General features: G+C 56.8%; 52 protein-coding genes (2 of these 52 cut by a window edge). 27 read left to right on the forward strand and 25 right to left on the reverse strand.

Annotated elements, in window-relative coordinates; genetic code table 11:
• On the reverse strand, positions 1–587 hold the 5' end (the start) of the coding sequence (gene pitA, locus AC0IXH_RS19250; protein WP_013204309.1) for an inorganic phosphate transporter PitA. The gene continues 916 nt to the left of window position 1, outside the view; the window shows 587 of its 1,503 coding nt (coding positions 1–587); it begins with the start codon at positions 585–587; the stop codon falls past the left edge of the window.
• Between the two features lie 241 nt (positions 588–828).
• On the opposite strand from pitA, the gene AC0IXH_RS19255 reads away from it, so the two are divergent.
• Positions 829–2,010 carry a BaiN/RdsA family NAD(P)/FAD-dependent oxidoreductase gene (locus AC0IXH_RS19255; protein ID WP_346568142.1) on the forward strand — a complete coding sequence of 394 codons (1,182 nt, stop codon included), beginning with the start codon at positions 829–831 and terminating at the stop codon, positions 2,008–2,010.
• A 54-nt stretch (positions 2,011–2,064) separates the two neighbouring features.
• On the opposite strand, the gene AC0IXH_RS19260 is transcribed toward AC0IXH_RS19255, so the two are convergent.
• Positions 2,065–2,799 (reverse strand): GntR family transcriptional regulator, encoded by a 735-nt coding sequence (locus AC0IXH_RS19260; protein ID WP_013204307.1) that lies wholly within the window; start codon positions 2,797–2,799, stop codon positions 2,065–2,067.
• Positions 2,800–3,256: 457 nt separating this feature from the next.
• Here AC0IXH_RS19260 and AC0IXH_RS19265 point away from each other — a divergent pair, with 457 nt between their 5' ends.
• The 4 genes from AC0IXH_RS19265 to cspE all read left to right on the forward strand — a co-directional run bounded on the left by AC0IXH_RS19265 (position 3,257) and on the right by cspE (position 5,993).
• Positions 3,257–3,718, forward strand: a complete 462-nt coding sequence (locus AC0IXH_RS19265) for a PTS sugar transporter subunit IIA (protein WP_471720862.1) — start codon at positions 3,257–3,259, stop codon at positions 3,716–3,718.
• A gap of 36 nt (positions 3,719–3,754) precedes the next feature.
• Positions 3,755–4,024 carry a PTS sugar transporter subunit IIB gene (locus tag AC0IXH_RS19270; protein WP_013204304.1) on the forward strand — a complete coding sequence of 90 codons (270 nt, stop codon included), beginning with the start codon at positions 3,755–3,757 and terminating at the stop codon, positions 4,022–4,024.
• Between the two features lie 42 nt (positions 4,025–4,066).
• Positions 4,067–5,440 carry a PTS ascorbate transporter subunit IIC gene (locus AC0IXH_RS19275; RefSeq protein ID WP_013204303.1) on the forward strand — a complete coding sequence of 458 codons (1,374 nt, stop codon included), beginning with the start codon at positions 4,067–4,069 and terminating at the stop codon, positions 5,438–5,440.
• Positions 5,441–5,780: 340 nt separating this feature from the next.
• Positions 5,781–5,993, forward strand: coding sequence for a transcription antiterminator/RNA stability regulator CspE (cspE, locus tag AC0IXH_RS19280; protein ID WP_013204302.1), 213 nt, complete (start codon positions 5,781–5,783; stop codon positions 5,991–5,993).
• Between the two features lie 202 nt (positions 5,994–6,195).
• Here the strand turns inward: cspE and AC0IXH_RS19285 are convergent, their stop codons facing one another.
• The 6 genes from AC0IXH_RS19285 to ltnD form a co-directional block, all read right to left on the reverse strand.
• Complete coding sequence (locus AC0IXH_RS19285; protein WP_471720863.1) at positions 6,196–7,692, reverse strand: glucosyltransferase domain-containing protein; 1,497 nt, start codon at positions 7,690–7,692, stop codon at positions 6,196–6,198.
• A gap of 169 nt (positions 7,693–7,861) precedes the next feature.
• On the reverse strand, positions 7,862–9,217 hold the full coding sequence (locus AC0IXH_RS19290) for a GntP family transporter (RefSeq protein WP_013204300.1): 1,356 nt from the start codon (positions 9,215–9,217) through the stop codon (positions 7,862–7,864).
• Between the two features lie 143 nt (positions 9,218–9,360).
• On the reverse strand, positions 9,361–10,137 hold the full coding sequence (locus AC0IXH_RS19295; RefSeq protein ID WP_471720864.1) for an HPr family phosphocarrier protein: 777 nt from the start codon (positions 10,135–10,137) through the stop codon (positions 9,361–9,363).
• Between the two features lie 2 nt (positions 10,138–10,139).
• On the reverse strand, positions 10,140–10,763 hold the full coding sequence (gene otnC, locus AC0IXH_RS19300; protein ID WP_105760397.1) for a 3-oxo-tetronate 4-phosphate decarboxylase: 624 nt from the start codon (positions 10,761–10,763) through the stop codon (positions 10,140–10,142).
• Complete coding sequence (otnK, locus tag AC0IXH_RS19305) at positions 10,760–12,022, reverse strand: 3-oxo-tetronate kinase (protein WP_471720865.1); 1,263 nt, start codon at positions 12,020–12,022, stop codon at positions 10,760–10,762. Before otnK ends, otnC begins: the two co-directional genes overlap by 4 nt.
• Positions 12,022–12,936 (reverse strand): L-threonate dehydrogenase, encoded by a 915-nt coding sequence (gene ltnD, locus AC0IXH_RS19310; RefSeq protein ID WP_053141430.1) that lies wholly within the window; start codon positions 12,934–12,936, stop codon positions 12,022–12,024. The genes otnK and ltnD overlap by 1 nt, the downstream gene beginning before the upstream one ends.
• Before the next feature lie 312 nt (positions 12,937–13,248).
• On the opposite strand from ltnD, the gene ygbI reads away from it, so the two are divergent.
• From ygbI to AC0IXH_RS19325, 3 genes are all read left to right on the forward strand, one after another.
• Positions 13,249–14,010: a DNA-binding transcriptional repressor YgbI gene (ygbI, locus tag AC0IXH_RS19315; protein WP_105760395.1), complete on the forward strand. Its 762-nt coding sequence runs from the start codon at positions 13,249–13,251 to the stop codon at positions 14,008–14,010.
• 141 nt (positions 14,011–14,151) lie between these two features.
• Positions 14,152–16,275 carry a TonB-dependent siderophore receptor gene (locus AC0IXH_RS19320; protein ID WP_471720866.1) on the forward strand — a complete coding sequence of 708 codons (2,124 nt, stop codon included), beginning with the start codon at positions 14,152–14,154 and terminating at the stop codon, positions 16,273–16,275.
• A gap of 23 nt (positions 16,276–16,298) precedes the next feature.
• Positions 16,299–17,414: an ABC transporter substrate-binding protein gene (locus AC0IXH_RS19325; protein ID WP_471720867.1), complete on the forward strand. Its 1,116-nt coding sequence runs from the start codon at positions 16,299–16,301 to the stop codon at positions 17,412–17,414.
• A 70-nt stretch (positions 17,415–17,484) separates the two neighbouring features.
• Here AC0IXH_RS19325 and proP read toward each other — a convergent pair whose 3' ends face one another.
• On the reverse strand, positions 17,485–18,990 hold the full coding sequence (proP, locus tag AC0IXH_RS19330; protein WP_013204292.1) for a glycine betaine/L-proline transporter ProP: 1,506 nt from the start codon (positions 18,988–18,990) through the stop codon (positions 17,485–17,487).
• 484 nt (positions 18,991–19,474) lie between these two features.
• On the opposite strand from proP, the gene AC0IXH_RS19335 reads away from it, so the two are divergent.
• Positions 19,475–19,984 (forward strand): hypothetical protein, encoded by a 510-nt coding sequence (locus AC0IXH_RS19335; protein ID WP_471720868.1) that lies wholly within the window; start codon positions 19,475–19,477, stop codon positions 19,982–19,984.
• 10 nt (positions 19,985–19,994) lie between these two features.
• Here AC0IXH_RS19335 and AC0IXH_RS19340 read toward each other — a convergent pair whose 3' ends face one another.
• Positions 19,995–21,593 (reverse strand): EAL domain-containing protein, encoded by a 1,599-nt coding sequence (locus AC0IXH_RS19340; RefSeq protein WP_346596143.1) that lies wholly within the window; start codon positions 21,591–21,593, stop codon positions 19,995–19,997.
• Between the two features lie 233 nt (positions 21,594–21,826).
• On the opposite strand from AC0IXH_RS19340, the gene AC0IXH_RS19345 reads away from it, so the two are divergent.
• The 5 genes from AC0IXH_RS19345 (at position 21,827) to AC0IXH_RS19365 (ending at position 26,872) form a co-directional block, all read left to right on the forward strand.
• Positions 21,827–22,600, forward strand: a complete 774-nt coding sequence (locus AC0IXH_RS19345; RefSeq protein WP_471720869.1) for a class II aldolase/adducin family protein — start codon at positions 21,827–21,829, stop codon at positions 22,598–22,600.
• Positions 22,601–22,609: 9 nt separating this feature from the next.
• Positions 22,610–23,551: an ABC transporter substrate-binding protein gene (locus tag AC0IXH_RS19350; RefSeq protein WP_471720870.1), complete on the forward strand. Its 942-nt coding sequence runs from the start codon at positions 22,610–22,612 to the stop codon at positions 23,549–23,551.
• 128 nt (positions 23,552–23,679) lie between these two features.
• A complete protein-coding gene (locus tag AC0IXH_RS19355; protein ID WP_471720871.1) occupies positions 23,680–24,222 on the forward strand; it encodes a winged helix-turn-helix transcriptional regulator in 543 nt (180 codons plus the stop codon).
• Positions 24,219–25,298: an HlyD family secretion protein gene (locus tag AC0IXH_RS19360; protein WP_346568118.1), complete on the forward strand. Its 1,080-nt coding sequence runs from the start codon at positions 24,219–24,221 to the stop codon at positions 25,296–25,298. Before AC0IXH_RS19355 ends, AC0IXH_RS19360 begins: the two co-directional genes overlap by 4 nt.
• Complete coding sequence (locus tag AC0IXH_RS19365) at positions 25,298–26,872, forward strand: DHA2 family efflux MFS transporter permease subunit (RefSeq protein ID WP_013204284.1); 1,575 nt, start codon at positions 25,298–25,300, stop codon at positions 26,870–26,872. The genes AC0IXH_RS19360 and AC0IXH_RS19365 overlap by 1 nt, the downstream gene beginning before the upstream one ends.
• A 6-nt stretch (positions 26,873–26,878) precedes the next feature.
• Here the strand turns inward: AC0IXH_RS19365 and iolG (AC0IXH_RS19370) are convergent, their stop codons facing one another.
• Complete coding sequence (gene iolG / locus AC0IXH_RS19370; RefSeq protein WP_471720872.1) at positions 26,879–27,865, reverse strand: inositol 2-dehydrogenase; 987 nt, start codon at positions 27,863–27,865, stop codon at positions 26,879–26,881.
• Between the two features lie 244 nt (positions 27,866–28,109).
• On the opposite strand from iolG (AC0IXH_RS19370), the gene AC0IXH_RS19375 reads away from it, so the two are divergent.
• Positions 28,110–29,132, forward strand: a complete 1,023-nt coding sequence (locus AC0IXH_RS19375) for a LacI family DNA-binding transcriptional regulator (protein ID WP_471720873.1) — start codon at positions 28,110–28,112, stop codon at positions 29,130–29,132.
• A gap of 87 nt (positions 29,133–29,219) precedes the next feature.
• Positions 29,220–29,549: a DHCW motif cupin fold protein gene (locus AC0IXH_RS19380; RefSeq protein WP_013204281.1), complete on the forward strand. Its 330-nt coding sequence runs from the start codon at positions 29,220–29,222 to the stop codon at positions 29,547–29,549.
• Between the two features lie 41 nt (positions 29,550–29,590).
• Here AC0IXH_RS19380 and uxuA read toward each other — a convergent pair whose 3' ends face one another.
• Positions 29,591–30,775: a mannonate dehydratase gene (gene uxuA / locus AC0IXH_RS19385; RefSeq protein WP_013204280.1), complete on the reverse strand. Its 1,185-nt coding sequence runs from the start codon at positions 30,773–30,775 to the stop codon at positions 29,591–29,593.
• 188 nt (positions 30,776–30,963) lie between these two features.
• Here uxuA and AC0IXH_RS19390 point away from each other — a divergent pair, with 188 nt between their 5' ends.
• Positions 30,964–31,653, forward strand: a complete 690-nt coding sequence (locus AC0IXH_RS19390; RefSeq protein ID WP_134822941.1) for a FadR/GntR family transcriptional regulator — start codon at positions 30,964–30,966, stop codon at positions 31,651–31,653.
• Between the two features lie 48 nt (positions 31,654–31,701).
• Here AC0IXH_RS19390 and AC0IXH_RS19395 read toward each other — a convergent pair whose 3' ends face one another.
• From AC0IXH_RS19395 to AC0IXH_RS19410, 4 genes are all read right to left on the reverse strand, one after another.
• Positions 31,702–32,775 carry an AI-2E family transporter gene (locus AC0IXH_RS19395; RefSeq protein ID WP_013204278.1) on the reverse strand — a complete coding sequence of 358 codons (1,074 nt, stop codon included), beginning with the start codon at positions 32,773–32,775 and terminating at the stop codon, positions 31,702–31,704.
• Positions 32,776–32,837: 62 nt separating this feature from the next.
• Positions 32,838–34,490 carry an ABC transporter permease gene (locus tag AC0IXH_RS19400; RefSeq protein ID WP_371732178.1) on the reverse strand — a complete coding sequence of 551 codons (1,653 nt, stop codon included), beginning with the start codon at positions 34,488–34,490 and terminating at the stop codon, positions 32,838–32,840.
• 43 nt (positions 34,491–34,533) lie between these two features.
• Positions 34,534–35,508 (reverse strand): ABC transporter substrate-binding protein, encoded by a 975-nt coding sequence (locus tag AC0IXH_RS19405; protein WP_013204276.1) that lies wholly within the window; start codon positions 35,506–35,508, stop codon positions 34,534–34,536.
• The gene (locus AC0IXH_RS19410) at positions 35,505–36,209 is read right to left on the reverse strand and encodes an ABC transporter ATP-binding protein (RefSeq protein ID WP_455916472.1); all 705 of its coding nucleotides are present in this window, start codon (positions 36,207–36,209) and stop codon (positions 35,505–35,507) included. Before AC0IXH_RS19410 ends, AC0IXH_RS19405 begins: the two co-directional genes overlap by 4 nt.
• A gap of 259 nt (positions 36,210–36,468) precedes the next feature.
• On the opposite strand from AC0IXH_RS19410, the gene AC0IXH_RS19415 reads away from it, so the two are divergent.
• Positions 36,469–37,689, forward strand: coding sequence for an MFS transporter (locus AC0IXH_RS19415; protein ID WP_013204274.1), 1,221 nt, complete (start codon positions 36,469–36,471; stop codon positions 37,687–37,689).
• A gap of 108 nt (positions 37,690–37,797) precedes the next feature.
• Here the strand turns inward: AC0IXH_RS19415 and AC0IXH_RS19420 are convergent, their stop codons facing one another.
• The gene (locus tag AC0IXH_RS19420) at positions 37,798–38,613 is read right to left on the reverse strand and encodes a TIM barrel protein (RefSeq protein WP_013204273.1); all 816 of its coding nucleotides are present in this window, start codon (positions 38,611–38,613) and stop codon (positions 37,798–37,800) included.
• 494 nt (positions 38,614–39,107) lie between these two features.
• Between AC0IXH_RS19420 and AC0IXH_RS19425 the strand changes: the two genes are divergently transcribed.
• Positions 39,108–40,613: a CoA-acylating methylmalonate-semialdehyde dehydrogenase gene (locus AC0IXH_RS19425; protein WP_013204271.1), complete on the forward strand. Its 1,506-nt coding sequence runs from the start codon at positions 39,108–39,110 to the stop codon at positions 40,611–40,613.
• Between the two features lie 63 nt (positions 40,614–40,676).
• Entirely contained in the window at positions 40,677–41,495 is an 819-nt protein-coding gene (iolB, locus tag AC0IXH_RS19430; protein ID WP_013204270.1) for a 5-deoxy-glucuronate isomerase, read from the forward strand.
• Positions 41,496–41,540: 45 nt separating this feature from the next.
• On the opposite strand, the gene AC0IXH_RS19435 is transcribed toward iolB, so the two are convergent.
• Both AC0IXH_RS19435 and AC0IXH_RS19440 read right to left on the reverse strand, forming a co-directional pair.
• Positions 41,541–42,383: a MurR/RpiR family transcriptional regulator gene (locus AC0IXH_RS19435; RefSeq protein ID WP_013204269.1), complete on the reverse strand. Its 843-nt coding sequence runs from the start codon at positions 42,381–42,383 to the stop codon at positions 41,541–41,543.
• Positions 42,384–42,700: 317 nt separating this feature from the next.
• On the reverse strand, positions 42,701–44,620 hold the full coding sequence (locus AC0IXH_RS19440; RefSeq protein WP_013204268.1) for a bifunctional 5-dehydro-2-deoxygluconokinase/5-dehydro-2-deoxyphosphogluconate aldolase: 1,920 nt from the start codon (positions 44,618–44,620) through the stop codon (positions 42,701–42,703).
• 489 nt (positions 44,621–45,109) lie between these two features.
• On the opposite strand from AC0IXH_RS19440, the gene iolD reads away from it, so the two are divergent.
• The 4 genes from iolD to iolE all read left to right on the forward strand — a co-directional run bounded on the left by iolD (position 45,110) and on the right by iolE (position 50,005).
• Positions 45,110–47,050, forward strand: a complete 1,941-nt coding sequence (gene iolD / locus AC0IXH_RS19445; RefSeq protein WP_471720874.1) for a 3D-(3,5/4)-trihydroxycyclohexane-1,2-dione acylhydrolase (decyclizing) — start codon at positions 45,110–45,112, stop codon at positions 47,048–47,050.
• Positions 47,051–47,150: 100 nt separating this feature from the next.
• Positions 47,151–48,164, forward strand: a complete 1,014-nt coding sequence (gene iolG / locus AC0IXH_RS19450; protein WP_013204266.1) for a bifunctional inositol 2-dehydrogenase/D-chiro-inositol 1-dehydrogenase — start codon at positions 47,151–47,153, stop codon at positions 48,162–48,164.
• Between the two features lie 16 nt (positions 48,165–48,180).
• Positions 48,181–49,065: a sugar phosphate isomerase/epimerase family protein gene (locus tag AC0IXH_RS19455; protein WP_013204265.1), complete on the forward strand. Its 885-nt coding sequence runs from the start codon at positions 48,181–48,183 to the stop codon at positions 49,063–49,065.
• A gap of 43 nt (positions 49,066–49,108) precedes the next feature.
• On the forward strand, positions 49,109–50,005 hold the full coding sequence (iolE, locus tag AC0IXH_RS19460) for a myo-inosose-2 dehydratase (protein ID WP_053141464.1): 897 nt from the start codon (positions 49,109–49,111) through the stop codon (positions 50,003–50,005).
• Positions 50,006–50,080: 75 nt separating this feature from the next.
• Here the strand turns inward: iolE and AC0IXH_RS19465 are convergent, their stop codons facing one another.
• Together AC0IXH_RS19465 and AC0IXH_RS19470 are read right to left on the reverse strand one after the other, a co-directional pair.
• Complete coding sequence (locus AC0IXH_RS19465) at positions 50,081–50,638, reverse strand: DcrB family lipoprotein (protein ID WP_013204263.1); 558 nt, start codon at positions 50,636–50,638, stop codon at positions 50,081–50,083.
• Between the two features lie 98 nt (positions 50,639–50,736).
• Positions 50,737–51,402, reverse strand: a complete 666-nt coding sequence (locus AC0IXH_RS19470) for a 7-cyano-7-deazaguanine/7-aminomethyl-7-deazaguanine transporter (RefSeq protein ID WP_013204262.1) — start codon at positions 51,400–51,402, stop codon at positions 50,737–50,739.
• A gap of 203 nt (positions 51,403–51,605) precedes the next feature.
• On the opposite strand from AC0IXH_RS19470, the gene tusA reads away from it, so the two are divergent.
• Positions 51,606–51,851, forward strand: coding sequence for a sulfurtransferase TusA (gene tusA, locus AC0IXH_RS19475; protein ID WP_013204261.1), 246 nt, complete (start codon positions 51,606–51,608; stop codon positions 51,849–51,851).
• Positions 51,852–51,886: 35 nt separating this feature from the next.
• Here the strand turns inward: tusA and AC0IXH_RS19480 are convergent, their stop codons facing one another.
• A complete protein-coding gene (locus AC0IXH_RS19480; RefSeq protein WP_471720875.1) occupies positions 51,887–54,160 on the reverse strand; it encodes a zinc/cadmium/mercury/lead-transporting ATPase in 2,274 nt (757 codons plus the stop codon).
• Between the two features lie 93 nt (positions 54,161–54,253).
• Positions 54,254–54,880: a lysoplasmalogenase gene (locus tag AC0IXH_RS19485; RefSeq protein ID WP_013204258.1), complete on the reverse strand. Its 627-nt coding sequence runs from the start codon at positions 54,878–54,880 to the stop codon at positions 54,254–54,256.
• Positions 54,881–55,032: 152 nt separating this feature from the next.
• Between AC0IXH_RS19485 and AC0IXH_RS19490 the strand changes: the two genes are divergently transcribed.
• Complete coding sequence (locus tag AC0IXH_RS19490; protein WP_471720876.1) at positions 55,033–55,377, forward strand: DUF2500 domain-containing protein; 345 nt, start codon at positions 55,033–55,035, stop codon at positions 55,375–55,377.
• 57 nt (positions 55,378–55,434) lie between these two features.
• On the opposite strand, the gene AC0IXH_RS19495 is transcribed toward AC0IXH_RS19490, so the two are convergent.
• The gene (locus AC0IXH_RS19495) at positions 55,435–55,704 is read right to left on the reverse strand and encodes a DUF1145 family protein (protein WP_041692150.1); all 270 of its coding nucleotides are present in this window, start codon (positions 55,702–55,704) and stop codon (positions 55,435–55,437) included.
• Positions 55,694–56,299, reverse strand: a complete 606-nt coding sequence (gene rsmD / locus AC0IXH_RS19500) for a 16S rRNA (guanine(966)-N(2))-methyltransferase (RefSeq protein WP_134822931.1) — start codon at positions 56,297–56,299, stop codon at positions 55,694–55,696. The genes AC0IXH_RS19495 and rsmD overlap by 11 nt, the downstream gene beginning before the upstream one ends.
• A 165-nt stretch (positions 56,300–56,464) precedes the next feature.
• Here rsmD and ftsY point away from each other — a divergent pair, with 165 nt between their 5' ends.
• Positions 56,465–56,882: the start of a signal recognition particle-docking protein FtsY gene (ftsY, locus tag AC0IXH_RS19505; protein WP_471720877.1), read on the forward strand. The gene runs 1,196 nt beyond the window's last position; 418 of the gene's 1,614 nt are visible here — the first part of the coding sequence; its start codon is at positions 56,465–56,467; the stop codon falls past the right edge of the window.

Raw genomic sequence — 56,882 nt, forward strand, 5'->3', positions numbered from 1 at the left:
TCGGCAGGGGTCATATGAATGCGCAGACGTTTTTTGTTCCCGCTCCAGTAACGACGCAGCAGGAAAACCAGGCCGCCGGCCAGCACCAGGCCGACAATCGGAGAGATCACCAGTGAGGCAAAAATGCCGATCATTTTCGGGATGTTCAGCGCGTCCACTACCGAGGTGCCGGTAATCAGAGCGTTGGTCAGGCCAATGCCGATAATGGCCCCGATGAGGGTATGGGAGCTGGAGGCCGGCAGACCAAAGTACCAGGTGCCGAGGTTCCAGATAATTGCCGCCAGCAACATGGAGAAGACCATGGCAAGGCCATGCGCCGATCCAACGTTAAGCAACAGGTCAGTGGGAAGCAAATGAACGATGGCGTAAGCCACACTCAGTCCGCCCAGCATGACGCCAAAGAAGTTGAATACCCCGGCCATCACCACCGCAAGTTGCGATCGCATTGCGCGGGTATAAATAACGGTAGCCACTGCATTGGCCGTATCGTGGAAGCCATTGATCGCTTCGTAGAACAACACAAAAAGCAGCGCAAGCACCAGTAAGATACCGGTGTGATAATCGAGACCAGCAAACAGATGTAACATAAGCGTTAAGCCATTTTGGAGGACATGAACGCGGCGCATTATCAGCGAGAATGCGCGGCCGGGGAAAGCGAAATATAGACTTTTTTTGACATTAATGTGGCGATTAGATGAATTCAGAACATTGCTCTGCGCAAAAAATAACCTGTTTTGCGATCTTTGCCGGACGCGCGTTTTGTGACTCTGGTATCAGCGGCCCCTTATCACTACAATCAGCGTTTTTTCAGCAGCCCCGGAGCGAGTCGTGGAAAAGTTTGACGTTATCATTATTGGCGCCGGTGCGGCTGGCTTGTTTTGTGCCGCACAGGCGGGACAACGCGGCAAGCGGGTGCTGCTGCTGGATAACGGCAAAAAGGCCGGCCGTAAGATCCTGATGTCCGGCGGCGGTCGCTGCAACTTCACCAACCTGTTTATCGAACCGGCGGCCTACCTGTCGCAAAACCCCCATTTCTGCAAATCGGCGCTGGCGCGGTATACCCAGTGGGATTTTATCGATCTGATCAACCGCCACGGCATTGCCTGGCATGAGAAGACGCTGGGGCAGCTGTTTTGTGATGAGTCAGCGCAACAGGTTGTCGACCTGCTGCTGAAAGAGTGCGAAGCGGGGAAGGTCACGGTGCGGCTAAGAAGCGAAGTGTTGAGCGTTTCCCGCGACGAGACGTACACGTTGGAGCTGAATGGCGATACGGTGCAGGCGGATAAGCTGGTGATTGCCACCGGCGGGCTGTCGATGCCGGGATTGGGTGCGTCGCCGTTTGGCTACAAGATTGCCGAGCAGTTCGGCCTGAAAGTGTTTCCGACCCGCGCCGGGCTGGTGCCGTTCACCTTGCATAAGCCGCTGCTGGAACAGCTGCAGACGCTGTCCGGCGTGGCGGTGCCTGCGACCGTCACCGCCGAAGACGGCACGGTGTTTAAAGAGGCGTTGCTGTTCACCCACCGGGGATTATCAGGACCGGCAGTGTTGCAGCTCTCCAGCTACTGGTTGCCGGGTGAGTTTGTCACCATCAACCTGTCACCGGAACGCGAGCTCGGCGCCTTTATTAATGAAGAGCGCGAGGCCCATGCGAATCAAAGCCTGAAAAACACCCTGGCAAAAGTGCTGCCGCGCCGGCTGGTCGACAGCCTGCAGCTGCTCGGCCACGTGCCGGAATGCACCTTAAAGCAGCTTAACAGCCGCCAGCAGGCTGAGCTGGTCGCGCTGCTGCACAACTGGCGCATTCAACCTAACGGCACTGAAGGTTACCGCACCGCCGAAGTGACCCTTGGCGGCGTTGATACCAGCGTGCTGTCGTCGAAAACCATGGAAGCACGGGATGTGCCTGGCCTGTACTTTATCGGTGAGGTGGTGGATGTGTCGGGCTGGCTGGGCGGCTATAACTTCCAGTGGGCGTGGGCATCGGCCTGGGCGTGTGCGCAGGCGCTGTGATCGTCACTCAGCCGCGCTTCGCAAGCGCTGGCAACAAGGCGACGATAACGGCCGTTAAGGCCGTTGGGAATTCTGCTTCAGCGGGAACAGTCGGGTGTTGATGATGGCAATGTTCACTTCACAGGGCACGCCGTCGTCGAGAAACACGGTTTCATTGATCTGAATAACCGCATCGTTTTCCGTCAGCTTTAATAACGCGATGATGTCCGGATCGGTTAAATTTAACGCCGTCAGGTTTTGATCCCTGAGCTGGACTTTCTTCCCGGTAAGCTCCTCGATATACGAATATTTCGAGATTTCCAGCTTGCTAAATTCCATGCTGCTAAACAGGTTTACCGGCAGGTGAATATGTTCAAGCGCCACCGGAATATCATCGAAGCACATCAAACGTAAAATCTTATACACCTGATCGCTGTTCTTGATGCGCAGCGCCTGCGCCATATCCGCCGACGGTACCTTCATGATGCTGACCGAAATGATTTTTCTGACGCCTTTGTGACCATGCTTTTGCGCCTGATAATCAAACGGCGACAGCGCGTGAAATCGCCCCGACTGGTTACTTATCCCGATAGATCCAACAAAAAGCCCGGATCCTTTCACCCGGTAAATCCGCTGTTGCTCAATCAGAATGCGCGTTGCTTCGCGCACCGTCGCGCGGGTAATGCCAATGTTTTTGGCAATGGAAATTTCGGTATCCAGCTTCTCTCCGGGTAGAAGGCCATCGTCCTTAATTTTTTTGAGGATGTAATCAACAACCTCTCGCTGTTTTTCTGTAATGCCATCAACCATCGATTTTTTCCCGTGAGAGTGAAAGACAGATTTCCCCAGTCCGGCCGCGATTTGCCTGACTTTCCGTGCTGAATATCACTTTGGTTACATGGATATGTGATCAACTTAACGAATTTACACTGAGGGTCAGCCTGTCCAGCTGGTTTTAAACTTTACATGTTGTATCTGTACACGTCCACGTACATTATTGAGATGACTAGACACCTGAAACATGTCTAGACGGGATCGCCTTACAGAGGTCATGGCTTTTGGGTTAATGCACTATCTGCCGTGCTCATGATTTTAACTGTCTGTAATAAATCAATTTTATTGATTTATTTTGAAATCATTTTTCCCGCTGGTTTTCCCGTTTTTAAGTGAGATTTGTGGGTGGGAAACGGGCAGGGAAAATGAGGCTAAACATTATCTGACTGTACACGTCAATCAGATCGCTCATGTAAACAGCAGGATGAAGACTATGCCACACCTGGGAAATTGGTTAGATAATAATAAAATTCAATACGTTGAAAACGTTGCTGACTGGAAGGACGCGCTGCTGATCGCCGGACGTCCGCTGCTCAGTGAAGGGAGCATTTCGCAAGACTACATTGATGCCATCATTCAACAAAAAGAGCAGATCGGCCCGTATTTCGTTATCGCGCCGCGGATTGCCATGCCCCATGCGCGTCCTGAGCAGGGCGCCTTAAAACTGGGGTTGTCGATTGTACTGCTGGGCAATGCGGTGAACTTTGATTCTGAAGAGAACGATCCGGTCAGCGCGCTTTTCATGTTTGCCGCGCCGGACAGCAACAGCCATATCGAGATGATTTCCCAGCTGGCGGAAGTCCTGTCCGATGAAGAGATTATGGATCGGCTGTTTGCTGCCTCAAGCCAGGAACAGCTGATGACGATTTTACTGGGCGATGCATCTGCCCGTTAACACTCTCCTTTTGACCAACAGATATTGAGGTTTGATATGAAAATTATGGCGGTGTGTGGTTCAGGTTTGGGCAGTAGCTTCATGATGGAAATGAACATCAAGAAAGTGCTTAAAACCCTCGGAATTGAAGCGGAAGTGGAACACTCCGATCTCGGCTCGGTGACGCCTGATGTGGCGGATGTGTTTGTTATGGCAAAAGACATTGCCTACAGCGCCAATCTTCCGGAACAAAAGGTCATTATCATTAATAACATTATTGACCTGAAGGAAATTGAGCAAAAAGTACGCGAGTATTTCGGCAAATAATAACGCTCATAACCAGATAAACACCTTACCCTCGAGGTTAAAATGTTTACTCAAAACCTTTTGCAGTTCGTCGTCGACGTGCTGAAAGTGCCCTCCATCCTGGTAGGACTGGTGGCATTATTCGGCCTTGTTGCGCAGAAGAAGCCGCTGCCTGATGTGATTAAGGGCACGGTAAAAACCATTCTGGGCTTCCTGGTGCTGGCGGGCGGGGCGACGGTATTGGTCGGCTCGCTGACGCCACTGGGCGACATTTTCAAACAGGCGTTTGATGTACAGGGCATCATTCCCAATAACGAAGCGATGGTCTCCATTGCGCTGGCGAAATATGGTGCCCCTACCACCATGATTATGGCCTTCGGCATGGTGGCGAATATTGTGGTCGCCCGGTTCACCCGTCTGAAATACATCTATCTGTCCGGCCATGTCACCTTCTATATGGCCTGTATGATCGCGATTATTTTATCGGTGGCGGGTTTTGAAGGCATCCAGCTTATTTATACCGGTTCGCTGGCGTTGGGTATTCTGATGGCGACCTTCCCGGCCATTGCTCAGCCTTATATGCGTAAGATCATCGGCGGTGACCACGTCGCGCTGGCGCATACCGGCACCATTGGCTACGTGTTATCGGGTTGGATTGGCTCGCTGGTCGGTAAAGGTTCCAAATCTACTGAAGAAATGAACATGCCAAAAAACCTCAGTTTTTTGCGTGACAGCACCATTTCTATCTCGCTGACGATGATGATCATTTACTTAATCCTGTCGGTTTCCGCCGGTAAAGCGTATGTGGAAACGAACTTCAGTAACGGTCAGAACTACCTGGTTTACTCCTTTATTCAGGCGATTACCTTTGCAGCCGGTGTCTTCATCATTCTGCAGGGCGTACGTCTGATCCTGGCTGAAATCGTTCCTGCCTTTACCGGCTTCTCCGAAAAGCTGGTGCCGAATGCCCGTCCTGCGCTGGATTGCCCGATTGTCTTCCCGTATGCGCCTAATGCGGTGCTGGTCGGCTTTATTTCCAGCTTCATCGGTGGCCTGGTAGGGTTGTTTATCCTCGGTCAGCTGCACTGGGTATTGATTCTGCCGGGTGTAGTGCCTCACTTCTTCTGTGGCGCAACGGCGGGCGTGTTCGGTAATGCCACCGGCGGCAAGCGTGGGGCGATCTGCGGTGCGTTTGCGCACGGCATATTGATCACCTTCCTGCCCGTGGCGTTGCTGCCGGTACTGGGACAGATTGGCCTGACCAACACCACCTTCTCGGATACCGATTTCGGCGTGGTGGGGATCCTGCTGGGCAACATGGCTCACTTTATGGATAAAGGGACCATCACCATGATCATCACCGGCATTTTCGGACTGTTAGTGATTTATAACTTCGCCGCGCCGAAAAAAGTCGTGGTGGAAGAGAACGCAGGCTAAGCCCAACGGCTCACAGCAACCGGTCAGGCGGGCGAAGGTGCCTCCGGTTGCTGTCTCCCTATCGCGGTTGGGGATCGGCAGAATGAGACGATCTCAACTTGTTAAAAAGTCATCAAAAAAATTAACGCTTGCTTAATGCGTCGTGCTGCGCGTAGTATGCGTCATCGGTTTGGAACACAGACCTTATGTAAGCAGTTTTAGTAAAGCAGTCCTCAGTTTAAGTGTTATCCCTAGATACCCTTCCTCATGAGCCTCCTCCTAAGTGCGCCCATAAGTAATTATCTGAAACTCAGGCCAAGTTCGCCGCGTTGAGTGGCTCAAAAAATTAAAGGAAATATCTATGTCTAACAAAATGACTGGTTTAGTAAAATGGTTCAACTCTGACAAAGGCTTCGGCTTCATTTCTCCAGAAGACGGCAGCAAAGATGTATTCGTACATTTCTCTGCAATCCAGAGCAACGATTTCAAAACTTTAGATGAAGGCCAGAAAGTAGAGTTCACTATCGAGAACGGTGCTAAAGGTCCATCAGCTGGCAACGTAGTTGCTCTGTAATTGCTGATACTTCGCTAACACTTGCGACAGCGATGACGGCATTAGCCCGAGCAGCCAGGTACCAGCGATAAAAAAACCCGCCTTGTGCGGGTTTTTTGTTTTCAGCGTTCAGTAAAAGCCACTCCCGGTGAACGGCCGCCATCAAGGCGCGCGGTTATCCGGCGGAGTGGCTTTTTTTATGGGCGTGATTCGGTATCTGCGCTCAGCGGCAGGGCCCGGTCCTGAAATCAAACACCGCGGTTTGCTGGTACAGGAACAGTTTGTAGACGCAGTCCTGTGACAGATAGGCGGGCGTCGCGGTTTTCATCTCCGGCAGGGTTGGCGTTATCCGCAGGGCGATATTTTCCCGCAGGGCCAGCACCTGATATTCCCAGGGCGCTGACTCCATCAGCATCGGCAGGCGAATAGCCTGGATCAGCGGAAAGTTACGCAGGCTGATGATGATATCGGGTGAATCGGCCGGCTGGCCGATAAACGCAATATTCTTCACGTCCTGGGGTGGGATATGCGACAGGTCGATCTTCATTCGCTGCAGCAGATTTGCGGTGTAGCGCTGATCGTTGGCGACGGTGTTAAAGGCCGAGACCATCAACACCAGGCAGTAAAGCAGCGGCAGCAGCGTTAAAGCCTGTACCCAGCGTCGTATCGCTGGAAAGGCCAGAATATTGACGCAGAAGCAAAACAGGCTGAAGCAACTCCAGGCAATCAGCACGCGAGGACTGATTACCGGATCGCTCAGCAGCAATGAAAGCCCCGGAATGGCGGCGATCGCCAGAAACGGCAGCAGAACGATCGCCAGACCGTTGAATATTTTCCGCCTGGCGGAGCCCGCCTCTCTTGCCGTCCTGACCAGTAATATCAGCAACCCCAAAGTGGCTAACAGCAGCGGAACCGCAATCAACAGCACCTTATACCCTGGGAACGCGCTCAGCACCATCGCGGTGAAGCTGTCGACGTTCTGCAATAAGGTGGCAAAGGCAGCGGGTCCGGGCGGAATCATTTTGCTGTGCGCCAGGCTGTAAGGGTCGGTTACCAGCCAGGCGACGATAATCACCTTATACAGCACGGCGGCGATCAGACCGGCCGCCATTTTTTCGCCGATATACGGCCAGATCGCCTCACGGTTAACCCACAGCCTGAAGGTGATAATGGCGCAACAGCCGAGATAGACATTCAATCCGGTCTGGTAGGTGGTCATTACCAACAGCATCAGCCCCGCCGTCAGCAGGATATGAATAGCGCGACTGAATCTGAGCGGCAGACTGGCTATCATCGCCATGGCCAGCGACAGCATCATGGTCAGCGAGTCATAGCTATAGAGCAGTGACTGCGCGAGAAAAGGGTTGAGGATCATAAACTGGGCGGGCAACAGCTGCCAGTAACCGCGCAGCGGTAGCGCCAGTTTTTCTGCGTATATCACGCTGGCGGCGGCGAGGATCGCCAGGCCCATCAGCAGCGGCAGCGGCGAGATATCGTTGACGCTGGTATTAAAGCGCAGCGCAACGTTGATCAGCCAGGTTAACGGGCGGCCGTTGGAGATCCACAGATTGGCCTGGCCATTAACAATGCGGAAGAAGTCATCCCGGTAATAAACCTTTTCGCTCCACAGCGGCAGCGTCATCAGCAGGCCAGTCAGGAAGGTGTAGAGGATCTGCCGGTGACGGCTGATGACTGAGGTGGCAGACTCACCATTGCGCATGTTATTCCAGATGAAGGCGTGCGTTGAAGAGCCACTAAAAAGCCGTGGAGTGCTTCAGTTTACCCGGGAATGTCGGCGGCGGAAGTCCGTATTAACGAGGGATATGAGAGGGCGTTCGCAATTTTGATTAACAGCGTGCGGCAGAGTCGGGCTCTGCCGCATAAAGCCCTTAAATCACCGCAGAGAGCAGCCAGACCAGCACAAAGCCGGTGACGCCCATCGCCGTGGTCAGCACGGTCCAGGTTTTCAAGCCGTCCGCCACTGACAGGCCGAGGTAACGGGTGACCACCCAGAAACCGGCGTCGTTTACGTGGGACAGGCCCAGTCCGCCAAAGCAGGCTGACAGCGTAACCAGCACCAGCTGCATATCGCTCAGGCCGGTGACGGCCTGGGTCAGCAGTCCGCTGGTGGTGAGGATCGCCACGGTTGCCGACCCCTGCGATGCCCGTAGCGCCAGCGACAGAATAAAGGCGGCGGGGATCAGCGGCAGATGGATGGTTTCCAGCGACAGTGCCAGCGCTTTACCCACGCCGGACTCGACCAGCACTTTACCAAAAGCACCGCCCGCACCGGCGACGAGGATCACTCCCGCCGAGCTTGGGATAGCGCGATCCAGCAGTTCACCCAGCTTCTCTTTGCTGATGCCACGACGCAGCGCCAGCAGCCAGGCCGACAGCGCCAGCGCAATCAGCAGCGCAATCGCCGGCGTACCGATTAACGTCAGCAGCTGGCGGATAACGTTGCCTTCTGGCAGCGCCGTGTGCGCCAGCGTGCCCACCACAATCAGCACGATAGGCACCACGATCAATGAAGCAATCAGCGTTGCGCCCGGTGGTTGTGTCCCGGTTTTTCCCGGCGCGCTTTCAGGTTTAGCCAGCTGCAGCTGCTCCAGCACCGCCAGCGACAGGTGATACTGACGGCGGTTCATCGCTTTCGCCACAAAGTAACCCACCACGCCAACCGGGATCGACACCGCGATGCCCAGCAGCATCAGCCAGCCCACGTCGGTGCCCAACAGGCCCGCCGCCGCTGCTGCACCGGGGTGGGTCGGTAACGCCACGTGTACGGTCAGCATCACGCCCGCCATCGGCAGGCCATATTTGATTGGCGAGACCTTCGCGACCTTGGTGAAGCCGTAAATCAGCGGGATAACAATAATAAAGCCGACTTCAAAGAACACCGGGATGCCGAGAATAAAGGCGGCCATGGTCAGCGCGGCGACGGTGCGTTTGATGCCCAGCGCATGGGTGAAGCGCTGCGCCAGCGACTCCGCGCCGCCGGAGGATTCAATAATCGCCCCGAGCATCGCGCCCAGCACGATGATGATGGTAATCGACCCCAGCAGGCCGCCCATCCCGGCAACGATCACCTTCATAATGTTGTCCGCCGGGATGCCGGTGGCGATCGCCACTAACAGGCTGACCACTAACAGGGCGACGAACGGATGGATTTTCAGTTTGATCACCATCAGCAGCAAAATCAGCACGCTGGCGACGGCGATAGTCAATAACAGGGCGGTGGACATTATTTCAGCCTCGAAGGATTTTATAATTTTATCATGTTTTTCAACATGGTATGGGTAGGTCATCCCTGGCTCTGGCCTGATTCAGGCAACAGAAAGCCAACGCTGCGCTAAAGGCGCGCAGCGTTTACTCGGTACGTCGTTAACTATTTATAGGCGTCGAACCAGCCCAACCCGTCGGTGGTGACGCCGCGCGGGAAGTACTCGCACCCGATCCAGCCCTGATAGCCGCTGCGATCGATTAAATCGAAGATCCACGGGTAGTTGATTTCGCCTGCGTCCGGTTCATGGCGATCCGGTGCGGAAGCAATCTGGATGTGTTGATACTGGCCGCTGAAGGCGGTGATCAGATGGCTCAGGTTGCCGTCGACCAGCTGGGCATGGAACAGATCGAGCTGGGTAAACACGCCCGGTCGGTCAATGCGTTTGACCATCTCCAGCGTCTGGTACTGGCTGGAATAGAGATAGCCCGGCTTGGTTTTCGGGTTTAACGCTTCCAGCAAAATGCGGATGCCGTGCGGCGCGAAACGGTCGGCGGCGTAACGCAGGTTGCTGATAAAGGTCTGGCAGTAAGCGTCACGATCCGCGCCTTCCGGCACGGTTGAGGCCATGATATGCACCTGCGGGCAACCGAGTGCCAGCGCGTATTCCAGCGCCATATCGATATCGCGACGGGCGGCTTCTTCACGGCTGGGAATGGCACAGACGCCCCATTCGCCGGCGGCCACATCGCCAGGCCCGGTGTTAAACAACACCAGCGCCAGATCGTTACGTTCCAGCGCCTGCTTTAATTCGCTGGCGGCATAGTCATAAGGGAACAAAAACTCCACGCCACGGAATCCCGCTGCCGCTGCCGCGTCAAAACGCGCCATAAACGGCAGTTCGGTAAACATGGTTGAGAGGTTGGCAGCAAACTTAGGCATGTTTAGCTCCGTAATTCAGCCACTTCGTCATCGTTTAGATAACGAATCGGGCGGTCGCCCAAAGTGAAGATCAGGCGGGCGGTCTCTTCCAGCTCTTCGGTGTTGTCCGCCGCTTCACGCAGGGTTTTGCCTACCACCACCGGGCCATGATTGGCCAGCAGGAAAGCTTTGTAATGCGGCGCCAGCTTCGCCAGGTCTTCACCCAGCCGCGCATCGCCCGGACGGTAATAGGGCACCACCGGCACATCGCCGACGCGCATCACCACATACGGAGTAAACGGGCGGATGCAGTTCTGCGGATCCAGACCTTCCAGGCAGGACAGGGCGGTCAGATACAGGCAGTGCAGATGGACGATTGCGCCGCAGGCCGGGTTGTTCAGATAGATGGCGCGGTGAAAGCTGACCTCTTTCGAGGGCTTATCCCCGCCAATCCATTCCCCTTCCAGCGTCACTTTCGACAGCCGATCGGCGACCAGCTCACCGAGGCAGGAGCCGGTGGGTGTGGCCAGCAGCGTACCGTCTTCGAGCAGCATGGAGAGGTTGCCCGCTGAACCGGTGGCATAACCGCGCTGGAAGAAGGACGCGCCCAGCCGGACCATCTCTTCCCGTGCTTGTTGTTCATTCATAGCGAGAACTCCTGTTGAGCGCGTGCGAAGAAGTTTTCATCGCCAAAGTTGCCGGATTTCAATGCCAGCGAGATCGGCTGGGAAACGGCTTTGACCCACGGCACGCCGGGAGAGATCACCGGGCCGATATGGAACGCATCGATATTCAGCGTCTGCGCGACCACGCCGGAGGTTTCACCGCCGGCGACGATAAAGCGCTGCCAGCCGCGCTGTTGCAGTTCTCGCACCACGGCGGCAAACAGCTGCTCGACCGCTTCACTGCTTTTCTCGGCACCATACTGTTGCTGAATACGCTTCAGGGTGTCCGGTTCAGAGGTGGCGAACAGCAGCGGTGCCAGGCTTTCGCCGCTGTGCTCAGCGACCCAGTCACAGAGTTCGATCGCATAGGCGTCACGCTGTGCCAGCGCCCGTTCCACGTCGACCGCCAGAGACGCCGCCTGATCGCGGTAACGCGCCACCTGACGATTGGTCATGGTTGAACAGGATCCGGACAGCACCACCGCGCGTTCGCCCTGCGGCGTGCCGGCGGCCTGCGCCTGCGCGCTGTTATGGGCGCTGCTTGCCCACTGACGGGCCAGGCCGATCGCCAGGCCGGAACCGCCGGTCACCAGCGTCATTTCCCGCAGCGCTTCGCCCTGGGTCAGCAGATGCTGTTCGTTCAGCGCATCCAGCACCACATAACGCACGCCCTGTTGTTTCAGTTCAGCCAGCGCATGACGCACGGCGTCGGCACCTCGATCCAGCGTCTGGCTGTTAATCAGTCCGGCTTTGCCTTCACTCTGGGCTTCCATCAGACGCAGCAGGTTGCTGTCGGTCATCGGCGTCACCGGGTGGTGGCGCATACCGGAATCGGACAGCAGCTGATCCATCACAAACAGATGTCCCTGATACACCGTGCGGCCATTGACCGGCAGTGACGGGGAGATGATGGTCTGGGTTTCACCCAGCGCGGCCAGCAGCGCGTCGGTAACCGGACCGATATTACCTTTGGCGGTGCTGTCGAAGGTCGAGCAGTATTTAAAGTAGAAGCGCTCGCAGCCCTGTTGCTGTAGCCATGCCAGCGCCTGCAACGAGTCAGCAACCGCCTTCTCAGGAGCGCAGGAGCGGGATTTCAGGCTGACAACAATCGCCTCAGCCTCCAGCGCCAGCGGTTCGGCCGGCACGCCATTTACCTGTACCGTCGCCATGCCGTTCTGCACCAGGAAGCTGGCGATATCGGTGGCACCGGTGAAGTCATCTGCTATCACGCCCAGGCGCATTATTGCGGCTCCTTTTTCGCTGGCAGGGTAATGCCACTGAAGATTTTGATCACCGCGCTGTCGTCTTCACGGCCATAGCCGGCGTTGCTGGCAGAGGTGAACATATTAAAGGCGGTGGAGGCCAGCGGCAGCGGGAAGTGCAGCGCTTTGGCGGTGTCGGCCACCAGACCCAAATCTTTGACGAAGATATCCACCGCCGATTTTGGCGAGTAATCACCGTCCACCACGTGACGCATACGGTTCTCAAACATCCACGAGTTCCCCGCCGCGTTGGTGACCACGTCATACATGGTATCCAGCGGAATACCGGCGCGCGCCGCCAGCGCCATCGCTTCGGCACCGGCCGCAATATGCACGCCTGCCAGCAGCTGGTGGATGATTTTCACCGTCGAGCCGAGACCGATTTCGCTACCAATGCGGTAGACCTTGCCTGCCACGGCATCCAGCACCGGTTGCAGCAGCGCAAAGGCCTTGTCGCTGCCGGAGGCCATCACCGTCATCTCGCCCAGCGCCGCTTTCGCCGCACCGCCAGAGACCGGCGCATCCAGCATGATCAGCTGATGCTCCGCCAGACGCTGTTCAATCAGCAGCGCATCCTGAGAAGAGATGGTGGAGGACACCATCACCGCGGTACCGGGCTTCAGATGGGCCGCCAGGCCGTTGTCACCAAACAGGATCTGGTTCACCTGCTGCGCGTTGACCACCAACAACAGCACCGCATCTAACTGTTCGGCAAAGCCATCCGCACGGGTTTCGGCCGCTTTGGCTCCGCTGCTCAGCAGCGTTTGCAGCGCGGCAGGATTCAGGTCAACACCGTAGGTGTTCAGGCCGGCTTTGATACAGGATTGCGCCGCACCCATGCCCATAGACCCGAGGCCAACGACACAGACCGACATTGATGATGCGTTAGGCATACGCTCTCCGTGTTAATTTAGGTGATAATTTGTTTTGTTGTGTGAAGTATAGGCGCTTTTATCACCAGGATTGGTGACGCGCATCACATTAATTAACATTAATTAACCTGCATTTCACAAGGTTTAACATGTCTGTGAATCGCGCTATAAACCATTAAACCCTTTATTATCAGCAGCATGTGCCTTTACGCCGGTCGATCAAAACCTGAGTAGTTACCCGGATGCGTGATAAAATGATAAAAATTGGGGTGCAGACCGCGCCTCTGCTCCATTACACTTGTCCCGCAGATAACCCGCTCACAAGGAGAGACCATGATCCCGGTCGAAAGACATCAACAAATTTTAGCGCTGGTGCAGGAAAAGGGCGTGGTGAGCATTGCTGAACTGACCGATCGGCTGGCGGTGTCGCATATGACCATCCGGCGGGATCTGCAGAAGCTGGAAGAGCAGGGCGCGGTCATGCTGGTGTCAGGCGGCGTACGCTCTACCGAGCGACTGGCCAGCGAGCCGTCACATCTGGATAAAACCAGCATGTTCAGCCAGGAGAAGCAGGCGATTGGCGAAGCGGCGGCCCGGCATATTCCCCGCAACAGCTGCATCTACCTGGACGCCGGCACCACCACGCTGGCGCTGGCCCGCGAGCTGGGTATGCGGGACGATTTAACCATCGTCACCAATGACTTTGTGATTGCCAACTTCTTTATCGACAACAGCCAGTGCCGGATGATCCACACCGGCGGCACGCTCTGTCGCGATAACCGTTCCTGCGTCGGCGATGCGGCGGCGCTGGCGTTGCAGGGACTGTCGATTGATATCGCCTTTATCTCCGCGTCCTGCTGGGGAATGCGTGGGATCTTCACCCCCGATGCGGAGAAGATCACCGTAAAGCGGGCGGTAAGTGAAGTGAGCCGCAAACGGGTGCTGCTGGCTGACAGCTCAAAATACAACAAGATCGCCACCTTCCTCGCGCTGCCGCTGGCCCGCTTTGACGCGATTATTACCGATCCCTATCTGCCGGACTCCGCCCGCCAGGAAATGGCGGCGCTGGAAATCGAGATCACGCTGGCCAGCTAACGGCGTGTCGCACGACGTAGAAAGGACCTTCGGGCCCTTTTTTTATTTACTAAAAGGCGCAGGCTATCAGTGAGATTGATAATGACAATGAAAGTTATTATCATTCGCGCACAAAAACACTAACAACATCGCAATCACTTTATGAAAACGCCACGTTTCTCCGTTTCCACCTTTACGCGCCTCCATGGAAAACCGCATTTCGTTCTGTTTGTCAGCCTGCTGGGCAGCGGCTCCGCGCTGGCGGCAGAGAGCACCCTGACCGTCAATGCCGATGCGGCGACGGCGGTGGGCAGCTACAGCCAGGATACCGCCACCATTGGCGGCACCACCGCCACACCGCGTAACGAAACCCCGCAGTCGATCAGCGTGGTGACGTCGCAGGTGATCAAAGATTACCAGGTCAAAACCGTTAATGACGCGATGAAGTTTGTCAGCGGCGTCACCCAGGGCAATACGCTCGGGGGGATTGAAGATGGCTTCGTTAAGCGTGGCTTTGGCGCCAACTCGGACGGATCGATTTTCCTCGATGGCATCCGCAGCAATCAGGGCCTGTCGATGGATTCGACCATCGATCGTGTGGAAGTGCTGAAAGGCTCGGCTTCCCTGATGTATGGCATCCTTAATCCAGGCGGCGTGATCAATCTGGTCAGCAAAAAGCCGCAGTATGAGTGGAATACCCATATCAGCGGCGAATCCAGCAGCTTCGGCGGCGGTGCCGGTACGGTGGATATCACCGGTCCGCTCGGCAACGGTTTTGCCTTCCGGTTGATTGCCGAACGCCAGCGCGAAGATTACTGGCGCAACTTTGGCGTGAATCAACATACGCTGATTGCCCCTTCCCTGAGCTGGTTTGGCGAGAAAGCCTCGTTCAATATCAGCTACATGGAAAATAAATACGATATCCCGTATGACCGTGGCACCGCCTTTATCAACAAAAAACCGGTCGATATTCCCTATAATGAACGGCTGGACGACAGCGCCAACCATGCTTACGGCAAAAACAAGCGACTGAACGTCACTTACGGCTATAACCTGGATGACACCTGGGCGACCCACGTTAACTATGGCTGGATGCAGCGCCGCTATGACAGCAACGAAGTCAGGGCCACCGCTATCGACACCACCACCGGGATTGTCTCGCGCCGGGCGGACGCCAACCGTGGCTTTAACCATCAGACCACTTATCTGTCATGGGATATCGGCGGCAGCCCGGAGATCTGGGGGATGCAGCACGATCTGATGCTGGGTGTGGACTACGAGCAGGACGAAACCTATAAGGCGTATTCCTATCGCGGCAAAGTTTCCAAAACCTTCAATATGTACGACCCGGTATATGGTGAAGAGCCGGTAGTCAGCAGCAGCACCGTCAGCGACGCGATCAGTAATACACGTACCAACCTTTACAGCCGTTCAGTGTTTGCCAAAGACAGCATTCACCTGACCGATAAGTGGATTGCGGTGCTGGGCGGCCGTTTCCAGCGTTACACCCAGACCGCCAGCAGCGGCTGGACCAACCCCACCACCACGCTGAACGATCGGGGCGACAGCTTCCTGCCACAGGCGGGGCTGGTGTATAAAATCCTGCCGGATCTGTCGCTTTACGGCAGCTACAGCCAGTCATTTACCCCATCGACGCAAACCGATGACGATGGCAACGTCGCCTCGACTGAAAAAGGCACTACCTATGAAGTCGGTGCCAAATGGCAGGTGGTGCCGGCGGTTTCTGCCACGCTGGCGCTGTACCGCATTGATGAAAAAGACATGTCGGTATTTATTAACGGCGTGACCCGTAACATCCCGAAAGCCCGCTCGACCGGAGCTGAAGTTGAAATAAACGGTGAAGTGGCGAAAGACTGGAACCTGACGGCGACCTACAGCTATGACAAAACCGAGATCGTTGAGGACAACCTTAACCCGGATAACGTCGGCAACCGCCTGGTCAACGCGCCAACCAATATGGGCAGCCTGTATCTGAGCCACACCCTGCGCTTCTCCTGGCTGCCGGGCGAACTGCGTATTGGCGGCGGCGGACGCTACGTCGGCAGCCGTGCCGGCGATCCTGAAAACAGCTTCACCATGCCGGACTACACCGTGGCGGATGCCTTTATCGCCTGGGACAGCCAGCTGGTGGGGAAACATACGCAGCTGAAGCTGAATATGAACAACCTGTTTGATAAGGAATATTACCAGTCCAGTGGCGGTAATCTGCGGGTGAGTGAAGGCGAGCCGCGCGTAATGTATCTGCAAGCGTCTGTCGATTTCTGATAGCCAACAGAGAAGGAAAAGCAATGAACAGGGCATTGATCAGCCTGCTGCTGATGCTGGTCAGCAGCGTGGCACCGGCGAAAACCATCACCGACATTCTGCAACGCAAGGTAGAGGTGCCGGATAACCCGCAGCGGATCGTGGTGGGGGAAAGCCGGATGATTTACACCCTGGCGCTGGTGGAAGAGGGCAATCCGGCGAAACGGGTGGTGGGCTGGCCGGGCGATCTGCAAAAGCTGGATCCTCAGACCTGGGATCGTTACGTTGATGCATTCCCGCAGATCAAAACCATCCCGCTGGTCGGCAAGTCGAATTATACCCAGATCAGCGTGGAGAAGGTGATCGCCCTGCAGCCCGATCTGGTGATCCTGCCGGTGTATGCCAAACAGGAAAGCAATCATGACAGCTTCCAGATGCAGCTTACTGCGGCGGGCATTCCGGTAATATATATCGATACCCGCGTCGAGCTGCTGAAAAACACCGTGCCGAGCCTGAAAATTCTGGGTGAAGCACTGAATGACCAGGCGAAAGCGCAGCGCTTTATTGATTTTTATCAGCAGCATATGAATCTGATCCGCGATCGACTGGCCACCGCTAATCCGGCGAAACCGAGCGTGCTGTTGCAGCTGCATATCGGCCGCAGAGAGGAATGTTGCACCACGGTAAGCCACGGCAATCTGGCCGATTTACTGGCGTTTGCCGGGGGCAATAATATTGCGACGGGTCGGTTTGGCGGCGTGTTTGGCCAGCTGAGTCCGGAAGCGATCATTGCCGCCAACCCGGAGGTTTACCTGGCCACCGGCTCGGGCGGCCCGCAGCAAACGGAGCAGCTTCAGCTTGGCCCGCAGGTCAATGCGGCGGCGGCTCAGCACAGCTTCAGCAAGGCGCTGGCGAACGAGTCGGTCATCTCCCAGCTGCCGGCCATCCGCAACGGTCGGGCGCTGGCGGTGTGGCACAACTTCTATATGAGTCCGTGGCATCTGCTGGATGTGGAGATCTTCGCTAAGGCGCTGCATCCCCAGCTGTTTGCCGATCTCGACCCGCGTAAAACGCTGGATGAGATGAATCAGCAGTTCCTGCCGTTAGCCGAAAAGGGCACCTACTGGACCACGCCAGACAGCGCCGCAAACGGGCACTAAAAACGTTAAGCCATAAAAAAAAGGCCCGCGAATTTCGCGGGCCTTTTGCTGCTATCAGTCCAGGACAACGTTATTCGTTGATATTGGGATGCTGATTAATCAGATGTTTACGTTTCTCTTCCAGCTCGGCAATCTGCTCACTGATATCGTCGATTTTGGTTTCGATATTATCGTGATGCTCCTGCAACAGCTCTTTCGCTTCATGAATATCGGAAGCCGCCGGAGTCGCGCCACGCAGTGGCATATTGGCGGTTTCTTTCATCATGATACCGGTGACCAGGCCCACCACCGCCACCACCATCAGGTAGTAAGCCGGCATGTAAAGGTTCGCGGTATATTCAACCAGCCAGGCGGCCAGCGTTGGCGTCAGACCTGCCACCAGAATCGAGATATTAAAGGCACTGGCTAAGGCGCTGTAACGAATGTGCGTCGGGAACATCGCTGGCAGCGACGAGGCCATCACGCCGGTGAAGCAGTTCAGTATCACCGCCAGGATCAGCAGACCGGCAAAGATCAGCCCGGTGACGTTACTGTTGATCAGCATGAAGCAAGGAATGGCCATAATCATCAGCGCGATACTGCCGATAATCACAAACGGACGACGACCAAACTTATCGCTCATCAGGCCCATAATCGGCTGAATAAACAGCATACCAATCATGATGGCGATGATGATTAACACGCCGTGATCTTCGGAATAGTGAAGATTGTGCGACAGGTAGCTCGGCATATACGTCAACAGCATGTAGTAGGTGACGTTAGTCGAGAGCACCAGACCGATACAGGCCAGCAGGCTTTTCCAGTGCTTGGTGGCAATCTCTTTGAACGACACTTTTGGCCCTTCGGCTAGACCTTCACGGTCACCTTTTTCCAGCTTGTCCACGTGCTGCTGGAACGCAGGCGTTTCTTCCAGCGCGTTACGCAGGTAGATGCCGATCAGTCCTAACGGCAGCGCTACGAAGAACGGAATACGCCAGCCCCACTCAAGGAACTTGGCATCACCGATGACGGTAGAGATCAGCACGACCAGGCCCGCACCGGTGACGAAGCCGACAATGGAGCCGAAGTCCAGCCAACTACCCATAAAGCCGCGTTTACGGTCCGGGGAGTATTCCGCCACGAAGATCGACGCACCGGTATATTCGCCGCCGACCGAGAAGCCTTGCGCCATTTTACACAGCAGCAGCAGGATCGGTGCCCAGATGCCAATGGTGGCGTAAGACGGTATCAGACCGATACAGAAAGTACTGACCGACATGATAACAATGGTGATAGAGAGGATTTTCTGGCGACCGTATTTGTCACCGAGTCTGCCGAAGAAAAGACCACCTAAAGGACGAATAAGGAAAGGAACGGAGAAGGTTGCCAGAGCGGCAATCATCTGCAAGCCCGGATCGGCACCCGGGAAAAACACCTGGCCTAAGGCGAAGGCCACAAAGCCGTAAACCCCAAAGTCAAACCACTCCATAGCGTTACCCAGCGACGCTGCGGTAATGGCTTTGCGTAACCTGGCATCATCAATGATCGTTACGTCTTTTAAGCCAATCGGCTTAACACGCTTCCTACGTAGCTTCATATAAAACACCCTGTAATTGTCTGTTTCCCAATTAGATTCTTGCCCCTTTCTGCTCGTGCGCAAGACCTGGCACCGGGCGAAACGGGTCAAATAGTGCAGGGCCAGAAGCCCCACTGACAGCGATTTGTGGTGGGTAATGGCGCCCATCAACAGATAACTGTCTGCATTCAGTATATCGTTTCTTACGCGGCTAACATAATTTCTGTCTGAAATTAGCTACAGCGATGCAACAGACCGAATCTGATTCAGACAAGGAATTTAACAAAGCCAGGGCCAGCCGCCGACGGGGCTGCTTCACGGCAAAACGGCCATTGGCAGGTATTCATTCTGATGAGCAGAATAATAGAAGAGAACAGAACCGTTAATTGCTGATAATTCATTGGCTGAATTAAGTGAAATTAGTTAATAACATTCAAAAAAGTTATTTGTTGCGTGCGAACAGACTATGGGTAATACTTCCTGCCGCATTTTTGCGGAGTCAGCAATGTATAATAAAAATAGCAACACCTTTGGAAATTATTATCTTAATATGCAAGAAAGCATTGATAATAATTTACGTCTCTGGCGTCATTATCACGCCGTTAACATTATTGATAATCAGGTTATTTCGCCGCAAAACGCGTGGCTGAACTGTGGTGAAAGTGTCGATAAAATAGTGCAGCAGGTGCATTTACAGAGCAAAAGTGTGGCGCAGCAGGCTGGGGTGCTGAACCGTTACGGACTGTTGTCAAAGCAGATGCAGGGCATGGTGGAACGCTTTCAGGCATTGGGTGTAAAACTGGCCGAACAAAGTGTCAATTCCCGCCGCGAGGAAATTTATCGGGAGTATCAGCAGCTGGCCGATCATATTATGCCGACGCTGGAACGCATTAATCAGCGGGTAGAAGCACGCCGTGAAGCGGTAGGGATTAAAGCCGAAACAAAAATAACCCCGCCGGTGGCTGACGAAACGGTCAACGTGGCATTACGCGCCGCGCTTAAACGTCGCAGCTAACTCTTCGCCTTTATTCTCCTCTCACCGGAATTGGCACCGACGTCCAGGGTTGCTGATTTTGTTCTTCCATCCACGCCATTAACGCACTGCCGTTCATCGGCCGGGCATACAGATAGCCCTGGATAAAGATCACCCCACGCTTTTTCAGATACTCCAGCTGCAGCGGCGTTTCCACCCCTTCCGCCACGATGCTCAGCTTCAGCTTATGGCTCAGCATGATAATCGCATCCAGCACCGGCGCTTCGCCGTCAACCGATTCAATGGCGTTCACGAAGCCACGGTCAATTTTCAGGTAGTCCAGCGGGAAGGTTTGCAGGTAAGAGAGCGAGCAGTGGCCGGTGCCGAAGTCATCGATGGCGATTTTAATCCCTTCGCGGCGAAGCTGCTGCAGTTTGCTGATCACATCGTCGCCGTCGGAAATCAGGCTGCGTTCGGTCAGCTCAAGGGTAATATTCGGCTGGTGGTGGGCTATTTTGGCGGCAAATTCACGGATGTCCGCCATAAAATCCGCATGCTGGATATGCTCACCGGCGATATTCAATCCAATATGGAAGTTCGGCGGGATCTGCCAGTCGCGCATATCCTCGGCGATATTCTGCAATAAAGACTGGGTCAGCGGGACAATCATCCCTTCTTCTTCGGCAGCCTGAATAAACAGGTCCGGCCTGGCCCAGCGGCCATTGGGTAATTTCCAGCGCATTAGCGCTTCCGCACCGGAGGCTTTGCCGGTCTCCACGTTATACACCGGCTGATAATTTACCGAGAATTCCCGGCGCTGAATCGCCCGCTTTAGCTGGTCGCGGATCGACACCTTTCGCTTCAGCCAGTTGTTGGTCACCATCATCAACAGCAGCGAGAAAATGGCCGCCATCGGGATAAAGGTCACCATGCCGTGGCGCCAGGTTAACGCCAGGTCACGCGCAGGCGAGGTGACGGTGGCGACAATCGGATAGCGTTGCGAGGTTTCAACCAGCGTATGCGCCCTGAGCAGGGAAGCGCGCTCATCCGGGAGCGTGCCGCTGGCGATGCGGTAACCGCCGCCAAACTGCAACACGATGGCGTAATCGTGGCTTTTGCCCACCGCATCCATAAAGTCGAGCAGATACTGGCCATCCACTATCGCATAGCTGCTAAACATGCTCGGGGTGTCGCGCACATAGATTACGGCCGGGCGATCCTTTACCGAAAACGTGCCGGCCAGCGAGGTCATCCACCAGGCTTTGCGCGTTTCTGGTAGTGGGCCTTGCAGCATGGTCTTCAGGTCGCCGCGTAAACCGGCATACATTGACGAACAGGTGACTTCGTCATCCTGCATCACGCCGATTGAGCGGAAATAGGGGTACTGCGAGGCGTATTCCTGCAGCTGCTCATTAATGTCCGTGCAGGATTTATCGGAGAACTTGCGCAGATAGCCGACCATATTCCACGCCTGATCGCTAATCGACTCGGCCTGCGTGAGCAGCATTGAGGCCGTTACGGATTGCTGACGTTGTACAATTTGTCGGGCGTCGATAAAGGTAAACAGCAGGCAGAGGAGCAGCGGTGCCAGACCGGCAATGGTCAGAAAAAGGCCCTTCTTTTGCGGGCTGGTCTTAAAAATAGAGTCCACGTCGTACCTCTGTAACCCAACAAAACGTTGCGTAAAAAAGTGCCGGCCAGCCGCAAATGACGGTATAGCTGACGAAAAGCCAGACAGTCTGCCAGCATCATAAGCGCAGAGACCGGGCTTTAGTCAATATTCTGCAAATTATTGCCGGATTGATCGTTTCCCCGCCGTTTTTCTCCTGTGTCAGGATGCCTTCGCGGTCTGGCCGCGTAACCCGGACAACAACAGGAGCGAAAATGACTGATGCGGTGGTACTAAAAAGTGCAGCGCCTTTACGGAGCAGGATCACGGACGAGGAGTGGCAGGCAAGGGTCAAACTGGCGCACTGTTATCAGCTGGCGGCGAAGCTCCGCTGGACCGACCATATCTATACCCATTTTTCGCTGCGCGTGCCGGGGGAAAAGCCTCACTTCCTGATCAACGCCTACGGACAAACCTTCGATGAGATCACCCCGGAAACGCTGGTTAAGATCGATCTGGATGGCGAGATCATCGACGATCCCACCGGTCTGGGCATTAATCCGGCCGGGTACGTGATCCACAGCGCCATCCACCGCGCGCGCCCGGAAACCCATGCCGTGTTGCATACCCACACCGCCGCCGGGATTGGCGTGGCGGCGCAGAAAAAGGGTCTGCTGATGATTTCCCAACACAGCATGCGTTTCTTCCAACGTCTGGCTTACCATGACTACGAAGGGATAGCGCTGGATCTGGACGAGCAGCAGCGCATTGTCGCCGATCTGGGCGATCTCAACGCGCTGATCCTGCGCAATCACGGCCTGCTGACCTGCGGCAACAACCTTGAAGAAGCCTTCTATAACCTCTATTACCTGGAGCGCGCCTGCGTGGCTCAGTTGGCTGCGCAGACCGGCGGCAGCGAGCTGACCATCGTGCCGGACGACGTGGCGGAAAAAGCCGCACAGGTGTTTGATAACGGCATTAAAAACAAAAAATATCTCCTGCACTGGGATGCCTACATCCGCCAGCTGCAACGCAACGCACTTCAATAAGGGATCGCCATGAAATATTTAACGGCTGTGCTGCTGCTTTGCACCACTTATGCCGCCAGCGCGGCCAGTGACCTTTCAGGCGTGACGCTGGTGCTGGGCGATCAGGCGCGTAATCTGCGTTCGCTGGTGGACGCCTCGGGCGTGATGAAAGACGCGCCATATCAGTACCGCTGGGCCAATTTCCAGGGCGCAGCGCCGTTGTTCGAAGCGCAACGCGCCGGGGCGGTGGATACCTCTTATGCAGGGGATTTGCCGGTACTGATGGCGGCCTCGGGTGGGGTGGAGTTGAAGATTATTGCGACTAACGTCGGCGATCCCGGTTCGAATGGGCTGCTTGTTCCGGCCGATTCACCGATCCACAGCGTCAAAGACCTGGCGGGCAAACCGGTGGTGGTCTCCTCCGCCCGGGGCAGCATTTCCCAGCACTTGCTGTATCAGGCGCTGGAAGAGGCGGGCGTAAAGCGTGATGCGGTGCCGGTCCGTTTTGTGCTGCCAACCGATGCCAGCGCCGCGTTTAACTCCGGGCAGATTGCTGCCTGGGCGACCTTCGATCCCTATCTCGGCATCGCCGAACAGCACGGCGCGCGCCTGCTGCGCGACGGCAAAGGACTGACTACCGCGCTGTCATTTGTTACCGCCACCGGGAGTTCGTTAAAGGATCCGCAAAAAAGGCTGGCGATAGCCGACTTTGCCCGCCGTCTGGCGAAAGCGCGGGAATGGGCGCTGCAGCATCCTGATGAATATAATCAGGTTTACTCTTCACTGACCCGACTGTCGCCGGAAGACGCCAGGGCGATTACCGTCAGGATTTCTCACGGCATTCGCCCGGTCTCGGCGGAGGATATTGCGAAAGTGCAGAAGGTCTCCGATCTGTTCTCCTCGCTGGCGATCCTGCCGGCGAAAGTGGACGTCCAGTCGATCACCGACACCAGCGTGTTCGCGGCGCAGTAGCGTTAGCGCCTCGCGGGAACAGTATGCCTTCAGCGCGAACGATGGCAGGCGAAACAAAGTCACTTGCATAATGCAAGTGACCTGGCTACTGTTACTTGCATAATGCAAGTCACGAGTGGAAGCCCGCCATGAAATCCGATCCCCTTTATCAGATGTCCTGTCCGATTGCCCGCAGCCTGGGCCGAATTGGCGACAGCTGGAGCATGCTGATCCTGCGCGATATGTTTGCCGGCCTGACGCGATTTGATGAACTGCAAAAAAGCAGCAATATTGCGCCAAATATCCTCACCCGACGGCTGAAAGACCTGGTAGAAGACGGTCTGCTTGAACGGGTCGCCTATTGCGAAAAGCCGCTGCGCTATGAATATCACCTCACGCAAATGGGACGTGATTTCCGGCCGGTGATCCTGTCGCTGTTGCAATGGGGCAACAGCTGGCTTGCACCGGAAGGCCGCTCGATGCAGCTGGTCGAGCGCAGCTCAGGCCGCGTGGTCGAGCTGGAGTTGACCGATAAACAGACCGGCCGGGCGATCACCGCCACGGAATATGCCTCTGTGCCCGGCCCGGCGGCCGACGAGGCGGTGCGCTATCGCCATGAGTACGTGCAGCAAAAGCGGGCAGGGGTAGCCGGTAAATTTGTCCCACCCAGCATTTATCGTGACCCATCATGAGCCTGACCCTGAATGACGGTGCCACGGCACCGCGCCGGTTCACGCTACCCCGTAAGCGCTCACTAACATTTCTGCTGCTGGTTGTGCTGCTGTGCGCGCTGGCGGGCTATGGCTGGCACTGGTATCACACCGGGCGATACCTGCAGCAAACCGATGATGCCTATGTCGGCGGCGATATCAGCGTGCTGTCAGCCAAAGTGCCGGGCTATATTGCGCGGGTTTGGGTGCTGGACAATCAGCAGGTGCAGCAAGGCGATCGGCTGATTACCCTTGAGAGTGCGGATTATCAGGCGGCACTGGCGCAGGCGCAGGCCAACGTCAGCGCGCAGCGTGCGCAGCTGGTGGACATTGCCGCCACGCGTCAGCTGCAACAGGCGACAATTGCCAGCGCGCAGGCCAGCGTACGTTCGGCGCAGGCAGAGTCCCGCCGCACGCGGGATGATAATCAGCGTTATTCCGCGCTGGTGAGCAGCGCCGCCGTCTCCCGACAGAGCCGCGAGCAGGCCGCCGCCGCCTGGCAACAGGCGGTTGCCGCTGAACAGAAAGCCCAGGCCGAAACCACCGCATCGCAGCGTCAGCTGGCGGTACTGGATGCCCGCAGCCAGCAGGCGCAGGCCGCCCTTGAACAGGCGCTGGCCCAGCTGGATATGGCGAAGCTGAACGTCGGCTATACCGACATTCGCGCGCCGTTTGCCGGCACGGTCGGTAACCGCCGCGCGCGGCCCGGCGCCTTTGCTGCCGCCGGCACGCAGCTGCTGTCACTGGTGCCCAGCCAGGGATTATGGATCGATGCCAATTTTAAAGAGAGCCAGCTGGCGGAGATGAAACCCGGCCAGAAAGCCGAAATCCGTGCTGATGTCATGCCCGACCGGGTGTTTCACGGCCATGTCAGCAGCCTTTCTCCGGCAACGGGCGCGCAGTTCAGCGTGTTGCCCGCCGAAAATGCCACCGGCAACTTCACCAAAATCGTGCAGCGGGTGCCGGTGCGTATTCTGTTAGACAGCAACGACAGCCGGCTTGGCGCGTTGCGTCCGGGCCTGTCGGTGACCGTCAACGTTAACCAGCAGGACCGCTAATGAACGGCCAGGCGGGTATTGCGGGCATGAGCATGGCAAGCAAGGTTTTTGCCTTTGCCACCATGTGCGTGGGGATGTTTATCGCGCTACTGGATATCCAGATTGTCTCGGCCTCTTTGCGGGATATCGGCGGTGGGCTGTCCGCAGGCACCGATGAAACGGTGTGGGTGCAGACCAGTTATCTGATTGCCGAAATCATTGTTATCCCGCTTTCCGGCTGGCTGGCCCGCGTGATGTCTACCCGCTGGCTGTTTGCCGCTTCCGCCGCCGGATTTACGGTGATGAGCCTGCTGTGCGGGTGGGCATGGAACATTCAAAGTATGATCGCCTTCCGGGCGTTGCAGGGCTTCCTGGGCGGCTCGATGATCCCCATGGTGTTCACCACCGCTTTTGCCTTCTTCAGTGGGCCGCAGCGGGTGATTGCCGCTGCGACCGTGGGCGGATTGGCTTCGCTGGCACCGACGCTTGGCCCGACCGTCGGCGGCTGGATCACCGACAATTACTCGTGGCACTGGCTGTTCTTTATTAACCTGGTGCCGGGGATGTTTATCACCATTGCGGTGCCCATATTGGTCAACGTCGATGAGCCGGACTGGTCATTGCTGAAAGGCGCGGATTATCCCGGCATGCTGATGATGGCGTTGTCGCTGGGCTGTCTGGAATACACGCTGGAAGAAGGGCCGCGCTGGGGCTGGATGGATGACAGCACTATCCTTATCACCGCGTGGATTTCTGGCCTGGCGGGCTTAGGGTTTATCTGGCGCACCTTGCGGCATCCGCGTCCGGTGGTCGATTTGCTGGCCCTGAAGGATCGTAATTTTGCGTTGGGCTGTTTTTTCTCGTTTATGGCCGGCGTCGGTATCTTTTCGACCATCTACCTTACGCCGCTTTTTCTGGGCAATTTACGCGGCTTTAGCGCGCTGGATATTGGCCTGGCGATCTTCTCCACCGGGATCTTCCAGATCCTGTCGATCCCGATCTACTCGTGGTTTGCTAACCGGGTGGATCTGCGCTGGCTGATGATGATCGGTCTGGCGGCGTTTGCCCTGTCGATGTTCTTTTTCACCCCGATTACCCATGACTGGGGAGCGGAACAGCTGCTGCTTCCGCAGGCTTTTCGCGGCGCGGCGCAACAGTTCGCCGTCGCCCCGGCGGTAACCCTGACGTTGGGCGGCCTGCCGCCTGAGCGGCTGAAGCTGGCGTCGGGACTGTTTAATCTGATGCGCAACCTGGGCGGCGCCATCGGGATTGCGATGTGCGGGACGGTATTGAATGACCGGACAAACCTGCATTTCAGCCGGCTGGGTGACCATCTGAATATGACCAATCAGGCGATGGACAGCCAGCTGGATACGCTGACGCAGATCTGGCAGCAGAGCGGTATGGACGTCGCTACCGCCCATACCGCCGCGTTAAAGCAGCTGGCTGCAATCACCTTCCGTGAAGCGCAAACTCAGGCTTTTGCCGATGCGTTTGTGCTGATTATGGTCGGATTCATCATCACCACGCTGATGGTGCTGCTGATGCGCAAACCCGCCGCCAGTGCACCGCCGGTGACCGCTGAGGCGCATTAGGCCGGGTTACAGCCGCACCACCTGCCCACTGTTCATCGACGCCAGCGCGGCGTCCGCCAGCCGCAGCGCCTGCAAACCGTCTTCGCCGCCAGGGGAGATGGCTTTGCCACTCTTCAGGTGCGCAATCAGGCTGGCGAACTCCAGACGATAGGCATCGGCATAGCGTTGCAGGAAGAAATACATCGGTTTCTGCGCCACCACGCCGCCAATGTCGGATTTTACCAGGCTGCTTTCCGGCAGGTTATTCACCGCCAGCATCCCCTCGCTGCCGTGCACTTCAATGCGCTGATCGTAACCGTAGGTGGCGCGGCGGCTGTTGGTGATCACCGCCATTTTGCCGCTGGCACAGGTCAGCGTGACGACGGCGGTATCAATATCGCCCAGCGCCTTAATGGCGGGATCGACCAGCGAACAGGCGCTGGCATAGACGCTCACCGGCTCTTCCTGCAGCAGCCAGCGCGCCATATCAAAATCGTGGATGGTCATGTCGCGGAACAGGCCGCCAGAGGTTTTCAGGTATTCCGCCGGTGGCGCACCGGGGTCGCGCGAGATAATGGTGACGATTTCGGTATTGCCAATCTCGCCTGCGGCCAGGCTCTGCTGAAGCTGCGCCATGCTCGGGTCGAAGCGGCGGTTAAAGCCGACCATCAGGGTCACGCCACACTCTTTGACCGTGGCCAGGCAGCGCTCGACGCGCTCTAAACTCAGGTCCACCGGCTTTTCACAGAAGATGGCTTTGCCCGCTTTGGCCGAGGCTTCAATCAGGTCGGCATGGGTGATGGTGGCGCTGCAGATGGCGACCAGGTTGATGCTGCTGTCATCCAGCGCCTGCCCGGCGCTCACCACCGTCGCCCCGTATTTTTCTGCCAGTGCCTGTGCGGCAGGAGGATACACGTCGATCACATACTGTAAGCGACAATCTGGGTGAGCCGCGATATTGGCCGCGTGGATTTGACCGATACGACCGGCACCGAACAGGGCAACGTTATACATACAGTGATTCCTTAGCTGAGGGAGAGAAAGGGTTGGTGCATGAGTGATCGTTTTTGGCCGAAATAAAGTCAACGCAAAGGCCAAACGGCATCATCAAAAAATGCGTTAAATCACATATTTAAATGAGGTGAAGTCCATCATTTTTCACCAAACAGACTGGAATCATTGGCTTAGCCTCACTGGCTGAATGCGGGCTTTGCACTATGATGAAAAACACCTCATGCGCAAGGAAAGGGATGCAGGCATGCCTGACAAAAACAGCTGGAAAGGACCGACCATCGCCGAAATCGCTAAAGAGGCCGGGATCAGTATGGCCACCGTCGATCGGGTGCTGAACGGGCGCGCGGGCGTGCGTGACGTCACGCGAAAAAAGGTCAAACTGGCGATCCAGCGACTGGGCGGCAACTGGGATGAGAGCGGCGTTGCCGGGCAGCAGCGGCGCATCGCCTTTATCTGCGAGTCCGGCACCAGTTTTATCAGCCTGGTGGAGCAGGAAGCCCGGCGCTATATCGCGGCTCATCCGGAAATCGCCTTCAGTTTTGACAGCGTGGCGAATGTGCAGGTGAACACCGAGCGCTTCAGCCAGCTGATCGCCCGCCGTGCCGCAGAATCGGAAGCGGTGTTACTGGTCTGCCGCGACGACGTTAAAATCAACCGCGCGGTGCGCGAGGCGATTGATAACGGCGTGCATGTGATCTGCCTGACCAGCGATCTGCCCAATTCGCGGCGCACCGCCTATGTCGGCCTGGATCAGATCAGCACTGGCTCCACCGCGGGCTGGCTGATGGGACGGATGCTGCCGAAACAGCCCGGCAATATTTTGCTGATTTTCAGCTCGACCTACCGCACCCAGGAAGAGCGGGAAGTGGGGTTTCGCCGGGCGTTGCGGGTCGAGTTTCCGCATCTGACGGTCGTGGAAAGGGTGAATACCAACGATGAATCGGAAAGCTCGTATCAAAGCGTGAAAAAGTTTCTCGCAGACAATCCGCCGATGGCCGGCATTTATAATATGGCCGGCGGTAATCGCGGCGTCGCTCTTGCCCTTACGGAAAAGGGGCTGGCTAATGAGGTGGTGTTTATCGGCCATGAGCTGAGTGACTATACCCGCAGCCTGCTGGAAACCGGGGAAATGGACATCGTGCTGGGCCATGATATTCAACGGGAAATCGAGCTGGGTATCGAGGTTATCGACCGTTTGCGCACCGGGGAGAGTATTCACAGCATAAACACCCCTTTGCTGATTTATACCAAGTACGCACATTTTTGAGCCGTTGCGGCGTTAAATACAGCAGGACATGCGCGTCACGCCGTTGCTATGCTGCGACCAGCCTCCAAAATCCAGGACATCCGCACCATGAAGATGAGTGATATTCCGTTTGGCACCACGGCCTGGTCTGCACTGGCCACCACTGAACACCCTGGCGAAACCGGCAAAGCGCTGTGGCGCACTCAGCATTTCGGCGAGGTTCGCGTCAGAATGGTCGAATATACCGCCGGATACCTGGCGGATCACTGGTGTTCCAAAGGGCATATTCTGCTGTGTCTTTCCGGCGAGCTGCATACCGAACTCGACGATGGTCGGGTCTTCACCCTGACGGCGGGGATGAGTTATCAGGTCGCCGATGATGCCGAAGCGCATCGCTCCTGGACCCACACCGGCGCACAGCTGTTTATCGTCGATTAGGCGATATATGACGGGCCAGACCCGCGTCTGGCCCCGCAACCTCAGTCGTTAAAATAGATCTGCTTCAGTGCCACTTCCACACCGCGCACTTCCGCTAACCCCTTCAGACGACCGATGGCCGAATAGCCCGGATTGGTTTTCTTGTGCAGGTCATCCAGCATCTGGTGACCGTGGTCGGGACGCATCGGGATCCCGCGCGTGTTGCCCTGCTGACGGCGACGCTGCTCTTCCGCCAGAATCACCTTCACCACGCCAACCATATCCACATCACCGCCAAGATGAGCCGCCTCGTGGAAGCTTTTCGGGTTCTCTTCGCGCAACGTCGAACGTAAATGGGCGAAGTGAATGCGGTCGGAGAAGGTTTCCGCCATCTTCACTAAATCGTTATCTTCCCGCACGCCGTAGGAGCCGGTGCAGAAGGTGAAACCATTATGCACGCTGTCCACGGTCTCTTTCAGCCACTGCATATCTTCCAGCGTGGAGACAATGCGCGGCAGGCCGAGGATTGGGCGTGGAGGATCGTCCGGATGCACCGCCAGCACGATGCCGGACGCTTCCGCCACCGGCACGATGGCCTGCAGAAACGCCGCCATATGTCTACGCAGACCGGCTTTATCAATGCCGTCGTACTGCGAAAGCTGCGCCTGAAACTGCTCCAGCGTGTAGCCTTCTTCCGCGCCGGGCAGGCCGGCAATAATGTTGCGGGTCAGGGTCTCGATGGCGTCCGGCGTCATGGCATTGAAGTAGTCAGCGGCGGCTTTCTGCTCCTGCGCGTCGTAATCCTGGCTGGCGTTCGGCCGCTGTAAAATATGCAGTTCGAAGGCGGCAAAGGCGATATGGTCGAAGCGCAGCGCTTTGGCACCATCCGGCAGGGTCCAGGCCAGATCGGTACGCGTCCAGTCGAGGACCGGCATAAAGTTGTAGCAAACGGTATCAATGCCGCAGCGACCAAGATTGCGGATCGACTGCTGATAGTTGGCGATGTAATGCTGATAATCACCACGCTGGGTTTTGATCGACTCATGGATGGGTATGCTTTCCACCACCGACCACACCAGCCCTTTTTCAGCCAGCAGTGCCTGGCGAGCCTGAATCTCTTCTACCGGCCAGACCTCGCCATTCGGAATGTGATGCAGGGCGGTGACGATGCCGGTTGCTCCCGCCTGGCGGGCATCGTCCAGCGAAACGGGATCGTTTGGGCCATACCAGCGCCATGTGTGTTCCATGCAGAGCTCCTTAAATACGCAGGAAAAAACCGGTTCCGGCCCAGTGGTCAGGCCGCTGGACCAAGGATAAAACGCAACGGCGGTGGAGTGCCGTGATCCGGATCGCAGGTTTGGCCGTCGGCCACGGTCAAAAAGCCCGATGGCTTATGCTAAGCTGCCTGCCAGATGGCCCGGCAGGAGCGCGGATAATGGAATTACCTACCTTAAAACCTGAACGACTTTACCGGCAGATTTCCTCGCTGCTGATTGGCTGCATCCGCAAAGGGCAATTTGCGCCGGGTGCGATGCTGCCGCCAGAGCGTGAGCTGGCAAAGCAGCTGGGCGTCAGCCGCTCATCGATCCGCGAAGCGTTAATTGCGCTGGAAATTACCGGCTGGGTGGAAATCCGCACCGGCAACGGCGTGTTTGTCAGCAGCCTGCTGCCAAAAACCGATGCGCCGCTGGTGGAGGATGAATTCAGCCTGAAAGCGCTGATTAACGCCCGGTTGCTGTACGAAGGCATGACCGCCGAGCTGGCGGCGCGCAATGGCACGGATGACCAGCGCGCCGAGCTGAAGGAAGTGACTCAGGACCTGATCCAGCTGCACGTCAATGATGAGAAGTTCCTGCATGAAGACAAACGCTTTCATCTGCTGATCGCCGCGATGACCGGCAACGAAGTGCTGGCCGAGATGATGGAATACCTGTGGAATAAGCGCAAAAGCAGCCGTTTTCTGCGGCTGGAGAGTCACTACGCTGAAAGCGACTTCCCGCGCGAGATGAATCAGGATCACGCCAATATCAGCCAGGCGATCGTTGAACGCGATCCTGAGCGAGCCAGAGCGTGCATGGAGCGGCATATCCAGCACGTCTACGATCGGCTTTTTAGCGGACAGTAATCAGGTGGGTGGCGGGTTCAGCCGCCACCGTTGAGGCCGGAACGCCGCTTATTCGCTCGCCGACTTTCTTCGGGTCAGCGCCTTTTTCTCTTTCGGTCTGCCATTCCCCAGCAGGATCGCCAGCTTGTTGCCGCCCGGCGTGGTTTCCATCAGGATTTTACACACGCTGGTCAGCGGCACGGAAAGCAGCATACCCACCGGCCCCAGCAGCCAGCCCCAGAAAATCAACGACAGAAACACCACCAGGCTGGAGAGTCCCAGGCCTTTGCCCATCACGCGCGGCTCCAGCATATTGCCAAATACCATATGAATCACGGTGAACAGCACCGCGACCATCGCGGCATCAAACACCGTATTCAGCAGCAGTGCCTGGATCAGCGGCGGAATGCCGGCAATGATTGGGCCGATATTGGGAATAAAGTTCAGCACAAAGGCAACGACGCCCCACAGCAGTGAAAACTTCACCCCCAGCAGAAACAGCGACAGCCAGACGGCGGCCCCGGTAATCAGACTGATCAGCGTTTTCAGCGCCAGATAATGGGTGACGCCTTTCAGCGCCTTATGCAAACCGGCAATGCGGATTTTCGGGTTCACCAGCGCGAAACGAAGCTTGTAGGGCAGGTGATGCACCTCAAACAGCATAAACACCACGGTCATCAGCAGCAGCACCACATTGGTCATCGCCCCAGAGAACTGGCTCAGTACCGTGGTGGCGACGTTCATCAACGAATTCGGATCCAGCCGCTCGGCCATACGTTCGGTGGAGAGGTTGATATGGAAGGTGGCGGCAAAGTGCTGCACGATCCCCAGCTTATGCTCCATCTGCGCGCGGATTTGCGGGTAGATGTCGCTGAATTCATTGACCGATCCGGCCACCATCGCCACCAGCAGGCCAATAACAATCAGCACGCCCAGCATCACCAGGCTGATGGCCAGGCCCCGCCTGACGCCTTTGCGCATCAAATAGGTGACCAGCGGGTTCAACACAATGGCCAGAAACAGCGCCATTAAAAACGGCACCAGAATCTCTGATGCCGCTTTGATACCCGCCAAAATCACAATCAGCGTGGCCATTTTCAACAGCATATTCTGCCCGATCTTTTCCTGCTGCAGTTCGCTCATTCCCTCTCCAGTTCAACCTCAGATGCGTAAGTTTAACGCCTCTGAACAGTGCCAGGATGCTTTTAGGAAAGATCGGAGGCTTTTCCCTGTTTTTGCAGCAGCGCCAGCGCCGCCAGCATCAGCAGCAAACTCACCGTCATCGCAATACTGGCCATCGCCATTCCCTGACCGACCGAGCCCTGTTCAAACTGCCGCCAGATAAACACCGCCACCGTTTGCGTTCCGGCGGGTGCCAGCAGCAGCGAGGTGACCAGTTCGCGGGAGGCGATGGCAAACACCATCAGCATCGCCGCCAGCAGGCTGGGAAACACCAGCGGCAGAATAATATGGCGCAGCGCCTGCAGCGAGCTGGCCCCGTGCACGCGGGCAGCGGGTTCCAGATTGCCGCCAATCTGTTTCAGCGCGCTGCCGACATAGCGCACCGGCCACGGCAGCAGAATGCAGCAGTATGACAGCAGTAAAATCGCCCAGCTGTTGTAAGGCGAAACCGGCCAGAACGATCGGTTCCACAGCAGGATTAACCCCACGCCAACCACCACGCCTGGGATCGCCGCCGGCAGCAACGACAGGGCATCGATTATTTTCGCGCCACGCATTTTGCCTTCCACCACCAGCCAGGCCGCCAGAAAACCCAGCACGCCGGTAATAGCAGCGGCACCCAGCGCCAGCGCCACGCTGGTGGAGAGGGCCGATAACGCTTCGCTTTGCTGCGCGAACAGCGCGACAAAATGGCGATCGGTGAGGTTAGCCAGGTGCAGCCCGCCGGACAGCGTCGACATCAGCGCGGTGACGTAAAGCGAGCAGAGCGGCATCGCCACCACCACCACTGAAACCAGGGTAAACAGCGCCATCACCGGGATTTTCCACACACCCAGCAGAACCGGGCTGCTCTGCGCCGGTTTTCCGGTAATGCTGGTCACTTCTTTATTGCCGGTCAGCTGCTTTTGCAGCGCAAAGGCCGCAAGGGCAATCAGCACCAGCATCACGGAAAGCAACGAGGCACCGGGCAGGTCGATCGGCCAGTCCGCCAGCCGCTGTTCAATGCCGACGGTCAGCATCACCACACCCGCACGCGGGCCAAGTGCCGCCGGTACGCCGAACTCCTCAATTGCCAGGGTGAAGGCCAGCAGCACTCCCGCCGCCAGCGCGGGCAGCGCCATCGGCAGTGACACATGCCAGAACGCCCGCCAGGCGGAAGCGCCATGCACCCGGGCCACCGTGGCCAGCCGCTGACCGCTCGCCAGCATGCTGCGCGACACGGCAAAGTACACCACCGGAAAAATGTTCAGCGTCATGATCAGCATGATGCCGGTCTGGCTGAACAGCAGGGTGTTGAGGTTCGGCCCGCCCAGCTGCATCAGGTAGCCATTTTGCTGCAGCGCCAGCATCCAGCTGAGCGCGGCGATATAGGGCGGGGTCAGGAACGGGATCAGCATCAGCACATCCCAAACGCGGGCCAGCGGCAGATGAAACAGGCCGCGCAGGGTACCCAACGGGATCCCCAGCAGCGCGCTGAACAGCGCCACGCCAACGCCGGTTTTCAGCGTGCCCACCAGCAGCGTCGGCAGTTCTGGATCCCTTAGCAGCGCCGGGATAGTCGAAAACGCCCCGGCCAGCGATCCTTCGCTGAGCGCCGGGAACAGCGCCTGCAGCAGAATAAACAGCAGCGGCAGCGCCACCAATACCATCAAAAGAGCCACGGTCAGCAGGGGCATCAGGCGCAGTTTCACAGGCAGATTTCCAGGGCGTCGGGTCGCGTTATGGTGCTGCAAATAATTTACCAAAGCGCTGAAGCACCGCCGCACGGTCACTCTTTGCCTCGCTCTGCGCAGGCAGGATTTTCAGATCGCTGAGCAGCGGGCGTTTCGCGCCAATATCCGATCGCGCCGGCATCAGCCATGCTGCCGCCACTAACTCCTGGCCTTCCGGTGACAGCACATAATCGATAAAGGCTTTGGCGTCGGCGGCGTGCTGCGTCGACTTAAGGATCATCATCGGGCGCGGGGCCACCACGGTGCCGCTTTCCGGGAAGATCACTTTGATCGCTTCGCCATCCTGAATGCTGCCGTAAGAGACATAATCCACCGCGCCGAAGACGGCGGCTTTCGCACCCTGTAACACCGGCGTCAGCGCCTGCGCATTCGGGCCGCTGATCACCATGCCGTTGGCTTTCAGCTTATCGAACAGCTGCCAGGCACCGTCACCCATGCCGTTTTGCAGGCCGATTAACAGGTCCAGCGAGGCGCCAGACATCGACGGATCGGGGGTGGTCACCTTGTCCTTAAACGCAGGCGTGGTGAGGTCGGCCCACTCTTTCGGCTCCGGCGTGCCGCTTTTGGTGTTCCAGACGATGCCCAGTGCGGAAATACCCTGCGCCACATAGGCATCGCTTTTCAGCGCATCCGGCACCTTAGCCGCGTTGGCGCTCTGATACGGCAGCAGCCAGCCGCGATGCTGCAAATCTTCTGCCGTATCCCAGGAGGCGGAAATCAGCACGTCGGCCAGCGGATTGGCCTGTTCGGCTTCCAGACGGGCCATTACCTTGCCGGTGGTGGCCTGGAAAATATTCACTTTCACGCCGGTTTGCTTCTCGTAACCGGCGGCCAGTTTTTTGGCCAGCGAACCCGGTCCGGCGGTATACACCGTCAGCGCACTGGCGTCATTTATCATCATGGCGGAGGTGAAGATCATCGCGACGATGGCTCCTGTTTTTTTAGTCAAAATGGATTTCATGCTAATTCCCCAGAGAATGGCGTGACGGCCTGGATGGACGTCACCGAACCGTGTGACAGGTGAACAATGCGGCTGGCGAGCAGTTCGGCCTCGTTACGATCGTGGGTGACATACACCGCGGTGGTGCCGAGCTGGCTTAGCAGGCTGCTCATTTCACGGCATAAGGATTCACGCAGATCGCGGTCGAGGTTAGACAGCGGCTCGTCAAACAACAGAATGCCGGGCTCGGCAATGATGGCGCGCGCCAGCGCCACGCGCTGTTGCTGGCCGCCTGACAGATCGGCAGGCCGGCGCAGGGCGAAGTTGGCCAGGTCGACGCGCTCAAGGGCAATCATGGTTTTCTTCAGCCGTTCGGCGGTCGCCACCTTGCGCATCAACAACGGGAAGCCGACGTTCTGCGCCACCGTCATATGCGGCCACAGCGCGTAGTCCTGAAACACCATGCCGATATCACGCTGTTCCGGGGGAAGCGCACTTCGCGGGCTGGCAATCAGCCGGTCACCAAAGTGGATTTCGCCCTGTTGCGGTTGCAACAGACCGGCCAGCAGTTTCAGCAGCGTGCTTTTGCCACAGCCGGACGGGCCCAGCAGCGCCACGGTGGTGCCGGCTTCAACCGTCAGGTCGAGCTGTTGCAGGACGCGCTGATCGCCAAAGGCATATTGAATGCCCTTTAGCGCAATGCGGATCGGAGTGCGCGTCATAAGGCGGCCTCGGAAATGAACAGGCATAGCCCACAGACCGTCAGCCGTGACCGACGGTTCGCGCTCTCCTGGGGGAAAATCAGGGGAGCTGACATATTTTTTATCCTCTTTGGGACTTCATTAAGGCGGCAGTATAGGAGCGCTATGTGACGGATTTATGGCGGCAATTGTGACAATCCTGTAAACGGGGGATGACAGGCAGGGGGGAAATCAAGGTATAGTGAACCCTCGTGTTGTTGTTAACAGAGTCCCGATCCCCATGCCTGATCAACCCGCGCTGGAGCCTGCTCAAAGCGGTTTACGCTTGAATCTGCGCATCATTTCCGTGGTGATTTTCAATTTTGCCAGCTACCTGACGATTGGCTTGCCGCTGGCGGTCCTGCCGGGCTACGTCCATGACGTGATGGGCTACAGCGCCTTCTGGGCGGGCCTGGTGGTCAGCCTGCAATACTTCGCCACCCTGCTCAGTCGTCCCCATGCCGGCCGCTATGCCGATCTGTGGGGGCCAAAAAAGGTGGTGGTGTTTGGCCTGTGCGGCGCGCTGCTGAGTGGCATCTGCTATGCGCTGGCGGCGGTGGAAAGCGCGCTGCCGGTGTTAAGCCTGGTGATGCTCTGCCTGGGGCGGGTGATCTTAGGCGTCGGGCAAAGCTTCGCCGGCACCGGCTCCACGCTGTGGGGCGTGGGCGTGGTGGGTTCGTTGCATATTGGTCGGGTTATTTCGTGGAACGGGATTTTCACCTACGGTGCCATGGCGATTGGCGCACCGCTCGGCGTGGGCATTTATCAGTGGGGCGGCCTGCTGCTGCTGGCGGGGATCATCATTGCTATCGCACTGATCGCCATTCTGTTTGCGCTTCCCAGACCGAACGTCACCAGCAGCAAAGGTAAGCCGCTGCCGTTCCGCGCCGTGCTGGGCAAAATCTGGGGATATGGCGTGATCCTGGCGATGGGCTCCGCCGGGTTTGGGGTCATCGCCACCTTTATCACCCTGTTTTATCAGGATAAGGGATGGGATGGCGCTGCCTGGGCGCTGACCTTGTTCAGCGGGGCATTTGTCGGTACGCGTCTGCTGTTTCCTAATGCCATTAACCGCCATGGCGGGCTGGCCGTCGCGCTGGTTTGCTTTGCGGTGGAAGCCGTGGGGCTGTTTCTGGTGTGGGGATCGGTTGACCCGTGGATGGCCAAGCTGGGCGCGTTCTTCACCGGTGCCGGTTTCTCGCTGGTGTTTCCGGCCGTTGGCGTGGTGGCGGTAAAAGCCGTTCCGCCCCAAAATCAGGGCAGCGCGCTGGCCGCCTATACCACCTTTATGGATCTGTCGTTGGGCATTACCGGGCCGCTGGCCGGGTTTGCCATGAGCTATCTCGGCGTGCCGGTGATCTACCTGATCAGCGCATTGCTGGTTTGCGTGGCCATGCTGCTGACGGTCAGACTGAAGCGGATGCTGAAGGGGCAAAAAGAGGCGCTGGTCGAGATGTCCTGAGCCCGGCTGGACGCCTGCGGGCACGCGGGTAACAGCAAAAAAATAGCGGCAGTTCGACAGCTGCCGCCAAAGTGACACAGATAAGGGTGGGGGCGTTTACCCCCGGAATTAATCCTGCAAGATTTCGATACTACGACGGATTTCACGCTCAATATCCGCCGCTTTCCAGCTGTCCATCACCGAGGAGAACGGCTCGAAAGCATAAATTCCCCGGTAGCCCAACTGCTCAAGACGCTGCACCTGAGCGGCAGTTTTCAGCACATCCCCTTCGGTCAGCATAATGCGCTCTTCATCGGTCAGTTCGCTGGTCGGGCGGCCATCTTCCACGCCAGACAGATGCACCAGGCCAATCGCGTTGATATCCACCCCGCTGGCAAACTCTTCTTCTGCCTTCTCATAAAGGAAATGGTGGAAGGTATCCAGCACCAGGCGGAACGGCACGTTGGCATCCCGGATCAACGCCTGCGCCTTTTGCGCCGAGCGCAGCGAACTCACCGGGAAGCCCAGCGGCTCAACCAGCCCTTCAATGCCATACTGAGCAAACAGCGGACCGAGTTTTTGCAGCGCCTCAAGCGTCTGCTGCTCGGAAACCGGCGCACCGTCGTTCAGCGGGCACAGCACCAGCGCTTTTGCGCCAACGCCCTGAGCATCTTTCAGTAAGCCTTCCGCTTTCGCCATCAACGCATCGTCAGCCTGGTTAAACGGGTAGACCGCGTTGATGGTGACAATTTCAAGATCGTAACGCTGCGCCAGCGCTTTCACTTCGGCATGGCTCAGATTGTCGGTGACGCTACCGCCGCGCATATCGTTACGCAGTTCAACTTTATGCAGCCCAAGCTTATTCACCAGTTGGAAAAACTGTTCGATGCTGAGGCCGGGGGCAATCTTACGGTTAATACAGAAACGGGTAGGGTCAATCGCCATGGTACTGCTCCTGCAAGCAAGGTAGAGAGGATCAGAAGAGGCCCTTTTTTGTGCAGAAGGAGGATGGCCTCAGGTTATGGCCTATAAAAGAACATTTATTTCATGTTTGGTGAATTATGAAATTTAAATTTTTGGATCGCTCTCGCAAAATTTCGTTTTTTTCGACGTAAAGCCGCAACGAAAGGGAGGAAATGTGAGCCCTGTCGCAGGCGAAAATGGCAATTAATTGTCTGACGCTGACATGCCCATGAGCCGCGCCATTGTTAAGTTTCCGCTGAATTTCGCCGGCGGCCGGTAGCAATTGGCTCTGGCAACCGCTAAGCAGGTAAAAATGCGATCCAGGCCGCTAAAAATGAATTTTCTAAAGTGAAATATTTGAAAAATTTATTCCAATATAATACTGTCCTTGCACGCATTCGGGATTTGTCCGGTCAGGTTGCCAGCGGCTAAACGCGGCAGCCCGCAGGGAATACTCACATCAAAGAGGCCAGAACATGACTATCGTAGGCAATTTTATTGGCGGAAAAACGTCTCAGAGCGCCAGCAATGAAACCATCCCAATTTACGATCCGGCTACCGGCAAACCGGTGCGCGAACTGACGCAAAGCACCGCCGATGAGGTGACTCACGCCATCGAAGTGGCGCATAACGCCTTTGAAGACTGGTCACGCACCTCCCCTCTGCGCCGTGCGCGCGTGATGTTCAACTTTAAAGCCCTGATGGAACAACACCGCGAAGAGCTGGCTGAACTGATCGTCAGCGAGCACGGTAAAGTCTGGTCAGATGCGCTGGGTGAACTGACCCGCGGTCTGGAAGTGGTCGAATTTGCCTGCGGTATCCCGCATCTGATTAAAGGCGAAAACTCTGCCGACGTGGCAACCGGCGTGGACAGCTACTCGCTGATGCAGCCGCTGGGCGTGGTGGCCGGGATTACCCCGTTCAACTTCCCGGCGATGGTGCCATTGTGGATGTTCCCCATCGCGCTGGCCTGCGGCAATACCTTCGTCCTCAAGCCACCGGCGCTGGATCCATCTGCTTCGGTGCGTATGGCAGAACTGCTGACCGAAGCCGGCCTGCCGGATGGCGTCTTTAACGTGGTCCACTGTTCGAATGAAGACGCTGAGCAGCTGTATAAAGATCCGCGCGTGCAGGCGGTGAGCTTCGTCGGTTCTTCCGGCGTGGCAGAACATATTTATAAAACCGCCAGTGCCCATGGCAAGCGTGTGCAGGCGTTTGGTGCGGCTAAAAACCACGCCATCGTGATGCCGGATGCCGACCTGGAAGCAACCGTCAATGCCATCATGGGCGGTGCTTTCGGTTCAGCGGGCGAACGCTGCATGGCGCTGCCGGTTGTGGTGGCGGTAGGTGATGACACCGCAGACAAACTGATTGCTGCGCTGACGCCGCTGGTGAAAGCCCTGCGCGTGGGCCCTGGCATTCAGAAAGGCAGTGAAGAGAATGAGATGGGGCCGGTGGTTTCCGCTGCGCACCAGAAGAAAGTGCTGGGCTACATCGATAAAGGTGAGCAGGAAGGCGCGAAGCTGGTGGTCGACGGCCGTAACTTCCAGGTGGAAGGCTACAACGAAGGTTACTACGTGGGCGGTACGCTGTTCGACAACGTGACTTCCGATATGGTGATCTGGCGCGAAGAGATCTTCGGACCGGTGCTGAGCATCATGCGTGCGCCGGATTACGCCAGCGCGTTGAAGCTGGTTAACAGCCACGAGTTTGGTAACGGTAGCGCCATCTTCACCAGCAATGGCCACACCGGCCGTGACTTTGTGCGTGAAGTGCAGGCCGGGATGGTCGGCGTTAACGTGCCGGTGCCGGTACCGATGGCCTTCCACAGCTTTGGTGGCTGGAAGCGTTCGGTGTTTGGCGCGCTGAACGTGCATGGGCCAGACGGCGTGCGCTTCTACACCCGAATGAAAACGGCGACCGTGCGCTGGCCAAGCGGTCAGAAAACCGTTTCAGAGTTCAGCATGCCGACGCTGGGATAATTCATACATTCCAAAACCTCTGGCGCGGCTGCAAGGCGCCAGAGGAGAGTGAAGGAGAATTGAATGTCATTGTTGTCCAAAGTACAAAAACCGGATGCGCAAGGGCGCATTCAGCATGTGACGCCGGAGAGCGTGGGCTGGCGTTACGTTGGCTTTGATGCTTATCAGCTGAAAAAGGGGCAGACCCTGCAGCTGGAGAGTGGCGATAAAGAGCTGTGCCTGGTGCTGGTTGCCGGACTGGCGTCGGTGAAGACGCTGCACGCTGAATTCCCCGGCATCGGTAAGCGGATGTCGCCGTTTGAACGCACACCGCCTTACTCGGTGTATGTGCCGAACAACGACAAAGTGGAAGTCTATGCGGATTCCGACCTTGAGCTGGCGGTCTGTAATGCGCCGGGCAAGGGCGCACTACCGGCCAGACTGATTTCGCCGGCGGATGTCGGCGTGGAGCAGCGTGGCAAGGGGCGTAACAAGCGTCTGGTTCACAATATTCTGCCTGATGATAAGCCTGCGGACAGCCTGCTGGTGGTGGAAGTGTATACCAACGAAGGTGACACCAGCTCCTATCCGAGCCACAAGCACGATCAGGAAAACTCAGAAAACGAAACCTATCTGGAAGAGACCTATTACCATCGGTTTAATCCGGAGCAGGGCTTTGCTATGCAGCGCGTCTATACCGACGATCGCTCGCTGGATGAGTGCATGGCGGCCTATAACCGCGATGTGGTCACGGTGCCGCGCGGGTATCACCCGGTCGCCACCATTGCCGGTTACGACAATTACTATCTGAACGTGATGGCCGGGCCGGTTCGACTGTGGAAATTTACCTGGGAGAAGGATCACGCCTGGGTGAACAGCGATGCGTATCCGGTCGAAAAGTAGAACGGGATGCGACAAAAAAACGGGTGGAATTTTCCACCCGTTTTTTTATGCCTTATCGGCGTTGTTGAGCGCCAGCGAAACGGCCAGCGTCTGGGCCAGGCACAGTGAAGCCACCTGCGAACGGAAGCCATCAACCTGCGCCTCACGCACCACAAAACAGACGTCGCTGAAAGCGGCCAGCGGGCTGACCTGGCTGTCGGTGATCGCAATCAGATGCGCCCCACGTTTGGCCCCTAACTCAACCAGTTCCACCGCTTCACGCGCATACGGCGAATAGCTGATGGCAATCACCACATCCTTCGGATTCACCATGCTGAGCTGCTCGGTAAACATCCCGCCCAGGCCGTCAATCAGGAAGGCACGGCGTTCCAGATGGCGCAGTGCATAGGTCAGATAGGATGCCACGCTGAACGAACGGCGCAGGCCAATCACGTAGATGTTCTCTGCCTGATGCAGCATCTCAACCGCTTTATCCAACTGCTCGGGATTGGTCTGCATCGCCAGCTGTTGCAGCGCCTGTGAATTCACCATAGTGAAAACATTAAGGATTTCAGCCGGGTTCTCGGGTGGAGCAGCCGTTTCATCGGTCGAGGTCTGGCGGAACAGCCGTGCGCGCTCGGTGTAGTTCACCGTCTCTTCCATCAGGTGCTGACGGAAAACCTGTTTCATTTCGTTGAAGCCGCTAAAGCCAAAGGCATTCGAAAAGCGGATCAGGGTAGAAGGCGGTACGTCGGCCTGTTGGGCAATCGAGGCCACGGTGTCAAAGGCAATGCTGTTGCTGTTGTCCAGAATATAACGAGCCACCTGTTTCAGGCGCTTACTCAGGGTGTCGTAGCGACGGCGGATGTCGTCCTGCAACAGGGAAAGCTGCGTTGGGTTGTTGGTCATTACTTCGGCTCGCTAAATAAAATAAGTCGTTTGTTCTGTCCGATATTCTACCAGATGAACAAAAAATTTCACTTTCTAACGGATTTCAGGGGATCTATTTCATCGGGATATGAATGGAATCACAGATTCTGGCTGAAAAGAGAGCAGAAGGAAGGGGGAATTCGTTCGCGAAGAGAAATAAGCGCAGTGAAAAGGGCGGGATGTGAAGGTTGAAAGGGCAAAACAGGAAGGCTAAAAGGGCAGGAACGGGTGACTGTTCAGCGGCCGCTGGCATAGCCAACCGCCGATCCTGTCGCGTTCCTGCCCGGGTTAACGGCTTACTTCGCTGGCCGCACTTCGCGCCAGTAATTGATCAACTGATGGTAATTGCTTTTCACCTGGGCGATCAGCGCGTCATCATCCAGCTCGCCTTGCAGCCACTGGCGTGAAGGCTGGCCGAAGATGGTGCGGCCGACGGCAAACCCTTTCACCCACGGTGCTTTGGCGGCGTCAGCGAAACCGGCTTTCAGCTTCTCTTCCGGCGCATCGAGGCCGAGGATCAGAATGCCGCGACAGTTCGGGTCTTCCCGCTCAATCAGGCCACTGATTGCCTGCCAGCTTTCCAGTTTCAGCGGCGGCAGTTTCCACCAGTCCGGCTGAATCCCCATCGAGTAGAAGTGGGTCAGGATATCGAGGTAGTAAGACTCTTTCTTGTCCGGATTGCCCTCCGGCAGGATCACTTCCAGCAGCAGTTCGTGGCCGGTTTTGTTACAGCCGTTCCACACGTCCATCACCAGCTCATCCTGCTCTTTACGCAGTTCGGCGCTGTCATGCGGATGGTAGAACACCAGGCATTTCACCACGTGTTCCTGTGGCCAGTCGACCAGCTGGGAACCGATGTTGCCGTGCTCAAGGCGCAGCGGACGGGAGCTGGGTAACTCAATCGGGCGACCAATCCACCAGCCTTTACCGGTGATGGCGTTCAGCGCCGGCTGTCCGAAGGTGGTGTCAGCGAGGATGCCGCTACGGCCGTCCAGCCCGGCTTCACCGGCGGCTTCTTCTGCCGCACGCAGCAGCAGCAGCTTCAGTTCAGGCAGGCGTGACGTGTCGACGCCCGCTTCATTGGCCATATCCACCAGCTGTTTACGGTGGTCGAAGGCAAAGACACACAGCTCTGGCCACTGTTGCTTGCGGGTGGTGACGCGGTGCAGGTGATTCAGGCGGCTGTCGAGGTCCGGACGCTTGACGTCCTTATCGCGGCTGAGGAAATCATCCAGTTCAGCTTTGGTTGGCATCGCTGGCGCGCAGCCATGGCGTGACACCACCAGGGCGCCGCAGGCATTGGCATAGCGACAGGCCTGCTCCCAGCTTTCGTCATTCAACCAGCCGCGCAGCAGGCCAGACATAAAGGCATCGCCTGCGCCCAGCACGTTCAATACTTCCACGCGCACGCCGCTTTGTAATTTGGTTTGTTCCCAGCTGTCCGGGATCTCGCCTTCCAGCACCACGCAGCCCATCGGACCACGTTTGCAGACCAGCGTGGCTTTCGTCGCCTGACGAACGTTTTTCAGCGCGGTCAGGGTATCGGTGCTGCCGCCGGCAATATGAAACTCTTCTTCCGTTCCGACCACCAGATCGAAATAGTGCAGCACTTCCTGCAGCTGTTGCGTGACGTGCTCGGATTCCACAAAGCGGGTTTCACCGTCGCCGAGCGAGGTCAGTCCCCACAGCACCGGACGGTAATCAATATCCAGCGCGGTGCGTAAGCCGTTCTGACGGGCAATTTCCAGCGCCTTTAATACTGCTGCACGGGTTTGAGGATGCGAAAGGTGCGTGCCGGTGACCGCCACCGCACGGGAAGAGGTGATGTACTCTTCACTGATATCTTCCGGGATCAGCCCCATATCGGCGCAGTTATCGCGGTAGAACACCAGCGGGAAGGTGTCCTGATCCTTAATTCCGAGGATCACCAGGCCAGTCAGCCGGGTTTTGTCGGTGATCAGACATTCGGTATCGGCACCCACGCGCTGCAGCTCTTCGCGCAGAAAACGGCCCATATGCTCATCGCCCACGCGGGCCAGCATGCCGGACTTCAGCCCCTGGATCGCCGTGCCGTACGCCACGTTACCCGACGAACCGCCGAGATATTTCGAAAACGTACTCATATCTTCAAGGCGGGCGCCAATTTGCTGGCCATAGAGGTCAACGGCAATGCGCCCGATACAAATCACATCAAGCCGTTTCTGTTGTGTACTCATACCTGTTGTTTCCTTCTCTGATAAGCCGACTCAGCTGCGCTTTTCCAGCGGACTCGCCTGAACGTAACGTCCGGACGCCCGGATTCAATATGGAAATGAGTATGGAGAATAAAAATTTCAACTTCAACACAAAATGAAATTAATACCCCAAAAGTGTGAGGTGGATAAAACTCTGGGGATCGTCGTTGCGGGGGATCAAAAGCGGCGGCGGGTTGTGGCGATCCAGGCGGTGTGAGCCTGCTCGCAAACTGCAAAAGCCGTTCGGGCAAAGCCCTTGAAGTGAAACGAAATTTTCTTTACTGCTCAGACATCCTCTTTATTGTTCCAAATCTGACCGCGCGATCACCCCGCGCAGAGCCGTTTCATCGCATAATTTGATCTCTCTCGCAAAATGAAATGTTTCTTCTGTAATTCTGTTTAGTGAAAAAAATATTTGTTTATAATCGCCTCACGTTTCACTTTTTCAGCCTCACCGTTAAGGAAGAGCACATGGGTAAGAGTAGATTAACCACAGCACAGGCTCTGGTCAGATTCCTGGACAACCAGTATCTGTCGGTAGATGGCGTTGAAACCAAGTTCGTTAAAGGGATTTTTGCCATCTTCGGTCACGGCAACGTGCTGGGCCTCGGTCAGGCACTGGAGCAGGACAGCGGCGACCTGGTGGTTATGCAGGGTCGTAACGAACAGGGTATGGCGCACGCGGCCATCGGCTTCGCCAAACAGAAACTGCGCCGTGAAATCATCGCCTGTACCTCTTCTGTCGGACCGGGTGCGGCCAATATGATCACCGCTGCGGGCACCGCATCGGCTAACCGAATTCCTCTCTTACTGTTGCCCGGCGATGTGTTTGCGACCCGCCAGCCGGACCCGGTTCTGCAGCAGATTGAACAGAGTCATGACCTCAGCATCAGCACCAATGATGCCTTCCGCGCGGTCAGCAAATACTGGGATCGCGTCAGCCGCCCGGAGCAGCTGATGACCGCCTGTATCAATGCCATGCGCGTGCTGACCGACCCGGCTGAAACCGGCGCGGTAACGATTTCTCTGCCGCAGGACGTGCAGGGCGAAGCCTATGACTACCCGGATTATTTCTTCCAGAAGCGCGTGCATCTGCTGGATCGCCGCCTGCCAACCGAAGCCCAGCTGGCAGCCGCACTGAAGATAATCGCCGGTAAGCGTAAGCCAATTATCGTCTGCGGTGGCGGGGTGAAATACTCCGAAGCCGGTGAGGCGCTGCGCCAGTTCGCCGAGCGCCATCAGATCCCCTTCGCGGAAACCCAGGCCGGTAAAGGCACCATTGTTTCTGACCATCCGCTGAACGTCGGCGGCGTGGGCGAAACCGGCTGTCTGGCGGCTAACCTGCTGGCGAAAGAGGCGGATCTGGTGATCGGCGTCGGTACCCGTTACACCGACTTTACTACCGCCTCGAAATGGATTTTCCACAATCCGGACGTCAGCTACATCAACATTAACGTCAGCAATTTTGACGCCTACAAGCTCGATGCCGTGCAGGTAGTGGCCGATGCGCGTGAAGCGCTGACCGCACTGGATGAGCGTCTGGCTGCACAGGGCTTCAACAGCGGCTGGGGCGAGAAAATCGGCCAGGCGCAGAGCAAATTGCTGAAAGAAACGCAGCGCGTTTATCAGTCGGTTTACAGCAACGACGGCTTTGTGCCGGAAATTGATGACCATATGGATCGTGAAGCGGTCTATGCCGAGTTCAACCGCCTGACCGATTCCTTCCTCACCCAAAGCAGCGTGCTGGGGACACTGAATGAGCATCTCCCAAAGGATTCGGTGATCGTCGCCGCTGCGGGTAGCCTGCCGGGCGATCTCCAGCGCGTCTGGCGCACCAAAGATTACAACAGCTACCACGTGGAGTACGGCTACTCGTGCATGGGGTATGAAGTCAGTGCCTCGCTGGGCGTCAAGCTGGCTGAGCCGCACCGTGAGGTCTACACCCTGGTGGGGGATGGCTCCTTTATGATGCTGCACTCCGAGCTGGTGACCTCCATTCAGGAAGGGGCCAAAATCAACGTGCTGCTGTTCGACAACATGACCAACGGCTGCATCAACAACCTGCAGATGGAACACGGGATGGACAGCTTCACCACCGAGTTCCGCTTCCGTAATGCGGAAGGCGGCAAGCTGAATGGCGGCTTTGTGCCGGTAGACTTCGCGGCGATTGCCGGCGGCTACGGCTGCAAAACCTATCGCGTCACCACCCTCGACCAGCTGAAGCACGCGCTGGAAGATGCCCGCAAGCAGACCGTTTCCACGCTGATTGATATCAAAGTGCTGCCGAAAACCATGGTGCACAAATACTTCAGCTGGTGGCGCGTTGGCGGGGCGCAGGTTTCCGAATCTGAACGGGTCGATGCGGTCGCCAAAATGCTCAACGAACATATCGACCAGGCACGCGAATACTGATTCATTTTGCTTACTCTGAATTCAGTGCGGACATCTTCACTGGCTGCAAATAACGGTCAGGTTGATGCCCGCGCTCTCCCCTACATATAAAGGATATTTTATGACTCTGAAACTTGGCGTAATCGGCACCGGTGCTATTGGTCAGGAACATATTCGTCGCTGTAGCAAAGTGCTGCAGGGCGCCAAAGTGGTTGCCGTCTCGGATATCAACATCGACGGCGCGAAAGGCATTGTCAGCCGGTTAGGTCTGGACGCGGAAGTGTATGCCAACGGCCACGATGTGATCGCCTCTTCGGAAGTGGATGCGATCATTGTGACGTCCTGGGACCCAACGCATGAAGAGTTCACCCTGGCGGCAGTTGCTGCGGGTAAACCGGTGTTCTGCGAAAAGCCGCTGGCGCTGAGCGCTGAAGGTTGCCGCCGTATCGTGGATGCGGAAATCGCCCACGGCAAACGTCTGGTGCAGGTTGGCTTTATGCGTCCTTACGATGCCGGCTACCGCGCGTTGAAGAAAGTGATCACCGACGGTGACATTGGCGAGCCGCTGATGCTGCACTGTGCGCACCGTAACCCGACCGTACCGGAAAGCTACACCACCGATATGGCGATCACCAACACGCTGATCCACGAGCTGGACGTGCTGCGCTGGCTGACCGAAGACGACTACAAATCTGTGCAGGTGGTCTTCCCGCGCTCGACCAAAAACACCCACGCAAAACTGCGCGATCCGCAGATTGTGCTGTTTGAAACCCATAAGGGCACCCGCATTGACGTGGAGATTTACGTCAACTGCGCTTACGGCTACGACATCCAGTGTGAAGTGGTCGGTGAAACCGGCATCGCCAAATTGCCAGAGCCGTCTTCTGTTCAGCTGCGCAAAGACGCCAAGCTGTCCAACACCATTCTGACCGACTGGAAAGACCGCTTTATTGATGCCTACGACGTTGAGCTGCAGGCCTTTATCAATGATGCCACCGCCGGAACCTTGCAGGGCCCGTCAGCATGGGATGGCTATGCCGCTTCCGTTGCCGCCGATGCCTGTTTGAAAGCGCAGGAAAGCGGCGCTATCGAGCCGGTTGAGCTGCCAGCGCGTCCAGCCTTCTACAACAAGTAGCTTCAGGGAGATCGCAATGAAAATCGCCTTTGACGTAGACGTCATCAGAGACATGGGCATCACCAAAATGGTTCATCAGGTGGCGGACTGGGGCTACAAGTACATTGAGCAGTCTCCGCACCCACAGATTAACCCGTTCTATAAGCATCCGAAGGCCAGCCGGGAGATCATCACCGAGTATAAAAACGCGCTGCGTGAAACCGGGCTGGAGATCTCGTCCTATATCGTGGTTTACCGCTGGTCCGGCCCGGACGAAGCGCGCCGTCAGGCGGCTGTCCGTAACTGGAAGCGCATGATTGAGATCGCGGTGGAAACCGGCGTGCAGGTGATCAATACCGAGCTTTCCGGTACGCCGAACGAGCCGGAAATCTGCGAAGAGATGTTCTATCGCTCGATGGAAGAAATCTTGCCTATCGTCGAACGTGAAGGTATCCGCATCGAAATTCAGTCACATCCGTGGGATTTCTGCGAAGAGAATAACGAAACCGCCGATCTGGTGAAATCATTCCGCAGTGAGAACGTGAAGTACCTGTACAGCGTGCCGCACACCTTCTTCTATGACAAAGGAAAGGGCGATGTGAAGAGCATGCTGGAGTACGCCGGTGGCGATCTGTCCCACGTGCTGATCGCCGATACCATGAACCACACCAAGCATTGTCGCTACATCGTTAACCCGCCAGGCGTGGATGCCACCATTCACCAGCATGTGGGTGTCGGTGAAGGGGAGGTCGATTTCGACACCCTGTTCCAGACGCTGCGCGAAATGGATTTTGCCAACCGAACCTACAAAGTGGGCGGCGAGTCGATTATTGCCTCTTCGCTGTTCGGTTATCCGGAAAAAATGAACCGTCAGGCCGTGGAAACCCGCGAACTGATCGAGCGTGAGCTGCTGAGCAGATAACTTCTGGCAGCCTGCGCTGCCGTACCCCTTGCGAGAGAGTGCGATGAACAAAGATAACGTTAAGCTGGCAATAGCCCCGATTGGCTGGACCAACGATGATATGCCGGAGCTGGGTGCGGAAAATACCTTCCAGCAAATCGTCAGCGAAATGGCGCTGGCGGGATTTACCGGCAGTGAAGTGGGCAGCAAATACCCGCGCGATCCGGCGGTATTGAAGCCAATGCTGGATATTCGCGGCGTACAGATCTGCAACGCCTGGTTCAGCACTTTTTTTGCCAACGGCGATAAAGCGAAAACCATCGACGAATTTATCAACCACCGCGATTTCCTGCACGCGATGGGCGCGAAGGTGATCGGCTGTTCCGAGCAGAGTAAGAGCATTCAGGGCACCTCGCTGTCGGTGCTGGATGAGAAGCCTTACTTCACTGATGAAGAGTGGCAGCTGACCGCCGACGGCTATAACGAGCTGGCGAAACTGGCGGCGGAGAAAGGCATGCAGGTTTGTCTGCATCACCATATGGGCACCGCTATCCAGACCACGGAAGAGATTGACCGCTTTATGGCGATCACCAATGACGATGTGTTCCTGCTGTTTGATACTGGCCATGCCTACTATTCGGAAGGCAGTCAGGCGAAGATGCTGGCGATCCTCGAAAAGTATCTGCCGCGCATCAACCATGTGCATCTGAAAGATGTGCGTGATGAGGTAGTCGCCGAGGTGAGAAGCCAGAAGCTCTCCTTCCTTGATGGCGTCAAGAAAGGCACCTTTACTGTGCCTGGCGATGGCGTGATCGACTTTACGCCGGTGTTTAAAATTCTGGACGAGTCGGGCTATAAAGGCTGGATGGTGGTGGAAGCCGAGCAGGATCCGGCGTTAGCCAATCCGTTTGAGTATGCGGTGAAAGCCAGAAAATATATCCGCGAGACCGCCGGCCTGTAACGGAGGCGGCAGTGAAATAAGAAAGCCCCTGACCAGCAAACTGGCAGGGGCTTTTTGTCATTCAAATAACGGCGATTATTTCAGCGCAATCGTTTTGATGATGTTCTCAGAGTCGGTCTGAGACTGCTGCTGGTTTTCTGCTGGCAGCGTAATCTGCATGGTCAGCAGTTTGCCATCCACCTTCGCCAGCACCACGGAAGACCAGGAAGACTGGTTCTTGGCGGAGATCACCGTATCCAGCTGCTGAGCAGGCTGACCGCTGATTTCAATCGCTTTATTGGTCACGACCTGCAGCTGAGGATCGCGGTTGCGCTGCTGCTGCTCAAGGCGGCCAGCCAGCACGTCCAGTCCATCGGTAGTCGCATCGCCTTCAATCACGATAATCGCTTTCTGGCCGGTCGCATCAGCATAGACGTGCATGTTATTGGCCTGGGTGCCGAGCTTGCCGCTCTGATCGGACATCCCGGCTGGCAGGGTGAAGCCCAGCTTGCCGTCCATCAGGGTGACGGCCTGGCTGCTCTGGCTGCTGCTGACGCCGTTATCATCCGCAGAGGCTTTGTCATCTTTGCCGTCGCAGGCGGTCAGTCCAACCACCAGTAAGCCGATACCGGCATATTTCAGTAAGTTACGCATCATGATCCCTTTTACGTTAGTCGTGTGCTGCTTTACAGCCCCTCATAAAATAGTAATCAGCGGGCAAAAGCAACTGTCGCTCTGTCACAGAATGCAGCTTAGCCGAAGTTAACCTGAGCGCGGTTCGATTTTTCCGCCAGACGCTTCAGCATGGCATTCAGCAACAGGCCGTAAGCCGGCAGGAAGAAAATCATGCAGATAAGCACCTTGAAGCTGTAATCCACCAGGGCGATCTCCACCCAGTTCTGCGCCATAAACGGATCGGGACTTTTGTAGAAGGCGATAAAGAAGAACGCCAGCGTATCGCTGATATTACCGAGGAACATCGCGGAGGCCGGGGCAATCCACCACTGCGGCAGCTGGCGCAGGCGGTTGAAGACGTGCACATCCAGCACCTGGCCCAACGCGTAGGCCATAAAGCTGGCGCAGGCGATGCGGGCAACGAACAGGTTGACGTTTTCTAATGCGGCAAAGCCCTGCCACTCACCCTGATAGAACAGCGCGGAGACGGCGTAGGAGATAAACAGTGCCGGCACCATCACCGCAAGGATGATGCGACGAGCCAGCGGCGCGCCAAAAATGCGCACGGTGAGATCGGTTGCCAGGAAGATAAACGGGAAGCTGAACGCGCCCCAGGTGGTGTGAAAACCAAAAATGGAGATCGGTAATTGCACCAGATAGTTACTGGAGGTGATCACCAGCACGTGGAAAAGGGACAGCCAAATCAACGCATGCGTGCGCTGACTATTCGAGAACGAAATCATCATATGACCTTTTTGAAGATTGGGGTGAGGGAACCCAATGAAAAATTGTGTCGCAATAGCGATTGCGCGGCATCTTACCGAAACAGAGTGCTATTGCAACGGTTAATTTTAGCGCAAACGTTATCGTCGCGGTACCCACTTGCACATGCAAAAGGTGAGGGTAAAATGAGCGCAGGTATTTCTTCCGTTTTAATGAGACTGCTATGAGCGATCTGTTCGCCAATCCCGATCAAACCCTCGATGCGATGGGCCTGCGCTGCCCGGAACCTGTGATGATGGTGCGTAAAACCGTGCGTCATATGCAGGAGGGCGAAACCCTGCTGATTATTGCCGACGATCCGGCCACCACGCGTGATATCCCCGGCTTCTGCCGTTTTATGGAACACCAGCTGGTGGCGCAGATGACCGAGCAGACACCCTATAAGTATCTGCTGAAGAAAGGGCTCTGAGCATCGGCCTCGGGCCCGGCTTTACGCGGAGCCACTCAGCGTTTGCGCAGCAGCCTTAACGCATTCGCGGTGACCAGCGCGGTCGCGCCGGAGTCTGCCAGTACCGCCAGCCACAGGCCGGTAATTCCCAGCAGCGTGGTCACCAGAAACACCACTTTTAGCCCCAACGCAATGGTGATGTTTTGCCGGATATTGGCGTGCGTGGCCCTGGAGATACGGATCATTGTCGCCAGTCCGCCAAGCCGGTTGTGCGTCAGTGCGGCATCCGCCGTTTCCAGCGCGACATCGCTGCCGCTGCCCATCGCAATCCCGGTCGTCGCGGCTTTCATTGCCGGCGCATCGTTAATACCATCACCGACCATCGCCACCGGCTGCTGCTGATTCAGTTCGCCAATCGCGGTGACCTTATCGGCAGGCAACAAGCCTGCGCGGTAGTCAATGCCCAGCTCACCGGCGATCGCCGCAGCGGCGCGCGGATTGTCTCCGGTCAGCATCACCGCCTGAATATCCAGCGCTTTTAACTCCGCCAACGCGGCGGCGGCATCGGCACGCAGCGTGTCACGCAAGGCGATCAGCGCCGTTGGCTGATTCTCCTGCAACAGCACCACCACGGTGTTTCCTTCGGCTTCCAGCGCGGTCACCCGTTCCTGCTGTTCAGGGCTGAGCGTGCCTTGATCCAGCCTGGCGGGCGCGCTGATTAACAGTGAGTGACCACTGACGATAGCCTCAACGCCGCTGCCGGCCAGCGCGCGTTGCGAGGTTGCCGCTGCCAGCGTTAAGCCACGCTGGCCAGCCAGCGCCACGATGGCTTTGGCTAAGGGATGCGACGAACCGGCTTCCACCGCTGCCGCTTTGGCCAGCAGGGAATCTTCACTCTCCTCTGCCAGTGGGATCAGCGCGGTGACCTGCGGTTTTCCTTCGGTCAGCGTGCCGGTTTTATCGAAGGCAAAGGTGCGGATAGCGTTCAGGCTCTCCAGCGCGGCACCGCCTTTAATTAACACACCCCGGCGGGAGGCCGCGGCCAGCCCGGAGGTGATGGCGGCAGGCGTTGAAATCACTAAGGCGCATGGGCAACCAATCAGCAGCAGCGTCAGGCCTTTGTAGATCCACGGCTGCCAGTCGGCGGCGAACAGCAGCGGCGGGATCACCGCGACCAGCAGCGCCATCGCCATAATCACCGGCGTGTAGATGCGGCTGAAGCGGTCAAGGAAGCGCTCAATCGGTGCCCGGTTGGATTCGGCTTCTTCAATCAGATGCAGAATGCGGTCGATGGCACTTTCACCCGGTTTGGATACCACTTCTAACAGCACCTGGCGGTCCACGCTCAGGCAGCCTGCGGCAACCGCTTCGCCTTGCTGACGCTCGACCGGCACCGATTCGCCGGTTAATGCGCTTTCATCAAAGCTGGCAAACGGTGAGAGTAAACGCGCATCGGCGGGCAATCTCGCGCCGGCGGCCACTTCAATTCTGTCGCCGGGGCGCAGTTCACTCAGGGCAACCGTTTCACGCTTCTCGCCGCTCACCCGGACAGCTTCTTCTGGTTTCAGGGCCATTAAGGCGGTCACGCCACGGCGGGCGCGGCTGGCGGCAAAGGATTCCAGCCGTTCACCCAGCAGGAACAGCAGCAGCACCATCGCGGCTTCTGCGGTGGCGCCAATAAATAATGCGCCGATGGCCGCGACGGTCATCAGGGTTTCAATGGCAAACGGGGTGCCGCTGCGGATCAAACGCAGCGCGCTGCGGGCAATGGGCCAGGCACCGGCGAGGGTGGTCAGGGTGAAAGCGATCTGTCCGGCTTCAGGGCTGACAAGGTCGATCAGCCAACTGGCCAGCATCATCACGGCAAGCAGAATAATGGCGCGATTTTCCGGCCAGAAGCCCGGCGTGGCGGCGTCGGTTTTGACGGCATCGCTACGTTGCAGGGTGAAACCGGCCTGCTTCACCGCCGCTTCAACCTGCTGGCGGACGTCGCGATCGGCGTTCACGACCAGTTTTTCGGTGGCATACAGCACGCGAGCCGTATCGACTTCGCTCAGCTTGCTAACGGCGGTTTCAATTTTTCGTGCGCAGCTGGGGCAATCCATTCCGCTGATTATCCAGCTGAAACGTTCTGCGGAACCTCTCCTGTCGCTTTCCTCATCGGCATCGCTGCCTGAACCGCAGCCGGCATCACTGCAACAGCTGGTTTCAGCGGTGACTGAGGTCATCATCGAGATTTTTTTGATGGTTGGGCGAGGTTTACTGCTGCAACCCTGCTGGCTGTGAGCATGGCGTTGGCCACAAGGGCAAGAAGATGAGTGCTGATGCATGGCGCCTCCTGATGGGCAACGGCGGGAAACGCTCCCGCCGATGACGCATCTTACACTCTGGAGTGGACTCCAGAGTCAAGGCTTTTACGGCGATTACAGATACAGCGAACGCACGATCATAAAGTGACCGGCAAAGTAGCAGGCGGCGACAATCGCCCGGTCAGAGGTAAACCGGCGACGATAGTGGCTGACAAGCCAGACGATATTGGCCAGCAGCAGCAGCGAAGTCCCCACCATCAGCGAGAAGCTGTAATCGGTTGGGCGGAAGAAATACTGCTCGGTGGTCAGCCAGACCATCAACAGGGTCATGCCGATAAAGGTGCAAATCGGCCAGCGCAGATCTTCCAGTCTGGACCAGATGGTGGCAATCAACAGTGCGCCTATTACCAGTACCGTCAGCGGGATCGGCCAGAAGAAGGTCAGCGTCATATGGCTGGCGAAGCACAGGGTATACAGCAGATGCGAAAGGAAAAATGCGCCAATCGCGTACAGCATGCGCCGGTTAGGTAGCAGCGTCAGCGCATCGCCAATCAGCGTGGCCAGCAGGCCAAACAGGATCAGATAGTCGGTGGTGTTGAGGATCGGTGCCTGCCAGGCCAGCGCCAGCAGAAGCAGCAAGGTGACGGGCTTAAATACCCAGCGTTGCCATTGAGGCCCACGGTACGATGCATCAACGTAGAGCCAACCGGAAAAGAAAACTGCCAGAAACGACCAAATCATAATGTGTCCCTTTGTATTCAGATGCAAAACTCCACAATTCTGAATCTAGTCTAGGACAGAGCCCGACGATGTGACAATGGGAGGCGTCTGGTTGTATCCTTTCTGGCCGTGGGAATGATTGGCATTGCCTGATAAGGAGGAAGAAGAAAAATATGAAGGTCATTTTTTTCATCGTACTGGCTATCATCGCCGTGCTGGCGACGCGTCAGTTTATCAAGCAGCGGAGAGAAGTGGCGGTCAATGACGCTTCCCCGGTGCGCTCACTTCCCGCCGAGGTAAAAGCCAAGCGCGAGGTTCCGATGCCGAACCGCCGTTCGCGTCAGCGTGAAGTGATCCCGGTTGAGGATAAGCGTTATGAAGCCTGGTTTCATCCGCTCAACGGGGCCGGGGATTTCAAACTGGTGCTGAAAGAGCAGGATTACCGGCAGATTGATCAGGGGGAAAAGGGACAGCTGAAGGTGCAGGGGACGCGGTTTATCTCGTTTTGCGCGAATTAGTGGGCTTGCCGAAAAAGCATGGGGTTCCGCGCTTTTTCGGCTGGTTTTACCACTGCGTTACTTCTTCGGCAGGTATTTCTTCTGCCAGGCCAGCAGCTCAAACACGCCAAAAAAGAAAATCTTGGTTTGCATCAGAAAGCTGAGCTTCGGGGCATCTTTCGGCTGCGTAGCGCGCATCAGCACCAGCTGCAGTCCGTGCATCACCACCATAAAGAACAGCGCCACATCAATAAAATACTTCAGCGGCTTGGGGAACGGATGCACCAGGTTAAGCAGTAAAAATGCCCAGACACAGACCATCAGCAGCCTGCCAATATTAATCATCATGGTTCGCTTCCTTCTTCGCGATCTGGCGGTGGTACAGGCGATAGGCCACCTGTCCGGCGATCTTTTCCCGATGCAGCTGCCAGCTTACCGGCACCGGCGGCAGGCCATGTTCCACTTCGCTTTCGACATAAATCAACGCGTTATCCGCCAGCCAGCCGTTACTTTCCAGCTGTCCAAGGGTCTGTTCCAGCAATCCCTTACGGAACGGCGGATCGATAAACACCAAATCGTGAGGCTCACCGTTTTGCGCCAGAAATTGCAGCGTGTTGGTGTTGATCACCCGGCCGGTTTTACAACCGAGCGTGGTCAGGTTCTTTTCTAACTGCTGCGCAACCGGGCGCTCCAGCTCTAACAGTGTGGCAGAAGCGGCGTGACGCGACAGCGCTTCCAGCCCTAATGCGCCGCTGCCCGCGAAGCAATCCAGGCAACGTGCGCCCTGAATATCGGGTGCCAGCCAGTTAAATAACGTTTCGCGGACGCGATCGGTGGTCGGTCGAAGCCCGGCGCTGTCCGGGACCGGTAATTTTCTGCCGCGCCACAGACCGCCAATAATGCGGATTTGTCCGGCGCCGCCGCTGCGGGGTTTTTTATTCATGCTGCTGAACTCTTCATAATTTGTTGCACAGTTTAACGGGCTTACCGGGCTGAGGAAACGTAAAAAGGGTGCTGTGTTGCGTTAGCAGGAAAGTGTTAGACTAGGGGATTAAGTCAATTTTCAACGACCTGACAGATTTTTCCCCGCGAGGAGTGTGGTTGCACCATGGCAAAAAATAAAAAACGTGGCTTTTTTTCCTGGCTGGGATTAGGGCGTGAAGAGCAGGCGCCGCAGGAAGAGATAAAAGAGACGTTAGAGGAACAGCAGCCCGCTGACGAGACGTCAACGGATGCCGCCACGCCCGCAAAAACCGAGGCAGAGCAGCGCGCCGAAGCGACGGTCAACGTCACTGAAAATGTGGCCCACGATCAGGCCGCACATCCGGAAGCTTACCGTGAACCTGCCGCTGAGCCGCAGCCAGAAGCGAAACCTCAGCCGGAAGAGCTGGCGGTAATTGAGCCCGCGCCGCTGGAAGCGATTTTGCCGGAAGACGACGCGCGCGTTCAGCCCGAGCCGGAAGAAGAGGTGTTACCGGAACAGCTGGCGGTGGTTCAGCCAGAGCCGGAAGAAGAACTTCTGCCGG

This window comes from Erwinia sp. AC075 (genome assembly GCF_979253995.1).

Excerpts from the sequence above, each read along its gene's own strand:
- AC0IXH_RS19260 (WP_013204307.1), bottom strand. The coding sequence starts at position 2,799 with ATGGTTGATGGCATTACAGAAAAACAGCGAGAGGTTGTTGATTACATC.
- AC0IXH_RS19265 (WP_471720862.1), top strand. The coding sequence starts at position 3,257 with ATGCCACACCTGGGAAATTGGTTAGATAATAATAAAATTCAATACGTT.
- AC0IXH_RS19270 (WP_013204304.1), top strand. The coding sequence starts at position 3,755 with ATGAAAATTATGGCGGTGTGTGGTTCAGGTTTGGGCAGTAGCTTCATG.
- AC0IXH_RS19275 (WP_013204303.1), top strand. The coding sequence starts at position 4,067 with ATGTTTACTCAAAACCTTTTGCAGTTCGTCGTCGACGTGCTGAAAGTG.
- cspE (WP_013204302.1), top strand. The coding sequence starts at position 5,781 with ATGTCTAACAAAATGACTGGTTTAGTAAAATGGTTCAACTCTGACAAA.
- AC0IXH_RS19285 (WP_471720863.1), bottom strand. The coding sequence starts at position 7,692 with ATGCGCAATGGTGAGTCTGCCACCTCAGTCATCAGCCGTCACCGGCAG.
- AC0IXH_RS19290 (WP_013204300.1), bottom strand. The coding sequence starts at position 9,217 with ATGTCCACCGCCCTGTTATTGACTATCGCCGTCGCCAGCGTGCTGATT.
- AC0IXH_RS19295 (WP_471720864.1), bottom strand. The coding sequence starts at position 10,137 with ATGCCTAAGTTTGCTGCCAACCTCTCAACCATGTTTACCGAACTGCCG.
- otnC (WP_105760397.1), bottom strand. The coding sequence starts at position 10,763 with ATGAATGAACAACAAGCACGGGAAGAGATGGTCCGGCTGGGCGCGTCC.
- otnK (WP_471720865.1), bottom strand. The coding sequence starts at position 12,022 with ATGCGCCTGGGCGTGATAGCAGATGACTTCACCGGTGCCACCGATATC.
- ltnD (WP_053141430.1), bottom strand. The coding sequence starts at position 12,936 with ATGCCTAACGCATCATCAATGTCGGTCTGTGTCGTTGGCCTCGGGTCT.
- ygbI (WP_105760395.1), top strand. The coding sequence starts at position 13,249 with ATGATCCCGGTCGAAAGACATCAACAAATTTTAGCGCTGGTGCAGGAA.
- AC0IXH_RS19320 (WP_471720866.1), top strand. The coding sequence starts at position 14,152 with ATGAAAACGCCACGTTTCTCCGTTTCCACCTTTACGCGCCTCCATGGA.
- AC0IXH_RS19325 (WP_471720867.1), top strand. The coding sequence starts at position 16,299 with ATGAACAGGGCATTGATCAGCCTGCTGCTGATGCTGGTCAGCAGCGTG.
- proP (WP_013204292.1), bottom strand. The coding sequence starts at position 18,990 with ATGAAGCTACGTAGGAAGCGTGTTAAGCCGATTGGCTTAAAAGACGTA.
- AC0IXH_RS19335 (WP_471720868.1), top strand. The coding sequence starts at position 19,475 with ATGTATAATAAAAATAGCAACACCTTTGGAAATTATTATCTTAATATG.
- AC0IXH_RS19345 (WP_471720869.1), top strand. The coding sequence starts at position 21,827 with ATGACTGATGCGGTGGTACTAAAAAGTGCAGCGCCTTTACGGAGCAGG.
- AC0IXH_RS19350 (WP_471720870.1), top strand. The coding sequence starts at position 22,610 with ATGAAATATTTAACGGCTGTGCTGCTGCTTTGCACCACTTATGCCGCC.
- AC0IXH_RS19355 (WP_471720871.1), top strand. The coding sequence starts at position 23,680 with ATGAAATCCGATCCCCTTTATCAGATGTCCTGTCCGATTGCCCGCAGC.
- AC0IXH_RS19360 (WP_346568118.1), top strand. The coding sequence starts at position 24,219 with ATGAGCCTGACCCTGAATGACGGTGCCACGGCACCGCGCCGGTTCACG.
- AC0IXH_RS19365 (WP_013204284.1), top strand. The coding sequence starts at position 25,298 with ATGAACGGCCAGGCGGGTATTGCGGGCATGAGCATGGCAAGCAAGGTT.
- iolG (WP_471720872.1), bottom strand. The coding sequence starts at position 27,865 with ATGTATAACGTTGCCCTGTTCGGTGCCGGTCGTATCGGTCAAATCCAC.
- AC0IXH_RS19375 (WP_471720873.1), top strand. The coding sequence starts at position 28,110 with ATGCCTGACAAAAACAGCTGGAAAGGACCGACCATCGCCGAAATCGCT.
- AC0IXH_RS19380 (WP_013204281.1), top strand. The coding sequence starts at position 29,220 with ATGAAGATGAGTGATATTCCGTTTGGCACCACGGCCTGGTCTGCACTG.
- uxuA (WP_013204280.1), bottom strand. The coding sequence starts at position 30,775 with ATGGAACACACATGGCGCTGGTATGGCCCAAACGATCCCGTTTCGCTG.
- AC0IXH_RS19390 (WP_134822941.1), top strand. The coding sequence starts at position 30,964 with ATGGAATTACCTACCTTAAAACCTGAACGACTTTACCGGCAGATTTCC.
- AC0IXH_RS19395 (WP_013204278.1), bottom strand. The coding sequence starts at position 32,775 with ATGAGCGAACTGCAGCAGGAAAAGATCGGGCAGAATATGCTGTTGAAA.
- AC0IXH_RS19400 (WP_371732178.1), bottom strand. The coding sequence starts at position 34,490 with ATGCCCCTGCTGACCGTGGCTCTTTTGATGGTATTGGTGGCGCTGCCG.
- AC0IXH_RS19405 (WP_013204276.1), bottom strand. The coding sequence starts at position 35,508 with ATGAAATCCATTTTGACTAAAAAAACAGGAGCCATCGTCGCGATGATC.
- AC0IXH_RS19410 (WP_455916472.1), bottom strand. The coding sequence starts at position 36,209 with ATGACGCGCACTCCGATCCGCATTGCGCTAAAGGGCATTCAATATGCC.
- AC0IXH_RS19415 (WP_013204274.1), top strand. The coding sequence starts at position 36,469 with ATGCCTGATCAACCCGCGCTGGAGCCTGCTCAAAGCGGTTTACGCTTG.
- AC0IXH_RS19420 (WP_013204273.1), bottom strand. The coding sequence starts at position 38,613 with ATGGCGATTGACCCTACCCGTTTCTGTATTAACCGTAAGATTGCCCCC.
- AC0IXH_RS19425 (WP_013204271.1), top strand. The coding sequence starts at position 39,108 with ATGACTATCGTAGGCAATTTTATTGGCGGAAAAACGTCTCAGAGCGCC.
- iolB (WP_013204270.1), top strand. The coding sequence starts at position 40,677 with ATGTCATTGTTGTCCAAAGTACAAAAACCGGATGCGCAAGGGCGCATT.
- AC0IXH_RS19435 (WP_013204269.1), bottom strand. The coding sequence starts at position 42,383 with ATGACCAACAACCCAACGCAGCTTTCCCTGTTGCAGGACGACATCCGC.
- AC0IXH_RS19440 (WP_013204268.1), bottom strand. The coding sequence starts at position 44,620 with ATGAGTACACAACAGAAACGGCTTGATGTGATTTGTATCGGGCGCATT.
- iolD (WP_471720874.1), top strand. The coding sequence starts at position 45,110 with ATGGGTAAGAGTAGATTAACCACAGCACAGGCTCTGGTCAGATTCCTG.
- iolG (WP_013204266.1), top strand. The coding sequence starts at position 47,151 with ATGACTCTGAAACTTGGCGTAATCGGCACCGGTGCTATTGGTCAGGAA.
- AC0IXH_RS19455 (WP_013204265.1), top strand. The coding sequence starts at position 48,181 with ATGAAAATCGCCTTTGACGTAGACGTCATCAGAGACATGGGCATCACC.
- iolE (WP_053141464.1), top strand. The coding sequence starts at position 49,109 with ATGAACAAAGATAACGTTAAGCTGGCAATAGCCCCGATTGGCTGGACC.
- AC0IXH_RS19465 (WP_013204263.1), bottom strand. The coding sequence starts at position 50,638 with ATGCGTAACTTACTGAAATATGCCGGTATCGGCTTACTGGTGGTTGGA.
- AC0IXH_RS19470 (WP_013204262.1), bottom strand. The coding sequence starts at position 51,402 with ATGATTTCGTTCTCGAATAGTCAGCGCACGCATGCGTTGATTTGGCTG.
- tusA (WP_013204261.1), top strand. The coding sequence starts at position 51,606 with ATGAGCGATCTGTTCGCCAATCCCGATCAAACCCTCGATGCGATGGGC.
- AC0IXH_RS19480 (WP_471720875.1), bottom strand. The coding sequence starts at position 54,160 with ATGCATCAGCACTCATCTTCTTGCCCTTGTGGCCAACGCCATGCTCAC.
- AC0IXH_RS19485 (WP_013204258.1), bottom strand. The coding sequence starts at position 54,880 with ATGATTTGGTCGTTTCTGGCAGTTTTCTTTTCCGGTTGGCTCTACGTT.
- AC0IXH_RS19490 (WP_471720876.1), top strand. The coding sequence starts at position 55,033 with ATGAAGGTCATTTTTTTCATCGTACTGGCTATCATCGCCGTGCTGGCG.
- AC0IXH_RS19495 (WP_041692150.1), bottom strand. The coding sequence starts at position 55,704 with ATGATGATTAATATTGGCAGGCTGCTGATGGTCTGTGTCTGGGCATTT.
- rsmD (WP_134822931.1), bottom strand. The coding sequence starts at position 56,299 with ATGAATAAAAAACCCCGCAGCGGCGGCGCCGGACAAATCCGCATTATT.